Annotated in this window: 61 protein-coding genes (2 of these 61 only partly in view); 33 read left to right on the top strand and 28 right to left on the bottom strand. The window is 67.3% G+C overall.

Annotated features, from left to right (window positions below; translation table 11 throughout):
* The 4 genes from ATE64_RS03705 to ATE64_RS03720 form a co-directional block, all read right to left on the bottom strand.
* Nucleotides 1-136, bottom strand: partial view of a biopolymer transporter ExbD gene (locus ATE64_RS03705; protein WP_058455924.1) — the beginning only. Its footprint begins 290 nt before the window's first position; only the first 136 of its 426 coding nucleotides appear in the window; its start codon is at nt 134-136; its stop codon lies off the left edge, out of view.
* Nucleotides 137-168: 32 nt separating this feature from the next.
* Nucleotides 169-687, bottom strand: a complete 519-nt coding sequence (locus ATE64_RS03710) for a biopolymer transporter ExbD (protein WP_058455923.1) — start codon at nt 685-687, stop codon at nt 169-171.
* A 124-nt stretch (nt 688-811) separates the two neighbouring features.
* Complete coding sequence (locus ATE64_RS03715; RefSeq protein WP_197410132.1) at nt 812-1,627, bottom strand: MotA/TolQ/ExbB proton channel family protein; 816 nt, start codon at nt 1,625-1,627, stop codon at nt 812-814.
* A 74-nt stretch (nt 1,628-1,701) separates the two neighbouring features.
* On the bottom strand, nt 1,702-2,358 hold the full coding sequence (locus ATE64_RS03720; RefSeq protein ID WP_058455922.1) for an energy transducer TonB: 657 nt from the start codon (nt 2,356-2,358) through the stop codon (nt 1,702-1,704).
* Nucleotides 2,359-2,716: 358 nt separating this feature from the next.
* On the opposite strand from ATE64_RS03720, the gene ATE64_RS03725 reads away from it, so the two are divergent.
* Together ATE64_RS03725 and ATE64_RS03730 are read left to right on the top strand one after the other, a co-directional pair.
* Nucleotides 2,717-3,511, top strand: a complete 795-nt coding sequence (locus ATE64_RS03725; RefSeq protein WP_231729025.1) for a hypothetical protein — start codon at nt 2,717-2,719, stop codon at nt 3,509-3,511.
* Nucleotides 3,512-3,622: 111 nt separating this feature from the next.
* Nucleotides 3,623-4,954, top strand: coding sequence for a homoserine dehydrogenase (locus ATE64_RS03730; protein ID WP_058455920.1), 1,332 nt, complete (start codon nt 3,623-3,625; stop codon nt 4,952-4,954).
* Here ATE64_RS03730 and ATE64_RS03735 read toward each other — a convergent pair.
* Nucleotides 4,951-5,355 carry a hypothetical protein gene (locus ATE64_RS03735; protein ID WP_231729026.1) on the bottom strand — a complete coding sequence of 135 codons (405 nt, stop codon included), beginning with the start codon at nt 5,353-5,355 and terminating at the stop codon, nt 4,951-4,953. The two genes, ATE64_RS03730 and ATE64_RS03735, sit on opposite strands and share 4 nt — an antisense overlap.
* A gap of 129 nt (nt 5,356-5,484) precedes the next feature.
* Between ATE64_RS03735 and glpX the strand changes: the two genes are divergently transcribed.
* A complete protein-coding gene (gene glpX, locus ATE64_RS03740) occupies nt 5,485-6,459 on the top strand; it encodes a class II fructose-bisphosphatase (protein ID WP_058456031.1) in 975 nt (324 codons plus the stop codon).
* A gap of 133 nt (nt 6,460-6,592) precedes the next feature.
* Nucleotides 6,593-7,696 carry a TIR domain-containing protein gene (locus ATE64_RS03745; protein ID WP_058455918.1) on the top strand — a complete coding sequence of 368 codons (1,104 nt, stop codon included), beginning with the start codon at nt 6,593-6,595 and terminating at the stop codon, nt 7,694-7,696.
* Here ATE64_RS03745 and ATE64_RS03750 read toward each other — a convergent pair.
* On the bottom strand, nt 7,690-8,217 hold the full coding sequence (locus ATE64_RS03750) for a DUF4402 domain-containing protein (protein ID WP_156416465.1): 528 nt from the start codon (nt 8,215-8,217) through the stop codon (nt 7,690-7,692). The genes ATE64_RS03745 and ATE64_RS03750 overlap by 7 nt on opposite strands.
* An 82-nt stretch (nt 8,218-8,299) precedes the next feature.
* On the opposite strand from ATE64_RS03750, the gene ATE64_RS03755 reads away from it, so the two are divergent.
* The 5 genes from ATE64_RS03755 (at nt 8,300) to ATE64_RS03775 (ending at nt 13,940) form a co-directional block, all read left to right on the top strand.
* On the top strand, nt 8,300-9,403 hold the full coding sequence (locus ATE64_RS03755; protein WP_058800145.1) for a type III polyketide synthase: 1,104 nt from the start codon (nt 8,300-8,302) through the stop codon (nt 9,401-9,403).
* Nucleotides 9,400-10,113 (top strand): methyltransferase domain-containing protein, encoded by a 714-nt coding sequence (locus ATE64_RS03760; protein ID WP_058457709.1) that lies wholly within the window; start codon nt 9,400-9,402, stop codon nt 10,111-10,113. Before ATE64_RS03755 ends, ATE64_RS03760 begins: the two co-directional genes overlap by 4 nt.
* On the top strand, nt 10,110-11,207 hold the full coding sequence (locus tag ATE64_RS03765) for an FAD-dependent monooxygenase (RefSeq protein ID WP_058800146.1): 1,098 nt from the start codon (nt 10,110-10,112) through the stop codon (nt 11,205-11,207). Before ATE64_RS03760 ends, ATE64_RS03765 begins: the two co-directional genes overlap by 4 nt.
* 97 nt (nt 11,208-11,304) lie before the next feature.
* Complete coding sequence (msrB, locus tag ATE64_RS03770) at nt 11,305-11,700, top strand: peptide-methionine (R)-S-oxide reductase MsrB (RefSeq protein ID WP_058457514.1); 396 nt, start codon at nt 11,305-11,307, stop codon at nt 11,698-11,700.
* A gap of 164 nt (nt 11,701-11,864) precedes the next feature.
* On the top strand, nt 11,865-13,940 hold the full coding sequence (locus ATE64_RS03775; protein ID WP_082657713.1) for a PBP1A family penicillin-binding protein: 2,076 nt from the start codon (nt 11,865-11,867) through the stop codon (nt 13,938-13,940).
* A gap of 28 nt (nt 13,941-13,968) precedes the next feature.
* Here ATE64_RS03775 and ATE64_RS03780 read toward each other — a convergent pair whose 3' ends face one another.
* From ATE64_RS03780 to ATE64_RS03790, 3 genes are read right to left on the bottom strand one after another with little or no spacing between them, the layout of a single operon-like run.
* On the bottom strand, nt 13,969-14,697 hold the full coding sequence (locus ATE64_RS03780; RefSeq protein ID WP_231729027.1) for a YgjP-like metallopeptidase domain-containing protein: 729 nt from the start codon (nt 14,695-14,697) through the stop codon (nt 13,969-13,971).
* Nucleotides 14,678-15,118 carry a YcgN family cysteine cluster protein gene (locus ATE64_RS03785; RefSeq protein ID WP_058457512.1) on the bottom strand — a complete coding sequence of 147 codons (441 nt, stop codon included), beginning with the start codon at nt 15,116-15,118 and terminating at the stop codon, nt 14,678-14,680. Before ATE64_RS03785 ends, ATE64_RS03780 begins: the two co-directional genes overlap by 20 nt.
* Complete coding sequence (locus tag ATE64_RS03790; RefSeq protein WP_082657707.1) at nt 15,118-15,762, bottom strand: SCO family protein; 645 nt, start codon at nt 15,760-15,762, stop codon at nt 15,118-15,120. The genes ATE64_RS03785 and ATE64_RS03790 overlap by 1 nt, the downstream gene beginning before the upstream one ends.
* A gap of 81 nt (nt 15,763-15,843) precedes the next feature.
* Here ATE64_RS03790 and ATE64_RS03795 point away from each other — a divergent pair, with 81 nt between their 5' ends.
* The 4 genes from ATE64_RS03795 to ATE64_RS03810 all read left to right on the top strand — a co-directional run bounded on the left by ATE64_RS03795 (nt 15,844) and on the right by ATE64_RS03810 (nt 18,875).
* Nucleotides 15,844-16,458 (top strand): ankyrin repeat domain-containing protein, encoded by a 615-nt coding sequence (locus tag ATE64_RS03795; protein WP_058457511.1) that lies wholly within the window; start codon nt 15,844-15,846, stop codon nt 16,456-16,458.
* 74 nt (nt 16,459-16,532) lie between these two features.
* Nucleotides 16,533-17,804, top strand: a complete 1,272-nt coding sequence (ribB, locus tag ATE64_RS03800) for a 3,4-dihydroxy-2-butanone-4-phosphate synthase (RefSeq protein ID WP_058457510.1) — start codon at nt 16,533-16,535, stop codon at nt 17,802-17,804.
* Entirely contained in the window at nt 17,804-18,229 is a 426-nt protein-coding gene (gene ribH / locus ATE64_RS03805; RefSeq protein WP_058457509.1) for a 6,7-dimethyl-8-ribityllumazine synthase, read from the top strand. Before ribB ends, ribH begins: the two co-directional genes overlap by 1 nt.
* Nucleotides 18,222-18,875 (top strand): hypothetical protein, encoded by a 654-nt coding sequence (locus ATE64_RS03810; RefSeq protein ID WP_156416466.1) that lies wholly within the window; start codon nt 18,222-18,224, stop codon nt 18,873-18,875. Before ribH ends, ATE64_RS03810 begins: the two co-directional genes overlap by 8 nt.
* A 46-nt stretch (nt 18,876-18,921) precedes the next feature.
* On the opposite strand, the gene ATE64_RS03815 is transcribed toward ATE64_RS03810, so the two are convergent.
* Entirely contained in the window at nt 18,922-20,007 is a 1,086-nt protein-coding gene (locus ATE64_RS03815; protein ID WP_058457507.1) for an alkene reductase, read from the bottom strand.
* A 113-nt stretch (nt 20,008-20,120) separates the two neighbouring features.
* On the opposite strand from ATE64_RS03815, the gene ATE64_RS03820 reads away from it, so the two are divergent.
* The 6 genes from ATE64_RS03820 (at nt 20,121) to ATE64_RS03845 (ending at nt 24,970) form a co-directional block, all read left to right on the top strand.
* Complete coding sequence (locus tag ATE64_RS03820) at nt 20,121-21,032, top strand: DMT family transporter (RefSeq protein ID WP_058457506.1); 912 nt, start codon at nt 20,121-20,123, stop codon at nt 21,030-21,032.
* 5 nt (nt 21,033-21,037) lie between these two features.
* On the top strand, nt 21,038-21,703 hold the full coding sequence (locus ATE64_RS03825) for a COQ9 family protein (RefSeq protein ID WP_156416467.1): 666 nt from the start codon (nt 21,038-21,040) through the stop codon (nt 21,701-21,703).
* Between the two features lie 71 nt (nt 21,704-21,774).
* On the top strand, nt 21,775-22,026 hold the full coding sequence (locus ATE64_RS03830) for a FeoA family protein (protein ID WP_058457504.1): 252 nt from the start codon (nt 21,775-21,777) through the stop codon (nt 22,024-22,026).
* The gene (locus ATE64_RS03835) at nt 22,023-23,882 is read left to right on the top strand and encodes a ferrous iron transporter B (RefSeq protein WP_058457503.1); all 1,860 of its coding nucleotides are present in this window, start codon (nt 22,023-22,025) and stop codon (nt 23,880-23,882) included. The genes ATE64_RS03830 and ATE64_RS03835 overlap by 4 nt, the downstream gene beginning before the upstream one ends.
* Nucleotides 23,883-23,915: 33 nt before the next feature.
* Nucleotides 23,916-24,470, top strand: coding sequence for a single-stranded DNA-binding protein (gene ssb / locus ATE64_RS03840; RefSeq protein WP_058457502.1), 555 nt, complete (start codon nt 23,916-23,918; stop codon nt 24,468-24,470).
* 29 nt (nt 24,471-24,499) lie between these two features.
* The gene (locus ATE64_RS03845) at nt 24,500-24,970 is read left to right on the top strand and encodes an MmcB family DNA repair protein (protein WP_058457501.1); all 471 of its coding nucleotides are present in this window, start codon (nt 24,500-24,502) and stop codon (nt 24,968-24,970) included.
* Nucleotides 24,971-25,080: 110 nt separating this feature from the next.
* Here ATE64_RS03845 and ATE64_RS03850 read toward each other — a convergent pair whose 3' ends face one another.
* The 5 genes from ATE64_RS03850 to ATE64_RS03870 all read right to left on the bottom strand — a co-directional run bounded on the left by ATE64_RS03850 (nt 25,081) and on the right by ATE64_RS03870 (nt 29,738).
* Nucleotides 25,081-25,710 (bottom strand): riboflavin synthase, encoded by a 630-nt coding sequence (locus ATE64_RS03850; RefSeq protein WP_058457500.1) that lies wholly within the window; start codon nt 25,708-25,710, stop codon nt 25,081-25,083.
* Nucleotides 25,711-25,718: 8 nt separating this feature from the next.
* Nucleotides 25,719-26,663: a bifunctional diaminohydroxyphosphoribosylaminopyrimidine deaminase/5-amino-6-(5-phosphoribosylamino)uracil reductase RibD gene (gene ribD / locus ATE64_RS03855; RefSeq protein ID WP_058457516.1), complete on the bottom strand. Its 945-nt coding sequence runs from the start codon at nt 26,661-26,663 to the stop codon at nt 25,719-25,721.
* Between the two features lie 29 nt (nt 26,664-26,692).
* Nucleotides 26,693-27,154: a hypothetical protein gene (locus ATE64_RS03860; protein ID WP_082657708.1), complete on the bottom strand. Its 462-nt coding sequence runs from the start codon at nt 27,152-27,154 to the stop codon at nt 26,693-26,695.
* A gap of 287 nt (nt 27,155-27,441) precedes the next feature.
* The gene (locus tag ATE64_RS03865; protein WP_058457498.1) at nt 27,442-27,903 is read right to left on the bottom strand and encodes a thioesterase family protein; all 462 of its coding nucleotides are present in this window, start codon (nt 27,901-27,903) and stop codon (nt 27,442-27,444) included.
* Complete coding sequence (locus ATE64_RS03870) at nt 27,900-29,738, bottom strand: aminopeptidase P family protein (protein WP_058457497.1); 1,839 nt, start codon at nt 29,736-29,738, stop codon at nt 27,900-27,902. The genes ATE64_RS03865 and ATE64_RS03870 overlap by 4 nt, the downstream gene beginning before the upstream one ends.
* 166 nt (nt 29,739-29,904) lie before the next feature.
* Here ATE64_RS03870 and ATE64_RS03875 point away from each other — a divergent pair, with 166 nt between their 5' ends.
* On the top strand, nt 29,905-31,974 hold the full coding sequence (locus ATE64_RS03875; RefSeq protein WP_058457496.1) for a S9 family peptidase: 2,070 nt from the start codon (nt 29,905-29,907) through the stop codon (nt 31,972-31,974).
* A gap of 176 nt (nt 31,975-32,150) precedes the next feature.
* On the opposite strand, the gene ATE64_RS03880 is transcribed toward ATE64_RS03875, so the two are convergent.
* The 5 genes from ATE64_RS03880 to ATE64_RS03900 form a co-directional block, all read right to left on the bottom strand.
* Nucleotides 32,151-32,774, bottom strand: a complete 624-nt coding sequence (locus ATE64_RS03880; protein WP_058457495.1) for an HAD family phosphatase — start codon at nt 32,772-32,774, stop codon at nt 32,151-32,153.
* A gap of 94 nt (nt 32,775-32,868) precedes the next feature.
* Complete coding sequence (gene ykgO, locus ATE64_RS03885; RefSeq protein WP_003046794.1) at nt 32,869-32,994, bottom strand: type B 50S ribosomal protein L36; 126 nt, start codon at nt 32,992-32,994, stop codon at nt 32,869-32,871.
* A 171-nt stretch (nt 32,995-33,165) separates the two neighbouring features.
* Nucleotides 33,166-34,626, bottom strand: a complete 1,461-nt coding sequence (rpoN, locus tag ATE64_RS03890; protein WP_058457494.1) for an RNA polymerase factor sigma-54 — start codon at nt 34,624-34,626, stop codon at nt 33,166-33,168.
* 140 nt (nt 34,627-34,766) lie between these two features.
* A complete protein-coding gene (lptB, locus tag ATE64_RS03895) occupies nt 34,767-35,579 on the bottom strand; it encodes an LPS export ABC transporter ATP-binding protein (RefSeq protein WP_058457493.1) in 813 nt (270 codons plus the stop codon).
* A 101-nt stretch (nt 35,580-35,680) separates the two neighbouring features.
* Nucleotides 35,681-36,490 (bottom strand): division plane positioning ATPase MipZ, encoded by an 810-nt coding sequence (locus ATE64_RS03900; protein ID WP_058457492.1) that lies wholly within the window; start codon nt 36,488-36,490, stop codon nt 35,681-35,683.
* An 83-nt stretch (nt 36,491-36,573) separates the two neighbouring features.
* Here ATE64_RS03900 and panC point away from each other — a divergent pair, with 83 nt between their 5' ends.
* Together panC and ATE64_RS03910 are read left to right on the top strand one after the other, a co-directional pair.
* Entirely contained in the window at nt 36,574-37,413 is an 840-nt protein-coding gene (gene panC / locus ATE64_RS03905) for a pantoate--beta-alanine ligase (RefSeq protein WP_058457491.1), read from the top strand.
* Nucleotides 37,414-37,552: 139 nt separating this feature from the next.
* Nucleotides 37,553-37,867: a hypothetical protein gene (locus ATE64_RS03910; RefSeq protein ID WP_058457490.1), complete on the top strand. Its 315-nt coding sequence runs from the start codon at nt 37,553-37,555 to the stop codon at nt 37,865-37,867.
* A 112-nt stretch (nt 37,868-37,979) separates the two neighbouring features.
* Here the strand turns inward: ATE64_RS03910 and ATE64_RS03915 are convergent, their stop codons facing one another.
* From ATE64_RS03915 to ATE64_RS03930, 4 genes are read right to left on the bottom strand one after another with little or no spacing between them, the layout of a single operon-like run.
* On the bottom strand, nt 37,980-39,128 hold the full coding sequence (locus tag ATE64_RS03915; protein ID WP_058457489.1) for a GNAT family N-acetyltransferase: 1,149 nt from the start codon (nt 39,126-39,128) through the stop codon (nt 37,980-37,982).
* A gap of 7 nt (nt 39,129-39,135) precedes the next feature.
* Entirely contained in the window at nt 39,136-39,603 is a 468-nt protein-coding gene (locus ATE64_RS03920; RefSeq protein ID WP_058457488.1) for a RidA family protein, read from the bottom strand.
* 10 nt (nt 39,604-39,613) lie between these two features.
* Nucleotides 39,614-40,255 carry a hypothetical protein gene (locus tag ATE64_RS03925; protein ID WP_058457487.1) on the bottom strand — a complete coding sequence of 214 codons (642 nt, stop codon included), beginning with the start codon at nt 40,253-40,255 and terminating at the stop codon, nt 39,614-39,616.
* Nucleotides 40,252-40,524, bottom strand: a complete 273-nt coding sequence (locus ATE64_RS03930; RefSeq protein WP_082657710.1) for a DUF3572 family protein — start codon at nt 40,522-40,524, stop codon at nt 40,252-40,254. The genes ATE64_RS03925 and ATE64_RS03930 overlap by 4 nt, the downstream gene beginning before the upstream one ends.
* Before the next feature lie 89 nt (nt 40,525-40,613).
* Here ATE64_RS03930 and ATE64_RS03935 point away from each other — a divergent pair, with 89 nt between their 5' ends.
* A complete protein-coding gene (locus ATE64_RS03935; RefSeq protein ID WP_058800147.1) occupies nt 40,614-40,976 on the top strand; it encodes a response regulator in 363 nt (120 codons plus the stop codon).
* 267 nt (nt 40,977-41,243) lie between these two features.
* Here ATE64_RS03935 and rpmG read toward each other — a convergent pair whose 3' ends face one another.
* The 4 genes from rpmG to ATE64_RS03955 all read right to left on the bottom strand — a co-directional run bounded on the left by rpmG (nt 41,244) and on the right by ATE64_RS03955 (nt 45,515).
* Nucleotides 41,244-41,411 carry a 50S ribosomal protein L33 gene (gene rpmG / locus ATE64_RS03940; protein ID WP_003042331.1) on the bottom strand — a complete coding sequence of 56 codons (168 nt, stop codon included), beginning with the start codon at nt 41,409-41,411 and terminating at the stop codon, nt 41,244-41,246.
* Nucleotides 41,412-41,629: 218 nt separating this feature from the next.
* Nucleotides 41,630-42,361, bottom strand: coding sequence for an energy transducer TonB (locus ATE64_RS03945; RefSeq protein ID WP_058454381.1), 732 nt, complete (start codon nt 42,359-42,361; stop codon nt 41,630-41,632).
* A 145-nt stretch (nt 42,362-42,506) separates the two neighbouring features.
* On the bottom strand, nt 42,507-43,817 hold the full coding sequence (gene gltX / locus ATE64_RS03950; RefSeq protein WP_058454380.1) for a glutamate--tRNA ligase: 1,311 nt from the start codon (nt 43,815-43,817) through the stop codon (nt 42,507-42,509).
* Nucleotides 43,818-43,853: 36 nt separating this feature from the next.
* Nucleotides 43,854-45,515 carry an NAD+ synthase gene (locus tag ATE64_RS03955; protein ID WP_058454379.1) on the bottom strand — a complete coding sequence of 554 codons (1,662 nt, stop codon included), beginning with the start codon at nt 45,513-45,515 and terminating at the stop codon, nt 43,854-43,856.
* A 250-nt stretch (nt 45,516-45,765) separates the two neighbouring features.
* Here ATE64_RS03955 and ATE64_RS03960 point away from each other — a divergent pair, with 250 nt between their 5' ends.
* The 10 genes from ATE64_RS03960 to ATE64_RS04005 all read left to right on the top strand — a co-directional run.
* Complete coding sequence (locus ATE64_RS03960) at nt 45,766-46,701, top strand: ribose-phosphate pyrophosphokinase (RefSeq protein WP_058454378.1); 936 nt, start codon at nt 45,766-45,768, stop codon at nt 46,699-46,701.
* 7 nt (nt 46,702-46,708) lie between these two features.
* Nucleotides 46,709-47,374: a cyclase family protein gene (locus tag ATE64_RS03965; RefSeq protein WP_058454377.1), complete on the top strand. Its 666-nt coding sequence runs from the start codon at nt 46,709-46,711 to the stop codon at nt 47,372-47,374.
* A gap of 22 nt (nt 47,375-47,396) precedes the next feature.
* Nucleotides 47,397-47,783 carry a VOC family protein gene (locus ATE64_RS03970; protein WP_167541741.1) on the top strand — a complete coding sequence of 129 codons (387 nt, stop codon included), beginning with the start codon at nt 47,397-47,399 and terminating at the stop codon, nt 47,781-47,783.
* A gap of 1 nt (nt 47,784) precedes the next feature.
* Entirely contained in the window at nt 47,785-48,567 is a 783-nt protein-coding gene (hisN, locus tag ATE64_RS03975) for a histidinol-phosphatase (protein ID WP_058454375.1), read from the top strand.
* A gap of 129 nt (nt 48,568-48,696) precedes the next feature.
* Entirely contained in the window at nt 48,697-48,900 is a 204-nt protein-coding gene (gene rpmI / locus ATE64_RS03980; protein WP_058454374.1) for a 50S ribosomal protein L35, read from the top strand.
* A gap of 13 nt (nt 48,901-48,913) precedes the next feature.
* Nucleotides 48,914-49,279 carry a 50S ribosomal protein L20 gene (rplT, locus tag ATE64_RS03985; protein WP_058454373.1) on the top strand — a complete coding sequence of 122 codons (366 nt, stop codon included), beginning with the start codon at nt 48,914-48,916 and terminating at the stop codon, nt 49,277-49,279.
* Between the two features lie 301 nt (nt 49,280-49,580).
* A complete protein-coding gene (locus ATE64_RS03990; RefSeq protein WP_082657589.1) occupies nt 49,581-50,483 on the top strand; it encodes a helix-turn-helix domain-containing protein in 903 nt (300 codons plus the stop codon).
* 145 nt (nt 50,484-50,628) lie between these two features.
* A complete protein-coding gene (pheS, locus tag ATE64_RS03995; protein ID WP_058454372.1) occupies nt 50,629-51,723 on the top strand; it encodes a phenylalanine--tRNA ligase subunit alpha in 1,095 nt (364 codons plus the stop codon).
* Nucleotides 51,720-54,101 carry a phenylalanine--tRNA ligase subunit beta gene (pheT, locus tag ATE64_RS04000; protein WP_058454371.1) on the top strand — a complete coding sequence of 794 codons (2,382 nt, stop codon included), beginning with the start codon at nt 51,720-51,722 and terminating at the stop codon, nt 54,099-54,101. The genes pheS and pheT overlap by 4 nt, the downstream gene beginning before the upstream one ends.
* 40 nt (nt 54,102-54,141) lie before the next feature.
* Nucleotides 54,142-54,734: the 5' portion of an alpha/beta hydrolase gene (locus tag ATE64_RS04005; protein ID WP_058454370.1), read on the top strand. 355 nt of this gene lie beyond the right edge of the window; 593 of the gene's 948 nt are visible here — the first part of the coding sequence; it begins with the start codon at nt 54,142-54,144; its stop codon lies off the right edge, out of view.

Below are 54,734 nucleotides of genomic sequence, written 5' to 3' on the forward strand. Positions count from 1 at the left end.
TCTTCACCGCGTGCGTCTGCACCGGGATGGTGATGATGAACATGATGAGGAGCACGAGCATGACGTCGATCAGCGGCGTCGTGTTCATTTCCATCATCGGTTCGTTGTCGTCCCGATCCCCAACAGCCATAGACATAGGTCTATTCCTTCATAACTGACCGGACCGCCTCAGAGACGGCCCAGCGTGCCCGAACCAGGAGCCGGTTCGGAAATGAACCCGATCTTCTGGAAGCCGGCATATTGCATCGTGTAGATCACGCCGCCGATGCACTGGTACGGCGTGTTGATGTCGCCGCGGATGTGCACTTCGGGGAAGTTTTCTTCGGTGATATTCTGCGGACCGCCGATATCCTCGAGAAGCTGTTCGAGCTTCTTCTGGCCCCGGTCGAGCAATTCGCGCGAATCGACCGGGGTCTGGCCCCAATAGACTTCGCAAGCCGAGCTGTCGGCATTGGGTTCGCCGTCGCCATCGGTATCGGCAGAGCGGACCGAGAGAAGCACGTTTTCGGGCTTCGTCGTCGTCGGCTCGAAAACCACGTCGGGCAGCTTGAGGTTCACCGTCTCCAAAACCACGGGAACCGTGATGAGGAAGATGATGAGCAACACAAGCATGATGTCCACGAGTGGCGTCGTGTTGATGTCGGACATCGGGGCATCTTCGCCCTTTGCGCCTGAACTCATCGCCATAGGATTAGCATCCTGTCACAAAATTACTGTCATGGACCGGGACGGCGCACCTATCGCGCCCCGCCCCGTCCAGTGCGGCCCCCGTGTATCGCCTTCGCGCGACACCCCCGGGCTCCGCAGACCTTTAGGCCTTCTTCGGCGCCGCGGCCGGAGCGGCAGCCTTCGCCGGAGCGATCGTCGCCGGCTTCACCTGGCCGCCCGACATGATCGAGCCGAGAACGTCGTTCGAGAAGGTCGACAGACGGCGGGCGATCGCCTTGTTGCGGCTCTGCAGCCAGTTGAATGCGAGCACCGCGGGAACCGCCACGATCAGACCGATGGCGGTCATGATGAGCGCTTCACCGACCGGACCGGCAACGGTGTCGATCGACGCCTGACCCGACGCACCGATCTTAACCAGCGCGCGAAGAATACCGATAACGGTACCGAACAGGCCGACGAACGGCGCGGTCGAACCGACGGTCGCGAGGAAGGCGAGGCCGCCGTTGAGCTTCGAGTTGATGTGGTTCTGCGAACGTTCGAGCGTGCCGTGCATCCAGTCGTGGGCTTCGACGGGGTCGGTCAGCTTGTTGTGTTCTTCGTTGGCGCGCAGACCGTCTTCGACGACCTGGCGATAGGCGCTGTTCTTTTCGAGCTTTGCCGCACCGTCGGCGAGCGTCGGGGCGCGCCAGAAGTTCGCGTCGACCGCCTTGCCCTGGTTGATCACCTTATTCTGTTCGAACAGCTTGGTGAACAGGATGTAGAGCGTGCCGACGAACATGATCAGCAGGACAAGGAAGGTGACCTGCGACACGATGCCGCCTTCGCAGAGCGCGGGGACGAGGCCGTAGGGGTTGGTGCCTTCTTCCTTCACGCACATCGACGCGGGCATCAGGCTGAAGCCGGCGTCGTGGGCGGCTGCCGGTGCCGCGGCGGCGGCATTTGCAATCAGGTTAAACATTTCGGATATTCCCTCTCAAAATACGATAAAGATCAAAATTTCCAAGGCGTTCGGTCAAGCGATCCTGATCGGGATCACTTCGGAATCACCCATTTGATACGGCTCGAAAAGCTGCCCCCCGAAGGGTTGCCGGCGCGATCCTTCGCGGGATCGAAGCGCGCGCGGCGCATCACCAGCTTGCAGGTTTCCGCATCGAGATCGGCATGGCCGCTCGACGACGTGATGTCGCAACCCGTGGGCTTGCCGCTCGCGTCATAGCTGACGCGGAAACCCGTCGTGCCTTCGCGTTCCTCGCGCATCGCGCGGGCCGGATAGTCGTCGTTGGTCGCCCAGCGCGCCGGGTTGCCCTTCGGCCGGCCGGGAGCGCTGAGGTCGGGCGACGGCGGCGGGGCCGGCGGCGCCGCGATGGGCGGAATCGGAAGCGGCGGACGCGGCGGTGCCTCGGGAACCGACTGGATCGTGTTCGAGGTCACCGGCGGCGGGATCGGCGACGGGGGCGTCACCACCGGCGGCGGCGGCGGCAGCTTGTTGTCCGGCGGCGGCGGCGGAGGGGGTTCCTCCGGCGGCGGCGGTTCCTCGACGTCCACGACGTCCAGTTTCTCGGCAAGCTTCTTGACGATGCTGATGTTCAGACCGTTGACCAGGCCATAGCCCAGCACCGCCGTCAGCAAACCCACCAAGACAATTGCCACTACCCTGTTTTTAGGGTCGACATTATCACCATAAGCCATTCAGGGACGACGCTCCTTGCTAGATCATCCTGACACCAAAATCCCCACCGACGGGTTCGGTTGCCAAATGCCCGGATGATTTCCGATGCGTTCCACAGACCCGGCGGCGTAGCAGCCGGCTTATTATGCTCTTGCCGGACACTTCGCCGCACGTCCTATCGCGGTGGCGGCACATTCGCAAACCCTTTATCAGCGGTTAATGTCCGCTTCCCCATAAAGGGTATTTGGCGCCGCTCCGGCGCTTGTTACTATAGAAGGTGGTTCGATCATGCGCGCGCGTCTGCCGGCTCTGGCCCTGGGTATTCTGGCCGCAAGTAGCTGTTTTTACAGCGCTTCGGCGATGCAGGCTCCGACACCGGTGGCAACTCCCTCCCCCTATAGCTATGCCGACATTGCCGATCTGGCGACGATCGCGCCGATCGCGATCCACGGGCGAATCTACAAGACCGCGGTGCTGAAGCCCGAGCAGGCGCCCGGCCTGAAAGCCGGTCGGGCGCGACTTTATGTCGAGGCCGACGTGATCAGCCTGATTCGCGGATCGGGGCCGCTCGCGGCACGGGTGAACTATCTGGTCGACCTGCCGCTCGACGCGAAGGGCAAGGCACCGAAGCTCAAGAAGAAGCAGCCGGTGCTGATCTTCGCGCGTCCGGTCGCGGGCAGTGCGCCGGGGACACGCGATACCGGAAGCATCCGGCTGGTCGCCCCCGACGCGCAACTTCCCTGGGACGCGGCGACCGAGGCGACGCTGCGGGCGATTCTGACCGAGGCGGTCAAGCCCGGCGCGCCGCCCGCGATCACCGGCATTGCCAACGGCTTCCACGTCCCCGGCACCCTGCCCGGCGAGGGCGAGACGCAGCTGTTCCTCGATACGAAGACCGGCGAGCCGGTATCGCTGACGATCCTGACCGCCGCCGATGGCTCGCGGCGTTGGGCGGCGGCGTTCGGCGAGATCGTCGACGGATCGGCGGCGGTGCCGCCGCGCGACACGCTGGCCTGGTACCGCCTTGCCTGCGGCCTGCCACGCCAGCTGCCGCTCGCAAAGCTTGCCGGAACAGCCCCCGAGGATCGCAAGAAGGCGGCGTCGGACTATGCCGTGGTACTCGGCGCCCTCGGCGAATGCACGCGAACGCGCGCGCCGCTGACGGGAAGCTGAACTTTTCCTTCCGCTTACCGAAGCCGCGTCGGGCTTGTGTCCGGCCGAAAAGCCGATAGGGCGCTCGCGAGGGCGGGCCATCGCGCACGCCACCTGTAGAGGAGTGCCCGAATGTCGCCGTCCCCCGCCCCTGCCGTGCCCCGTCCGCCCTTGCGCGTCGCGCTGGCGGGAATCGGCGTCGTCGGCGGCGGCGTCGTCAAGCTGCTCGAGGCGAATCGCGAGCTCATCGCGCGCCGCGCCGGCCGGCCGGTCGAAATCGTCGCGGTGTCGGCGCGCGACCGGCACAAGGATCGCGGCGTCGACCTGTCGCGCTATCGCTGGGAAGACGATATGGACGCGCTCGTCGCGGCGGACGACGTCGATGTCGTCGTCGAGATGATCGGCGGCGGCGACGGCCCGGCGCTGACGATCGCGCGGCACGCGCTTGGCGCGGGCAAGGCGCTCGTCACCGCGAACAAGGCGATGATCGCGCATCACGGGCTCGACCTCGCGCGGCTCGCCGAAGCGAAGGACACGCCGCTGAAATATGAGGCTGCGGTCGCGGGCGGGATTCCCGTGATCAAGGCGATCCGCGAGGGCGCGTCGGCGAACCAGATCGCGCGCGTCTATGGCATCCTCAACGGCACCTGCAATTATATCCTCACGCAAATGGAGCGCAGCGGCGCGAGCTTCGCCGAGGCGCTCGCGGGCGCGCAGGCCGAGGGCTATGCCGAAGCCGACCCGACCTTCGACGTCGACGGGATCGACGCCGCGCACAAGCTGTCGATCCTCGCCGCGCTCTGCTTCGGGACGAAGCTCGATATCGGCGCGGTCACCGCAAGCGGCATCCGCAATCTGATCGCCGCCGACATTCGCGAGGCCGAGGCGCTGGGCCACCGCGTCCGCCTGATCGGCATGGCCGAACGCGACGGCGGAGCGAATGGGGGCGGCCTTTACCAGCATGTTCAGCCGTGCCTCGTCCCCGCCGACCATCCGCTCGCCTATGTCCCCGGCGCGCTGAACGCGGTGGTCGCCGAGGGCAATTTTGTCGGCCGCCTGTTCTTCGAGGGCGCGGGCGCGGGCGCGGGGCCGACCGCGTCGGCGATCGTCGCCGACATCATCGATATCGCGCGCGACGAATATGGCCCGGCCTTCGCCATGCCCGTCGACGCGCTCGACGCCGCGCCCGTCGCCGATGCCGGCGCGCGCGTCGGCAAACATTATGTCCGCCTGATCGTCGAGGACCGGATCGGCGTCCTCGCCGAGATCGCGACCGCGATGCGCGATGCGGGCGTGTCGATCGAAAGCTTCATCCAGCGCGGCACCGACGACGACGACGGCGTCGTGATCGCGATCGTCACGCACGAGGGACCGGCAAGCGCGATCCACGCCGCGCTGAAGATCCTCGCGGCGTCGGACCATGTCATCGGCACGCCGATGCATATGCCGATCCTCGCGCTCTAGTTCTCGGGTTCCTCGGGCGGGGGCACGCCCGCATCGGGGTCGGTCGCGCGCTTCGCCATCTCGTAGAGCGCATTATATTCCGGCCCCGGTTTGGCGCCGCCGGCGATCGGCATCCAGTTATAGGGCAGTTGGTCCCAGATCGTCGGATTGATGTAGGGCGCGTCGGGTATCGCCGTCTTCGTCGACTTGCCCACCCCGGCGATCGCGCGCAGTTCGGGCGACAGGCGATGGCGCTCGGTGTCGCTGCCGCATACCGTGATCGTCCCGTCGTCGGCGGGCTTGCAGCGCTTGACCGGGTCGGTCAGCTCGCGGCTCTTTTCGACCGCAGCATCGTCGGCGGACCTTGCGGGCTTCGGGGCCGGCGGGCCGATCAATTGCGCCGAAACGGGAGATACCGTCATCGCGATGACGCAGAATGGCGCAAAAGCGGCACCGAATCGGGCGAAGCATCCTCGACAAGCGGCGCGGGCAACCATATGGCGCGCACCATGCCGAAGGGGCGGGACAAGTAAAGACGGAGAGTGAAGGCGATGACGAACAGCGGCGGCAGCAACCTCGACCGGGTGCTCGTGCTCGAAATGGTGCGCGTCACCGAAGCCGCGGCGATCGCCGCCGCGAAGCTGATCGGACGCGGCGACGAAAAGGCCGCCGATGCCGCCGCCGTCGAGGCGATGCGCAACGCGTTCAATACGCTCTATATGGACGGGACCATCGTGATCGGCGAGGGCGAACGCGATGAGGCGCCGATGCTCTATATCGGCGAGAAGGTCGGTAGTGCCCCGGGCAAGGGTCCGAAGATCGATATCGCGGTCGACCCGCTGGAAGGCACGACGATCACCGCCAAGGCCGGCCCGAACGCGCTGGCGGTGCTCGCGATCGCCGAGGAGGGCTGCCTGCTCAACGCCCCCGACGTCTATATGGACAAGCTCGCGGTCGGCCCCGGCTATTCGCCAAACATCGTCAATTTCGACAACAGCGTGCGCGAGAATGTCGAGGCGGTCGCGCGCGAAAAGGGCTGCGCCCCCGCCGACATCATCGTCTGCGTCCTCGACCGCCCGCGCCACGAGGCGATCATCGCCGAGCTGCGCCGCATCGGATGCGGCGTCGCGCTGATCCCCGACGGCGACGTCGCCGGGGTGATTGCGACGACGAACCCCGAAACCAACATCGACATCTATATGGGATCGGGCGGAGCGCCCGAAGGCGTGCTGGCATCGGCGGCGCTGCGCTGCGTCGGCGGCCAGTTCAAGGGCCGCCTGCTGTTCCGCAACGATGACGAGCGGCTGCGCGCGAAGAAATGGGGCATCGAGGATCTCGACCGCGTCTATGACCTCGAGGATCTGGCCAAGGGCGACGTGATCTTCGCCGCGACCGGCGTCACCGACGGATCCTTGCTGTCGGGGGTCAAGCATCGCCGCGGCGGCATCCTGACCACCGAGACCGTCGTGATGCGCGCCTCGTCGGGCACGGTGCGCTGGGTGAAGGGCGAGCATCGCGTGGCTTGAGACGTCGGACGGGAGCGATCCCGTTCCCATTGTTCGTCATTGCGAGCGTAGCGAAGCAATCGAGAGTTGCGTAGACCGCCCTGGATTGCTTCGCTACGCTCGCAATGACGGGTGAACCGCGAGGGGGGCGGCCATGGAAGAAGCGAAGCGTCCACAGCTGTTCGTCAGCCATCATTCGAGCAAATATGAAGTCGCGCTGCACGTCGAACGCGCGCTTTCGCGCCACGGCGTCGAATGCTGGATCGCACCGCGCGACGTCGGCCCCGGCGAGGCGTTCGATACTGCGATCATGAAGGCGATCCGCGATTCGTCGGGCGTGCTGCTGCTGTTCTGCAGCCAATCGGACAAGAGCCCGCATGTGAAGCGCGAGCTGATCCTGGCCGACAGCGCGCATAAGGCCATCATCCCGTTGCGGCTCGAAGAAATCGTCCCCGACGACCTCGCCTATCACCTTGCCAGCGCGCAGTGGATCGACTGGCTGGAAAAGCGCGACGATTCGATCGCGCGGATCGCGGTCAAGGCGCAGCAGCTCGCCGGTGTCCCGCCGGTCAGGGAGGGCGCGCCGGTAATTCCCGGGCGCGCTTCGGCGGTAGCAGCCGACAATCTGCACGCGGCCATCCTGTCGCAGGCCGCCGAGACGCCGCCGCCCGCGCCCGCGAGCGTGTCGGTGCGCACGCTGGTGATGGCGGGGCTGGGCGTCGCGGTCGCGGTGCTCGCCGCGATGCTGTTTCTGCGCGGCGGCGAGGCGCCCAAAACCGAGGTGGCGGACTCGACCGAAGCACCGGCCGCGACACCATCGCCCCCCGCCGCAGCGACCCCCGCGCCCGGCACGGGCGATACGCCCGTTTCATCGCCGGTCGCAGCGCCGTCGCAATATGCCGCCACGCCTGCAACGCCGCCAGCAGCCGACGCCTCGGCCCCGGTGCGTTCGCGCATCCCGCCGACCTTCAACTGCAACCGGGCGATCACCAACAGCGAGCGGCGGATCTGCGCGAGCGATGAGCTGGCGGCGCTCGACCGCGAAATGGCCGAAGCCTATCGCGCGCTGAACCAGATCGCGATCAACCGGCGCGCGTTGCTCACCGCCGAACAGAGCGCGTGGCGCGTGTCGGTGCGCGACGCCTGCCCCGACGATGCGTGCGTGGCGCGCGTGATGCGCCAGCGGATCGCGGTGCTGGTCGAACGGCGGCTGGACCTTGCCGAGAAGCGGGCCGAAAAGCCGGCCACCGCTTACTGATACTCGACCGTCACCGGGATGCGCCCGCGATAGTCGCCGTCGGCGGAGCCCGTCACCTGCAACCGGCCGCCGAAGCGGAACTGCAACCGCCCGTCGATGCCGAGCCGCGGCGCAGCGCCAAGATCGGTGGCGAGGCCGACGACCCGCGCGGTCGCGCCGGTCCCGCTTTCGAGGTCGACCGTCGCGGGCAGGAAAACGCGCACCTCCGCGCCGGGCTCGCCGCGCACGGTAACCACCCCGGTCAGCGCGAAGCCGCCGAGGTCGCGGACGTCGCCGCTGACCCGCCGAACGCCGGTGACCGGGTCGATCGCGACCTCGCCGCCGCCGCTTCCCGCCGCGATGCGGCCCATGTCGAGCTGGGTTTCGACCTCAACGTGCAGCGGCGTCTGACCGCTCCGACTCGCCGACGCCTTCGCGCTTTCGCTCGCGCCGCACAGCAGGCATTGCGCCGACGCCCCCGAGGGCGTGGCGGCGAGCAGCGCAAGACCGAGAAATAGGCGCAGTTCCACGCCCTCCGACATAAGGCACTCGTGGTTAATCTGCGGTAAAGCCGCCCGCGCGCTAACCGCTGGCGGTGCCTTTCAATTCGGTCTAACCAGCGCCATGAGCAGCCCCCAGCTCCCCCCCCTCCCCCGCCTCAACGCGCTCGCGACGGCGGTGCCGACCCACGATATCCACCAGGCTTTCATCGACTGGGCGACCCCGCGCCTGACCGACGAGCGCGTGCGCGCGCTGTTCGCGCGCATGGCGGCACGGTCGGGGATCGCGCATCGCTGGTCGGTGCTGCCGCCGACCGCGGATGGCGGGTCGCCGGTCGCACCGGGCGGCTTTTATGACGTGCCCGGCCTGCCCCCGACCTCGGCGCGCATGACCGCCTATGCCGCGCACGCGCCCGAGCTGGCGTTGCAGGCGATCGCGAAGCTCGGCGATGCCTTCGACCCCAAGCGGATCACGCATATCGTCGTTGCGAGTTGCACCGGCTTCGTCGCGCCGGGGATCGACCAGATCCTCGCCCGCCGCCTCGGCCTGCCGCCGACGGTCGAGCGCGTGCTGATCGGCTTCATGGGCTGCTATGCCGGGGTCACCGCGCTGCGGAGTGCGCGCCATATCGTGCGATCGGAACCCGGCGCGGTGGTGCTGGTGGTCAGCGTCGAGCTGTCGACGCTCCATCTCAGCCTTGCCGAAGCGCCCGAGCCCTTGCTCGCGATGCTCCAGTTCAGCGACGGCGCCGCAGCGGGAATCGTGTCGGCCGATACGCGGGGACTCGCGCTTGGCGCGGGGGTCAGCCTCGCGCTCGATGACAGCGCCGACCTCATCCGCTGGGACATCGGCGACCGCGGCTTCGAAATGCATTTGTCGGGCGAAGTCCCCGGCCGCCTCCGCGAAACGCTCGCCGCGCCCGCCGTGCGCGGGCAATTGTTCGATGGCGATCCGCCCGAACTGCTCGCGGTCCATGCCGGCGGACGGTCGGTGCTCGATGCGGTCGAACATGCGCTGGGCGTCGATCCGCACGCGCTCGCAGACAGCCGCTCGGTGCTCGCGCGCTTCGGCAATATGTCGTCGGCGACAATATTGTTCGTGCTCGCCGAGATGATGGCGCGCGGCGCGGAGGGGCAGGGGATCGCGATCGCCTTCGGCCCCGGCCTCGCTGCCGAGGCGATCCGGTTCGACGCTGGCCGGATCGACGCTGGCGGAATCGGGGCATGAACCCGTTCGCCAGCCTCGCAAGGCCGATCGCGCGCGAGGAGGAGATGGACGCCGCCGAGCTGGCGCCCGCGCGCTATGCCAAGGTGCTCGCCGACCTGTCGCGCATCAACGCGCTGACGCTGGCGCCGCGCCCCACTCTGGGCTTCCTCGATCGCGTCCGCGCGCGCGGGGTCGGGACAAAGCCCTGGCGCATCCTCGATGTCGGCTTCGGCGCCGGGGACATGCTGTCGCGGATCGCGCGCTGGGCCGACGCGCGCGGGGTCGCGGTGGAGCTCGCCGGGGTCGATCTCAATCCGAAGAGCGCGCCCGTTGCCGACGCGCGGCTCGGCGGCCGCGCGCGGCTGATCACCGGGGATTACCGCGATCTGGCAGGGCAGGGGTGGGACATCATCCTCTCCAGCCTCGTCGCCCACCATATGACCGCCGGGCAGCGGCGCGACTTCCTGCGCTTCATGGAGGAGGAAAGCGCGCGCGGCTGGCTGGTCAACGACCTCCACCGCCAGCGCCTGCCCTTCATCGGCTTTCCGCTGCTCGCGGTGCTGGCGCTCGCCGATCCGATCGTGCGGCGCGACGGCCAGTTGTCGGTCGGGCGCAGCTTCCGCCGCGCCGAATGGGGGGCGATCCTGGCGGACGCGCTGCCCGGGACGGCAGGCGAATGCCGGATCTTTCGCAGCTTTCCCTATCGCCTCTGCGTCGAGCGCATCCGATGAACGATGCAATCGTCGTCGGCGCCGGGCCCGCGGGGTCGGCGGCGGCGATCGGACTGGCGCGGGCGGGGGCGAGAGTGCTGCTGCTCGAGCGCACGCGCGAAACGGGCGATGCGCTGTGCGGTGGCTTTCTGAGCTGGCGGACGCTGGCGCGGCTCGAGGCGCTCGGGATCGACCGCGCGCGGCTCGGCGGGCAGGCGGTGCGCCGCGTCCGGCTGTTCGCGGGGCAGCGGAAGAGCGAGACGGCGCTGCCTGCCGAGGCGATGGGCGTTTCGCGCCTGCGGCTCGACGGCGCGTTGCAGGCGGCGGCGGGCGCGGCGGGGGCGGGGCTCGAACGCGGGATCCATGCGTCCACAATCGAAGGTGACAGCGTGCAGACGCGCGACGGCGCGACGCTCGCGGCGCCCGCGATCTTCCTCGCCGCGGGCAAGCATGGCTTTCGCGGCTTTCCGCGCGAGCCCGCCGCATGGCAGCGCGGCGATCCGGTGCTGGGGCTGCGGCTGCGGCTACCCGCGCATCCGGCGCTCGACCGGCTCGTCGGCGATGCCGTCGAACTCCACCTCTTCGATCGCGGCTATGCCGGGCTGGTGCGGCAGGAGGACGGGAGCGGCAACCTCTGCCTCGCCGTCCACAAATCGCGACTCGATGAGGCGGGCGGCGAGCCGGTCGCGTTGCTCGGCGCGCTCGGCGACCAGTTTCCCTTCCTCGGCGAGCGGCTCGCCGCGGCGGATTGGACGCGCGGCGTCGATGCGATCGGCCATGTCCCCTATGGCTGGCGCACCGCCGACACCGCGCCCGGCCTGTTCCGGCTCGGCGATCAGGCCGGGGTCATCCCCAGTCTGGCGGGCGAGGGCATGGGAATCGCGCTGGCGAGCGCCGACGCGGCCGTGGCGGCGTGGCGTGACGGTGGCGCCGGCGCTGCGCCTGCTTTCCAGCGCCGGTTCGCGCAGCGCATGGCGCGGCCGCTGGGGCTGGCGAATCTGGTCTGGCGGGCGGGCGAAAGCCCCATCACCGCCGGGATACTGACCACCGCCGCGTCACTTTTCCCGCCGCTGGTGCGAATGGTGTCGGAGGCGACGCGAATTCGCGGCGGCTGACCGGCCGACCCTTGCGGGGCGCGCGCGTACACCCGATATTGGGCACAACCGGCGGCGGCGCTTCAAGCCCGCCGCACCCCGGAAAGGAGATTTCCGCATGACCGACAAGACACTCGACCCGATGGCGCACCATGTGCTGCGCGAAGGCGGCACCGAACGCGCGTTCACGGGCAAATACACCGACCACAAGGGCGACGGCGTCTATCGCTGCGCCGGGTGCGGCGCGCCGCTGTTCGACAGCCGCACCAAATATGACAGCGGCTCGGGCTGGCCGAGCTACACCGCCCCGGCGGGCGATGCCGCAGTGACCGAGCATCACGACATGAGCCACGGCATGATCCGCACCGAAGTGCGCTGCGCCAAGTGCGAAGGCCACCTCGGCCATGTCTTCCCCGACGGCCCCGGCCCCGAGGGGCTGCGCTATTGCATCAACAGCGCGGCGCTTGACTTCGCGGACCGCGGGCAGGATGACGCTGACACCGGCAAAGGTTAACCGATCCGCCGGCACTGACGCATCAGGGGCGCAGGAAGGAACAGACTACTTTGCGTCGCGAACGACAGCAGGCATCATCAGGTAAATCGTCATCCGCGGGCAAAGGGTCCGGTTCGTCCGGGCCCAAGCCCCCGCCGTCGCGGTTCCGGCTCTGGGTCCGGCGGCTGTTCCGCTGGGGCCTGGGGCTGGCGCTGGTCGGCGCGATCGCGGTCGCGGTCGCGGTCGGCATCGCGGTGCAGCGCATCCCGAGCTTCGAGGAACTGAAGCGCTCGCCCGCGGGCCAGACGATCCGCGTCCACGCGGCAGACGGCACGGTGTTCCTGTCACTGGGCCCGAATTACGGCCGCTGGCTGACGCTCGACGAGACGCCGCAGGTGATGCAGGACGCGATGGTCGCGGTCGAGGATCGCCGCTTCCGCTATCATCCGGGGATCGACCCCGTCGGCATGAGCCGCGCCGCTGTGTTCGCGGTCCAGCATTATGGCACGGGGCGCCGGATGCAGGGCGCGTCGACGATCACCCAGCAGCTCGCGCGCAACATCTTCCTGTCGAACAGCTACACCTGGACGCGCAAGCTGCGCGAAATGGTGCTCGCGATGGCGCTCGAATGGAAGTTCTCGAAGGACGAGCTGCTCGAACTCTATCTCAACAAGGTCTATTTCGGCGGCGGCAGCTATGGCATCGACGCCGCGTCGCGCCGCTTCTTCGGCCACAGCGCGACGCAGATGTCGCTCTCCGAGGCCGCGGTGGTCGCGGGGCTGGTCAAGGCGCCGTCGCGCTATTCGCCGACCGCCGACGCGCAGGCCGCGCTCGGCCGCGCGGGCGTGGTGCTCGACACGATGGTCGATGGCGGCTTCATCACCCGCAGCCAGGCCGACAGCGCCGAGCCCGCCAATGTCCAGCTTGCGCAGGAAACAGGGCAGAACAGCGCGCGCTATTTCAGCGACTGGGCGCTGCCGCAGCTCGACCTGCTGATCGACGAAGGCACCGAGGCGCTCGACGTCTATACGACGATCGACCTCAACATGCAGCGTGCGGCGACCGCCGCGATCCAGGCCGACACACCGAAGGGCGTGCAGGCGGCGCTGGTGTCGATCGACCGCGACGGCGCGGTGCGCGCGATGGTCGGCGGCACCGACTATGTCACCTCGAACTACAATCGCGCGACGCAGGCGCTACGCCAGCCGGGGTCGGCGTGGAAATTGTTCGTCTATATGGCCGCGCTCGAAGCGGGGTATAAGGTCGACGACCAGGTGGTCGACGAGCCGGTCACGATCAACGGCTGGTCGCCCCGCAACTCGTCGGGGCGCTTCGCGGGGACGATGGACCTGCGCACCGCCTTTGCCTATTCGGTGAACACCGTCGCCGCGAAGCTGGGCGACGAGGTCGGTTTCTCGGCGGTCGCCAACATGGCGCGCCGCTTCGGTATCACCACCCCGATCAACACCCACCCCTCGATGGTGCTCGGCAGCGCCGAGGTGCGCGTGATCGACATGACCGCGGCCTTCGCCGCCGTTGCGCGCAAGGGCGTGTCGGTGCAGCCCTATGGCATCACCAAGGTGACGACCGCCGACGGTCGTCTGCTCTATCAGCGCCCCGCCGAGCGCGGGCAGGTGCTGGTCGACAATTGGGTGGCCGCGGGCATCACCGACCTCTTGCAGACCGCGGTCAACACCGGCACCGGCAAGGCGGCCCAGATCGGCCGCCCCGTCGCGGGCAAGACCGGCACGACGTCGAGCAACAAGGATGGCTGGTTCCTCGGTTTTTCGAGCGGGCTGACCACCGGCGTCTGGATGGGCCGCGACGACGCGAAGGCCGTCGGCGGGCTGCAGGGCGGCCGCGCGCCGGCCAAGGCCTTTGCCGATTACATGCGCGTCGCAGTCGCCCGGCGCCCGGTCGAGGCCTTCGATACCGAGGTCAAGCTGCCCGAATGGCAGCTGGAGGACGAGGGCGACGCCTATATGGGCGAGCCCGGTCAGGAAGGGCTGACCGACGACAACGGCATGCCGATCGAGCTGCCCTATGACATGCGCGGGCCCGAGGACATGCCCGACCCGCAGACAGTGCAGCCGGTTCCGGACGGCCCGGTCCTGAACCAGCAGTGGATCGAGGAACAGACCGGCCGCCGCCCGGCGCCGTCCGAACTCGGCGCCCCGCCCAAGGGCGGCGCTCCGGCGAAGGGCACGCCGCCACCGGCGCCCAAAACCGCGCCGCGCCCGCAGAACGGCGACGGCGGCTAAGGGTGCCGCGGGCAAAGGGAGGATGGCTTCAGCCGAACCGATAACGGTGCAGGCCGCGCCCTTCGCGGCGCAGCCACGCGCGCGCCGCGCCGACGTCGCCGTCGTGGAGTTCGTCGACGAGCGCGTGGAAATCGGCGCCATGATCCATGTGCCGGAGGTGCGCGACCTCGTGCGCGACAGTCGCGCGGCGGACATGGTCGGGGGCGAGGATCAGCCGCCAGCTGTAGCGGAGGTCGCCGTCGTGCGTGCAGCTGCCCCAACGGCTGCGCGGATCGCCGATCCCGATGCGGCCGACCCGGAGCCCCGCGTGCGCCGCGATCTCGCGGCTTTCCGCCGCCATCAGGTCGAGCGCCTCGGCCTTGAGCCAGCGTTCGAGCCGCCGCCCGACGGTTTCCGCCGGGCCACCCAGGCTGAGCCGTCCGTCCACCATCCGCACCGCACGCGGCGCGCCTGCGATCCAGTCGATGCGATGGTCGGCGCCGCGAAACGGAATCGCCGTACCCGGCACGACCAGCACCGGCGCGACCGACTTGCCGACCTGTTCGCTCAGCCAGTCCTGCTGTTCGCTCGCCCATTTGAGCGCGCGCACCGCGCTCGCGCGGCGGGGCAGGGTCAATCGCAGCTCGCCGCGCGCGCCGTCGAAGACCAGCTTGTACCGACGCGACCGGGCATGGTGCACGAGCCGCACCGGCCACAGCGTCTCGCCGACGCGGATGTGCGGGCCGTCGCCCGCGGGGTCAGACCACGCGCTCGACAAGATGATTCTCCAGCGGCCCCGCCACATCCTCGCTCACGGTCCAGCCGACGATCGATTCGCCCGCGCGATGCACGGCGTCGCGGTCGCCGCAGACGAGATAATGCCATTCGGGCAGCGGTTCGCCTTCGGCGCGCAGGCGATAGGCGCAGGTCTGCGGCAACCATATAAGGTCGTCGACTTTTGCGCGGGTCAGCGTCAGGCAATCGGGGACGTGGCGGCGACGATGCTTGTAATCGCCGCAGCGCGCCGTTGTCAGGTCGAGCAGGCGGCACGCGACGTTGGTCGGATAGATGCGCCCCGTATCCTCATCCTCGAGCTTGTGGAGGCAGCATTTGCCGCAACCGTCGCACAGCGCCTCCCACTGCCCGGCATCGAGGCTGGCGAGCGGCGCTTCCCAGAAGGGCTGCGCCTCGCGGGCCACTACTTGACCCACTTCGCCAGATCGGCGGCGACCTTGCCGGGCGCGCCCTCGTCGGGCTCGGTCGAGGGGTCGTCGAGCGGCAGCAGCGCAAGCGGCTTGCCGTCGGGGTCCATCAGGAAGGCGAGCTGGCTGTGCGCCATCAGATATCTGTCGGGCGCCGACCCCGGCACCTTGTTGTAGGTGACGACGAACGCCTTCGCGACCGCCGCGATCTGTTCGGGCGTGCCGGTCAGTCCGAGCAGGCGCGGATGATAGCGGCTGACGAAGGGTTTGAGCGCGGCGGGCGTGTCGCGTTCGGGATCGACGGTGATGAAGATCGGCGCCACTTTCGCCCCGCGCGCCGGATCGCTCTTCTCGAACGCCGCGAGGCCGCGCATCAGCTTCTGCAGGTCGACCGGGCAGATGTCGGGGCAATAGCTGTAGCCGAAATAGACGAGGCGATATCGTCCCGCAAAGTCGGTATCGGACACGGTCTTGCCGTTCTGGTCGGTCAGCGTGAACGGGCCGCCGATCTTCGCGCCGGCGAGCGGCGGCGTCGCCTCGGGCGTGCCGCCGGGGGCGCCGCACGCGGCGAGCGCGGTCGCGGCAAACAGGAGCAGGCTTGAACGGGCAAGCTTTTGCCCCATAATTGCGATATTCATCATGCGGCCAGCCTTGATCGGCTACGCCACGAAAATCAACCTTTGTCGTCCGACCGACTCAAGCTGCCAGGGGTCTCTTCCATCATGTTCCGACGCGCGGAATTCCGCCTTGCCTCTCTCCTTTTGATCGCGGGCGCGCTCGTCGCGAGCCCGGCGATCGCGCAATTCCGCGGCGGATACGCCTTTCTGTCGGCGGTCGACAACCGCGACGGGACAAAGGCGACCGACGCGCTGAAGAACGACCCGACGCTGATCAACACACGCAATCCGGACACGGGCGAGACCGCGCTGGCGATCGTGACCAAGCGCCGCGACCTCAACTGGCTGCGTTTCCTGCTGGCGAAAAGCGCCGATCCGTCGATCGCCGACCGGCAAGGCGTCACCCCGCTGATGCACAGCGCGCTGCTCAACTTCACCGAGGGCGCCGAGGAGCTGATCCAGAGCCGGGCGCCGGTCGACCAGACCAACCGGCGCGGCGAGACCGCGCTGATCCTGGCGGTGCAGGCCAAGAATGTCGCGATGGTGCGGCTGCTCGTCAAAAATGGCGCCAGCCCCGACAAGGCCGACCATATCGCGGGCATGTCGGCGCGCGACTATGCCAAGCGCGACGACCGCACCGGCCAGTTGCTGTCGATCCTCGACGCCAAGCCCGACGCGCCGGGGCGCCAGCTGGGGCCGACCTTCGGGCCGAGCAACTAGCGCGACGGCTTAAGAGAATTGTGGAATGTGATATCTGGATTGACAATCACATTGTGATGTGAGACATCGTCGCCATGTCCACACAGCTCATCGACCGCATCCGCTCCATCGTCGACGAAGGGACCATGTCCCGCTCGGGACTGGCGCGCGCCGCGGGCCTTCACGCCAACAGCCTTCGCGATCTCGATTCGGAAAGCTGGAACCCCACCGCCGACACGCTGCGCAAGCTGGAAAACTGGCTCGCGACCGGCAGCGACATCTCCCCGATGGCAACGCCCGAGGAGATCATCGCCGAGGCGCGCAACGGCCGCATGTTCATCCTCGTCGACGACGAGGATCGCGAGAATGAGGGCGACCTGGTCATTCCCGCGCAGATGGCGACCCCCGATGCGATCAATTTCATGGCGACGCACGGGCGCGGCCTAATCTGCCTGACGCTGACGCGCAGCCGCGTCGAGACGCTCGGGCTCGAACTGATGAGCCGCAACAACGGCACCCGCCATGAAACCGCCTTCACCACCTCGATCGAGGCGCGCGAGGGCGTGACCACGGGCATTTCGGCCGCCGACCGCGCGCGCACGGTGTCGGTTGCGATCGACGCATCGAAGGGCCGCGACGACATCGTCACCCCCGGCCATGTCTTTCCGCTGATCGCGCGCGACGGCGGCGTGCTTGTCCGCGCCGGCCATACCGAGGCGTCGGTCGACATCGCGCGCCTCGCGGGGCTCAACCCCTCGGGCGTGATCTGCGAGATCATGAACGACGACGGCACGATGGCGCGGCTCGACGACCTGATCCCCTTCGCGCGCCGCCACGGGCTGAAGATCGGAACGATCGCCGACCTGATCGCGTATCGGAGCCGCACCGACCGGCTGGTCGAATGCGTCGCCGACGAACCGTTCGAATCGGATTATGGCGGCGACTGGCGCCTCAAATCCTATCGCAACAAGGTCGACGGCAGCGTCAATCTGGTGCTCCAGAAGGGGCCGGTCGACCCTGCGGGCGTCACGCTGGTGCGCATGCACGCGGTCTCGATCTTCGACGACATCATGGGCCGCCCCGGCCCCAGGAAACGCCGCCTGCAGCGCTCGATGGACGCGATCGGCGAAGCCGGTGCCGGCGTCATCGTGATGCTGATGCGTCCGCTTCCTGGGTCGGCCGACGCCGAACCGGCGGCACCGGGCGCCGGCATGGACCTCAGAACCTATGGCATCGGCGCACAGATCCTCGCCGACCTTGGCGTTCATGCGATGGAATTGCTCACCCCCACCCACAGCAACATCGTCGGACTCGAAGGCTATGGCCTGTCGGTCGTCGGCGAACGCCCCATTCCCGGAGAAGCCTGATGGCGCACGTCCTGATCGTCGAAGCCCGCTTCTACAGCCATCTCAACGACATGCTGATCGACGGCGTGAAAAGCGCGCTCGAGGCCGAGGGGCACAGCCACGACACCGTGACCGTCCCCGGCGCGCTCGAAGTCCCCGCCGCGATTTCGCTCGCCGCCGACAGCGGACGCTACGACGCCTATGTCGCATTGGGCGTCGTGATCCGCGGCGAAACCTATCATTTCGAGGTGGTCTCGAACGAGAGCGCGCGCGGCATCATGGCGCTGACGCTCGACGGGCTTGCGATCGGCAACGGCATCCTGACCGTCGAGAATGAAGAACAGGCGCTTGCGCGCGCCGACAAGACGCGCAAGGATAAGGGCGGCGAAGCGGCGAAGGCCGCGCTCGCGATGCTGGCCCTGAAGGAACAATTCGGCATTGGCTGATCGACCACCCCCCAGCCGTTACTCCGTCGTCGAGCGCGGCGGGCGGCTGGTGGTCATCGACCGGGAGACCGGCCAGACCCCGCTCAGCGCCGCCGAGCGCATGGACCTGCACGACCGCAGCCTGGGCGTCGAGCCGATCCGGCCCACCAAAGCGAGCACAGCCCCCGACCTATCGGCCGCGGCGCGAGCCGAATCGGGGCTGAGCGCGCGGCCCGCACCCGTCCAGCAAGCCACGCCGGCCGCGACCGAGGGCAAGGCGCGCGTCGCCGCCGCGATCGCCGAGCGCGGCAAGCGGCCGTGGAATCAGCAGCCGAGCGATCGGCCCGTCCTGCAATCGAACGCAAAGCCTGCGCGAATCGCCGACAGGCCCGCGCCGCAAGCAGGCGGCCGCAAGACGATCGTCACCGGCAAATGGTGGGATGCCAAGGGTCCGCGCACCCTCGAACTGGGCCCCAAGGGTCAGCAGGTGCTGAGCGGCGGTTTCGTGACGCTGTTCTTTGTGGTCGTCGCCGCGGCGATCGTGGCGCTGATCGTCCAGCCGATCCTGCTCTTCGTCGGCGCCTTCCTGCTGTTCCGCTTCGGCGGCAATATCCTCGGCCCGATCGGCGCGGGGATCGTCGACAAGGCGATCGCCGAAAAAGGATAGGGCCGGAACGGTCGCCCGCCCGGCCCTTCGCTCGCTTTCGGTTGCGTTACGCCGTGACCAGCGCCGGATAGTCGGTGTATCCCTCGGGGCCCGGAGAATACCAGGTTTGCGGGTTGTCCGCGGCCCATTCGGCGCCGGTGCGGATGCGCTCGACGAGGTCGGGGTTGCCGATGAAGGGCCGTCCGAAGGCGATCGCGTCGGCGAGACCGCTGGCAAGCGCGTCTTCTGCCTTCGCCACGTCATAGTCGCTGTTGAGGATCAGCGGACCCTTGAACGCCTGGCGAATCGCGGGCGACTGTTTCGGCACGTCGGTACGGCCGAACGTGCCGTCGGGGCCGGGCTCGCGCAGTTCGAGGAAGGCGATGCCGAGCGCATCGAGCGCCGCCGCCGCCGCCGGGAACAGCTTTTCGGGCGCGCTGTCGTCGACGCCCTGCGTTTCGCCGTTGGGCGACAGGCGCACGCCGACGCGATCGGCACCCCAGACCGAGACCAGCGCCTCGGTAACTTCACGGAGCAGGCGGATGCGGTTTTCGACCGGCCCGCCATAATCGTCGTCGCGCAGGTTCGACCCGTCGCGCAGGAACTGGTCGATCAGATAGCCGTTGGCGCCGTGGAGCTGCACTCCGTCGAAACCGGCCTTCTTCGCATTCTCGGCAGCCTTCGCATAATCGGCGATCACACGCGGAATCTCGTCGAGGCGGAGCGGGCGCGCTTCCTCGAGGTCGAGGCGCCCGACCGGCGTATGCGCGCGGCCGACACCCTTGGTCGCCGAGGCCGACACCGGCTGCTTGCCGTCGTTGAACACCGAATGGACCAAACGGCCCATGTGCCAGAGCTGCGCGACGATGCGCCCGCCCGCGGCGTGGACCGCGTCGGTCACCGGCTTCCAGCCCTCGACCTGTGCCTCGGTCCACAGGCCCGGCGCGCTCGGCCAGCCGAGACCTTCCTGCGAGATGCCGGTGGCTTCGGAGATGATCAGCCCCGCCGCGGCGCGCTGGCGATAATATTCGCGCGCGAGCTCGTTGGGCACGAAACCCGGGCCGGCGCGGCCGCGCGTCAGCGGCGCCATGATGATGCGGTTCGGCGCCTCGATGGCGCCCAGTTTGATCGGATCGAACAGCGATACGGCCATGGTTCCTCCACGTCTCACTTTATTCGCGACGGCCCCATCGGTCGTCGCTATGGCCCGCGAAGCTATGGACGCCGCGGCGCCGGCACAATGGTGGGTAGCAAAAGAAAATCTAAATGACAGCCAAGATCGAACGCCTCGACGCAGAGACCCGAAAGGGCGTGGCATCGACCCGCTGGGCGTTCCTCGCGCTGCTCGGCGGCAATATCGCGCTATCGATCGGCGCGATGCTCGTGCGGCTCGCCGATACCGGGCCGACCGCTTCGGCCTTCTGGCGCATGACCCTCGCGCTGCCCTTTCTCCTCGCGCTCGCGTGGCGCGAGAGCGGCGGGCGGCTGCCGCCGCGCCCCGCGGTCGGCATTGCCGCCGCGGCGGGCGTATTCTTCGCGCTCGACCTCGCCGCCTGGCACCTCGGGATCCTGCAGACCAAGGTCGCCAACGCGACGCTGTTCGGCAACTCGGCCAGCCTGCTGCTCGTAATCTGGACGATCGTCGTGACGCGCGCGTGGCCGCGCGGGTGGCAGGCGCTTGCGATCCTGTTCGCCTTCGCGGGGTCGGCGCTGCTGATGGGCCAGAGCTATGAGCTTTCGCCCGCCTATCTGGTCGGCGACCTGCTCAGCCTGCTCGCGGGGGTGCTCTACACCGGCTATGTCATCCTGATGCAGCGCGTGCGCGGGACGGTCGCGCCCTGGACCGCGCTGTCGATCGCCTCGTTCGTCTGCGTCCCGATCCTGCTTGGCACGGCGCTCGCGCTCGGCGAGCGGGTGATGCCGCACGACTGGAGCCCGCTGATCCTGCTCGCGCTGACCAGCCAGATCGTCGGGCAGGGGCTGATGACCTGGTCGCTCCCGCGCTTCTCGCCGCTCGTGATCGGGCTGACGCTGCTTGTCCAACCCGCGATCGCAGCATTCGCGGGTTGGATCGTCTTCGACGAGCTGCTCGGCCCGGTCGATATTTTCGGCGGGATGCTGGTCGGCGCGGCGCTCGTCTTGATCCGGTTGCCGAGCCGCGCCGCGCGGCCTATCTGATGCGCATGGCTACCACCCTTCCCGCCGACCCGACCCTCGACGAGATCCGCGCCGCGCTCGCGCCGCTGATCGCGGACAATGCGCCGTTCGACGGCTTTAGCACCGGGGCGCTCGCCGACGCAGCGACGCGCCTCGGTGTCGATATCGACGTCGCGAAGCTCGCCTTTCCCGGCGGTGCGCGCGACATGGTCGACGCCTGGTTCGCCGATATCGACGCGCGCATGGCCGAACGCTGGCCGGCCGAGAAGCTCGCCACGTTGAAAATCCGCGAGCGGATCACAACGCTCGTCGAGACGCGCATCGCCCTGCTCGCGCCCAACCGCGAATCGCTGCGCCGTGCGCTCGCCCTGCTGGCGCTTCCGACCAACGCCCCGCACGCGGCAAAGCTCGGCTGGCGCGCCGCCGACCTGATGTGGAAGCTCGCCGGCGACACCGCGACCGATTTCAACCACTACAGCAAGCGCACGATCCTCGGCGCCGTCTATGGATCGACGATGGCGGTGTTCCTGAACGACGAGAGCGAGGATTTCGCCGAAACGCGCGCTTTCCTTGCGCGCCGGATCGATCAGGTGATGCGGTTCGAAAGCTGGAAGCACCGCCGCGCCGCGCGCGGCATCGAACGCCCGAGCCTCGCGCGCTTCGTCGGGCGGCTGCGCTATCCGGGGCGCTGATTAAGCGGGCGCAAGGACGCAGGCGCAAAGGGGGCTGGCATTCGCCAGCCGATATTGATAATCGCTCGCAAATGACAGCCTTGCTCGATAGGGCGCCCCTGGGCGTCGCGGTGCGCATCACGCGCATCGACTGGAATGCGATATCGGTCGACGAAGGCCGGCGCCTGCGCGAATTCGGGCTGATGGAGGGCTGCGAGATCGTGCCGCTCCATCGCGGCAGCCTCTTTTCGCGCGACCCGCTGGCGCTGACCATCGGCCGCATGAAGGTCATCATCCGGTCGCGACAGGCCGCGGCGATCGAGGTCGAGCCGGCAGCGGCATGACCGGTCCGATTCCTTCCATCGCCCTGGTCGGCAATCCCAATGCCGGCAAGTCGAGCCTGTTCAACGCGCTGACCGGCGCGCGGCAGAAGATCGCCAATTACCCCGGCGTCACCGTCGAGCGGAAGGCGGGTCATGCAAGCTTCGCCGACGGACGCCCGATCGCCCTGATCGACTTGCCCGGCACCTACAGCCTGACTCCTGCGAGCCTCGACGAGGCGGTGACGCGCGACGTCGTGCTCGGCAAACAGGAGGGCGAGAAGCGCCCCGACGCGCTGATCGTCGTCGTCGACGCCGCGAACCTCGACAATCATCTCTGTTTTGCGCTGGAACTGCTCGCGCTCGGCCTGCCGACGGTGGTGGCGCTCAACATGCTCGACCTTGCCGAGCGCGACGGGCTGACCCTCGATCCCCAGCGGCTGGCGCGCGAACTCGGCGTACCCGTCGTCCCGACGGTGGCGGTGCGCAAACGCGGGCTCGCCGATCTTCTCGAAGCGGTCGATGACGCGATCCGCACGCACGAGCCGCGCGAAGTCGTCCCCGCGCCGCGCAGCGACGCTTCGCTCCACCAGCGCGCCCGAGCGCTCGCGCGCGCCGCGACGCTCAGCGAGACGCCGGTCCGGCGCTGGACGCAGCGCGTCGATTCGATCGTGCTCCACCCGATCGGGGGCTTCGCCCTCCTGCTCGCGCTGATGTTCGTGATGTTCCAGTCGGTCTATGCTGCCGCCGAGGCCCCTGCCGATTTCCTCGAGAGCGGGATCGGCATGCTGCAGGGCTGGGTGGTCGACACCATGCCCGACACTTTCCTGCGCGGGCTGATCGTCGAGGGGGTGCTCGCCGGGGTCGGCGCGGTGATCGTCTTCCTGCCGCAGATCCTGATCCTCTTCCTCTTCATCCTGCTGCTCGAGGCGTCGGGCTATATGGCGCGCGCGGCATTCCTGATGGACGGGCTGATGGGCAAGGTCGGTCTGTCGGGACGTGGCTTCATCCCGCTGGTGTCCAGTTTCGCCTGCGCGGTACCGGGGATCATGGCGACGCGCGCCATTCCCGACGAAAAGGACCGACTGACGACGATCCTGATCGCCCCGCTGATGACCTGTTCGGCCCGGATGCCCGTCTATGCGCTGGTCATCGGCGCCTTCATTCCGGCGCGAAACGTCGGCGGAACCCCGGTCGGCCTCCAGGGCCTCGTCCTCTTCGGCCTGTTTTTGAGCGGCATCGTCGGCGCGTTGCTCGTCGCCTATGTCCTCCGCCGGTCGGTGACCAGAGGCAATGCCGCGGGCTTCATGATGGAAATGCCACGCTATCAATGGCCGCGCGCGCGCGACATCGCGATCGCGCTGTGGCAGCGCGCGTGGATATTCCTGCGCCGCGCGGGCACGATCATCGCGATGACCACCGTCGTCCTCTGGCTGCTGCTGAGCTTTCCGAAGGCGCCCGTGGGGCAGAGCCAGGTCGAATATAGCGTCGCCGGCCGCATCGCGAGCGGCCTCGAAGTGGTCGTCAAGCCGATCGGCTTCAACCATGACATCGCGCTCGCGCTGATCCCTGCGATGGCGGCGCGCGAGGTCGCGGTGTCGGCGATGGCGACCGCGAATGCGATCGATGCCGACGGCGACGAGGCGGCGATGGCCGAGACGCTGGGCGAGCGGCTGCAGGGCAAATGGAGCCTCGCGACCGCGCTCGCTTTCCTCGCCTGGTTTGTCTTTGCGCCGCAGTGCATTTCGACGATCGCGATCACCCGGCGGGAGACGAACGGGTGGAAATGGCCCATGTTCATGGTTGGCTATTTGTTCCTGCTCGCCTATGCCGCAGCAGGTATCACTTACTGGACAGCCGTCGCCTTTGGCCTAGGCTGATCCTTCCAACTTTTGAGCGGAGCGGAGCGGCGGATGGCTGGCAGCGTCAACAAGGTAATTCTTATCGGCAACCTCGGCGCCGATCCCGAAATCAAGTCGTTCCAGAACGGCGGCAAGATCGCCAATATCCGCATCGCGACCTCCGAACAGTGGAAGGATCGGATGACCGGCGAGCGCAAGGAGCGCACCGAATGGCATAATGTCGTCATCAACGGCGACGGGCTGGTCGGCGTCGTCGAGCGCTACCTCAAGAAGGGCTCGAAAGTTTACATCGAAGGCTCGCTGCGCACCCGCAAGTGGCAGGACCGCGACGGCAACGACAAATATACGACCGAGGTCGTGATCGCCGGCATGGGCGGCACGCTGACCATGCTCGACGGCGCGCCCGGCGGCGGCGGCGGCGGTTCGCGCGGCGGCGACAGCTGGAACCAGGGCGGCGGCGGATCGAGCGGCGGCTGGGATCAAGGCGGCGGCGCGTCGGGCGGAAGCTCGGGCGGCGGCTGGAACCAGGGCGGTGGCGGCAGCTCGGGCGGTAGCGGCGGACGCCCGCCCTTCGACGACGATCTGGACGACGACGTCCCGTTCTGACGGTCTGGCCGTTCCGAGGACTTTGACCCATGGCGACTGACCTGCTGACCGCCGCGGATGTCGCGCGCGGCGTATGCCGGCTGTTCGCGCAGCAGGGGCTGGTCGCGATCCCCGAAGTGACGCTGCCCAACGGGCGGCGCACCGACCTCACCGCGATCGACGCCAAGGGAAATATCACGATCGTCGAGATCAAGGTCAGCCGTGCCGACCTGCACGGCGACGGCAAATGGCCCGACTATTGCGACTGGTGCGACCGCTTTTATTGGGCGCTGGCATCGGGACTCGACCCAGCGATTCTCGATACACCCGATTATCGCCCGGAAAGCTCGGGCCTGATCATCGCCGACCGCTATGGTGCGGCGGTCGTTCGCGAGGCCGCGAACTGCAACCTCGCCCCAGCGCGGCGCAAAGCCGAGCTGCTGCGCATCGGCCGCGTCGCGATGCGGCGGTCGATGATCGCAGCGGATCCCGAGCTGGCAGCGAGCTGGATCGAAGGTTAGCCTCTTTCAAAATCGTCGTCATTGCGAGGAGCCGAAGGCGACGCGGCAATCCAGAGTGTGCATAAAGTCGCTCTGGATTGCTTCGCTTCGCTCGCAATGACGAGTAGGAATTAGGCCCCGCGCGCCTGCATCCGCGCGAGATAGCGCGCGAGGATGTCGATCTCGAGGTTGACCGGGCGGCCCGGGACCGCTTCGTCGAGCGTCGTCATCTCCTGTGTGTGCGGGATGATGTTGAGCGTGAAATGCGCGGCTCCGCCCGGCTGGTCGCTCACCTCGTTCACGGTCAGCGATACGCCATCGAGGGTGATCGAACCCTTGGGCGCAATGTGGGGCGCGAGCTCGGCAGGCGCCTCGACCGTCACCTTGACGCTGTCGCCGACGGGCTCGACCGCGACGATGCGCCCGACGGCGTCGACATGGCCGGTGACGATATGCCCGCCCAGTTCGTCGCCGATCTTGAGCGCACGTTCGAGGTTCAGGCGGCGCCCCGCGTCCCACATGCCCGGGGCCGTGCGCGCCAGCGTTTCGGCGCTGGCGTCGATCGCGAACCAGCCGCCGGGGCCGTTGCTACCCTCGTCGACGCCCTTGTCGACCACCGTCAGGCACGCCCCCGAGCAGGCGATCGACGCGCCGAGGTCGATGCCATCGACGTCGTAGCGCGTGCCGATGACGAGGCGGGTGTCGCCGCGATCCTCGCGGCTGCGGATGGTGCCGATGTCGGTGATGATGCCGGTGAACATAAAAGCCCTCAAATGATCCTGATGCGCTCGTAGACGTCGAGCCGGTCGCTGCCAAGCAGGCGGCTGTCGGCGAGCCGCCAGCGGCCGTGCGCGTCGGCGAGGTCGGAGAGGCCGATGTCGCCGAGCGCTGGCTTGCCGCCCCCGATCAGGATCGGCGCGCGGTAGAGCAAAAGCCGGTCGACGCGGTCGGCGGCGACGAAGGCCGAGGCCGCGCCCGCGCCGCCCTCGACGAGCAGCGAATCGACGCCCGCCACCGCAGCGGGCGAGGCGACGGCGGTCCAGCCCTCGGTCGGCGCGCCCGATGTCAGCACCAGCCGTTTCGGGCTGCGATCCTCAAGACCCGGCAAGCGGACATCGAGCGTCGGCGCATCGGCCGCGAGCGTGCCGCGGCCGACGAGGATCGCCTGATGGCTCGCGCGCTCGAGATGGCCGTGGGCGCGTGCGCGCTCCCCCGTGATCCAGCGGCTCGACCCGTCGGCCATCGCGATACAGCCGTCGAGCGAGGTGGCGAGCTTGAGCGTCACGAACGGCCGCCCTTCGCTCTGCCGCGTCCACCAGGGCGCCATCGCGGTCCGGGCCTCGGCGGCAAGAAGGCCCGTCTCGACCTCGATTCCTGCCGCGCGCAGGCGAGCGATCCCGGCGCCGTCGGTGCGCGGGTCGGGATCCCGCGTGGCGATGACAACGCGCGCGATCCCCGCCGCGACGAACAGGTCGGTGCAGCAGGGCCCGCGCGGGCTGGCGTGCGCGCAGGGTTCGAGGCTGACATAAGCGGTCGCGCCGCGCGCCGCATCGCCCGCAGCGGCCAGCGCCACCGCTTCGGCGTGCGGGCGCCCGCCGGCCTGGGTCCAGCCGCGCGCGACGACACACCCGTCCCTGACGATCATGCACCCGACATTGGGATTGGGCGCCGACGCCGGCCGGCCGCGCCGCGACAGCGCGACGGTGGCCGCCATCCAGTCGGCGTCGGAAGGCGGCCGCTGCATCAGGGCTGCGTTTGGGCGGCCGGACCGCGGGCCGCGCGTTCGGCAAGCGTCGAGCGCTTCGGCGGTGCGGGCTTCTTCTCTTTCGCCGCCGCCGCGACATCTTCGCCCAGCGTCTCGCGCGTCACCTTGTCGGCCTCGCTCGAATCATAGTCGATTCCCAGGCTGTCGGCGAAGCGCTGATACTCGGCACGCTTCTGCGCGTTGCGGAGTGTCGTCTCCTTGGCACGCTTCACCCAGTCGGCGCGAATATCGGCCTCGCTGCGCGTCGCCTGCCAATTTTCGAAATAGACGATCGTCGGCTTGGGCTTTTCATACGGGATGAGATATTTGGAAAACCCCCAGATCACCACGATCGGCAGCACGATCGCGACGCCCCAGCTCGCCCAGCGATGCGGACGCGGTTCGCGGATGTAGGCCCAGAAATCGGCGATCCCGCCGCCGACATCCCAATTGTTGAACATTCCCATGACGCCAATTTAGGGGATGTTGGCGCGATTGGCGAGAGGCGCGTCGATTGCGCGATGTGACCGATGGTAACGTTCTCGATTGCAAAAAATGCAATTACGGATGCTCTTTTCGCAGTTGCAGCATTCATTGTGCAGTGCAATAACACACTTGCCTTTTAGGCATCCTCTCCCAAAACTTTCACGGGCCGCCTTCGGGCGGCCCTTTTTTTGCCGTTTGCGGCAGAAAACCCGACTTTTTTGATCGAGAAATACGATCCGGTTCGAATCGGACCGGCCGCGAATCAGCCCTGAACGGGTGTGCGCGATTCGAATCGCCGCACTTCGGCAATGAAGCTGCCCGGCAGCGGCGTCGGTTGCCCGCTGTCCGAATCGATATGCGCATAGCTGATTTCGATGTCGGTCAGCCGCTCTTCGCCGCGGAAAATCCCGCAATGGAGCGTAAAGCTCGTCCGCCCGAAGGCGCTGATCCGCGCCGCGATCGTGATCAGTTCGTCGAGGCGGGCCGGCGCATGATAGTCGATTTCGCAATGCGTTTCGCGAATGTCTGTACCATATTGGTGAAAATAGGGGCCGGGCTGCCCTTCGCCAAGCGCGCGGAAATATTCGGTCACGCCGATATCGGCATAGACCAGATAATTGCCGTTGAAGACGATATTCTGGCCGTCGATCTCGTTGAAACGCACGCGCACACGCTCCTGCACACGAAAATCGGCGAGCGGCACGGCGCTGCGGGCGTCAGTCATGCGGCGAGCGCGGCGGGAGTGCGGTCGAGCGGCGCACAGGCGGCCTCGAGCCAGGCGCGCTCCTCGCCCGCCATGCCCGCGCCGAGCTTCTCCAGCACCTCGGCATGATAGGCGTCGAGCCAGTCGGCCTCGGCGTCGGACAACAGCGCGACGTCGACGAGGTTCTGCGCGATCGGGGCGAAGGTGATCGTTTCGAACCCCAGCATCTCCTCCTCGGCGCCCGCGATGCTCTGCGGGGTGACGATGACCAGATTCTCTATGCGGATCCCGAAATGGCCCGCCTTGTAATAGCCGGGCTCGTTCGAGAGGATCATGCCCGCGTGGAGCGGCTCCTCGGTCCCGGCCTGCCCGCCGGCGGGCTTGGCGATGCGCTGCGGCCCCTCATGTACCGCCAGATAGGTCCCGACGCCATGCCCGGTGCCATGGGCATAATCGACCCCGTCGGCCCAGAGATACTGGCGCGCGAGAATGTCGAGCTGGCTGCCGCGCGTCCCCTTGGGGAAGCGCGCGGTCGCAAGCGCGATGTGGCCCTTCAGGACCTGCGTGAAGCGGCGGCGCATCTCGGCGGTCGGGGTGCCGATCGCGATCGTGCGCGTAATGTCGGTTGTCCCGTCGGCATATTGCCCGCCCGAATCGACGAGGTAAAGCGTGCCGGTCTCGATCGCGCGATTGGTCGTCTCGTCGACCTTGTAGTGCGGCAGCGCGCCGTTCGGCCCGGCGGCCGAGATGGTGTCGAACGACAGATCCTTGAGCGCGCCGTTCGCATCACGGAATTCGCGAAGCTTCGCCGCGGCGCCGAGTTCGTCGAGATTCCCCTCGGGCGCGACCTCTTCCATCCATTTCAGGAAACGCGCGACCGCGACGCCGTCGCGGACGTGCGCGGCGCGCGTGCCGTCGAGTTCGGTGTCGTTCTTGATCGCCTTGGGCAGCACCGCAGGGTCGCGATGGCGCTCCACCTTTGCACCCGCCGCTTCGAGTGCGGTGAAGATTGCGGCGACGGCGCGGTCGGGATCGACCGCGACCGCCTTGCCCGACAGGTCGGCGAGCGCCGTCTCGAACGCGTCGCGATCGTGGATCCGCACGCTGTTGCCGAGATGCGCGCGCACCGCGTCGGTGACCTTTTCGGCCGCGATGAACAGATCGGCGGTCGCGTCGGCATGGAGCAGCGCGAACGCGAGCCCGACCGGCGTGTGGCTGACGTCCTGCCCGCGGATATTGAAGGTCCAGGCGATCGAATCGAGCGCGGTCATCACCGTCGTGTCGAGACCCTTGGCTTTCAGCCAGTCGGCGATGATCTCGCGCTTTTCGACCGCGCTCTGGCCGGCCAATGCCGTGTCATGGACCGTCACCACCGCGTTACTCGGCGCGGGCTGGTCGTCCCACGCCGCGTCGAGCGGGTTCGGCGTCACCGCGACGAGGCTCACGCCCTTCGCGGCGAGCGCCTTTTCCAGATTCCGTGCCCAGTCGATGCTGTGGAGCCATGGATCGTAACCGACCTTCTGCCCCGCACTGACATTGGCACCGAGCCATTCGGCAACGCTCGACTGCGGCACGCCGACATAGTCGAACAGCGTGCCATCGACCTGATCGCGCACCTGCACCGTATAGCGCCCGTCGACGAACACCGCGGCCTTTGTCGGCAGCACCGCCGCGGTCCCGGCCGAGCCGCCGAAGCCTGTCAGCCACGCCATGCGCTGCGCATAGGCGCCGACATATTCGCTCATATGCTCGTCGCTGATCGGCACGACGAAGCCGCCGAGGCCGCGCGCGGCGAGTTCGGCGCGGAGGCGGGCGAGACGCTCTGCGTAAATAGTGCCGGGGACGGGGCTGGACATGGCTGGTTCCTTGTTCCTACATCGCAGCCATCCTGCCCGATCGGGGCGATGCTGCGGGGTTTTCAATGCGCGCTATTTGGATGTTTCTGGCCGCAATTACCACCCCGCTTGTCGCGTCCCCGAGTGCCTTTGCCCCAGCTGCCCTTGCCCAAGAGAAAGAGACGAATTGACCAACAGCCCCGCCGCCCCGGTCGCCGACAGGCGGCCCCACGAGACGACCCTGCACGGCACGACGCTGTCCGACCCCTATTACTGGCTCCGCGACCAGAGCTATCCGGTGATCGATGACGCCGACATCCTCGATTATGTGAAGGCCGAGAACGCCTATTTCGACGCGACGATGAAGCCTCATGCAAAGCTGGTCGAGACGCTGTTCCAGGAGATGAAGGGCCGCATCAAGGAAGCCGATTCGAGCGTGCCGCAGAAGGACGGCGACTGGCTCTACTGGGTCGAGTTCGAGGAAGGCGCCGAGTATAAGAAATGGTACCGGAAGCCAGCGTCAGGCTCGGGCGAGGCGCAGCTGATCCTCGACGAGGTCGCGATGGCCGCAGGCAAGGAATATTTCCGCCTCGCCGAGCTGTCGATCAGCCCGAACGGCAAGCTGATGGCCTATTCGTTCGACGACAATGGATCGGAGCGGTTCGAGGCGCGCGTCCGCAACCTCGAGACCGGCGAACTGCTGCCCGACGTCATTCCGGGCACGCTGTCGTCGCTCGTCTGGACCTCGGGCAACGACGCGATCCTCTATGGCCTGGCGAACGAGAACTGGCGCACCGACAATGTCCGGCTGCACAAGCTCGGCACGCCCGTCGCCGACGACAAGCTGCTCTACAAGGAGCCCGACATCGGCTTCGGGGTCGGGATCGGAAAGACCGCGGCCGACAATTATATCGTGATCGCGACGGGCGACAACGAGACGAGCGAGGTCTATCTGCTCCCCGCCGACAATCCCGAAGCCCCGCTGCAACTCGTTTCGGCGCGGCAGAAGGGCCGCGAGTACAGCGTCGACGAACGCGACGGCACGCTCTACATCCACACCAACGACGAGCATCCGAATTTCCGTGTGGCGACCGCGAGCATCAAGGCGCCGGGCAAGTGGACGACGCTGATCCCGGGATCGGACCACAGCTACATCACCGGCCTGTCGGTGTTCCGCGACTATTTCGTGATCGAGGCGCGCGAGGACGGACTCGATCAGGTCGATATCCGCCGCTATGACGCGCCGCTGACCCCCGGCCGGATCAAATTCCCCGAGGCCACGTACGTTGCGGGTCTCGGCGACAATCCCGAATATCATCAGGACAAGCTGCGGCTCGACTATGAATCGATGGTCACCCCCGACACCGTCTATGACTATGATCTCGCGACCGGCAAGCTCGAGACGCTGAAGGTGCAGGAAATCCCTTCGGGTTATGACGCCACGCAATATGTAACCGAATGGGTTAATCTGCCGAGCCGCGACGGCAAGACGATGATCCCCGCCTCGCTCGTTTACAAGAAAGGGACGAAACTCGACGGCAGCGCGCCGATGCATCTCTATGCCTATGGCAGTTACGGCTACCGCGTGCCGCCGGGCTTTTCGACGACGCGGCTCAGCCTCGTCGATCGCGGCATGATCTATGCGATCGCGCATGTCCGCGGCGGCGACGACATGGGCCGCGCCTGGTACCTTGCGGGCAAGACGACCGAGCGCAAGAACAGCTTCAACGATTTCATCGACGTCGCCAAGGGGCTGATCGCGAAGAAATATACCTCGGCCGGCAAGATTTCGGTCGAGGGCCGCTCGGCGGGCGGGCAGGTGATGGGCGTGATCTATAACGAGGCGCCCGAGCTTTGGGGCGCGGTGCTCGCGGGCGTGCCCTTCGTCGACGTCATCAACACGATGGTCGACGACACGCTGCCGCTGACCCCGGGCGAATGGCCCGAATGGGGCAATCCGGTCACCGACAAGGCCGCGTTCGATTATATGCTGAGCTACAGCCCCTACGACAATGTGACCGCAAAAGCCTATCCGCCGATGCTGGTGTCGGCGGGGCTCAACGACCCGCGCGTGACCTATTGGGAGCCCGCGAAATGGGTCGCGAAGCTTCGCGCGACGCGCACCAACGATGCAACCTTGTTGCTGCGCACCAACATGGGCGCGGGCCATGGCGGCAAATCGGGCCGCTGGGGCGCGCTGCGCGAGGATGCCGAGGAATTCGCCTTCGTGCTGACGCAGCTCGGGGTGGAGAAGTAGATTTCCGAATATTTCACGCGAAGGCGCGAAGGCGCGAAGAGATCGCGTTGGCCGCAAAGCGGCTTTCTTTTCCGACGCCGCGACAAACCGGGCGGATGAAAAGCCAAAAAAAGCCTGTCGCCCGAGCCGACCTCTTCGCGCCTTCGCGTCTTCGCGTGAAATAAGATGGGGCCTGCTTAGCTGGTCAGAAACCCCCGCGCGATCAACTCGCGTTCCAGCGTCGCCGCATCGACGAACTGGTGCCCCGCTATGCCGACCGATTCGGCGCCCGCGATATTGTGCGCGACATCGTCGATGAAGAACGCGCCCGCGGGATCAATGCCGAATCGCTCGATCGCGAGGGCGTAGATCGCCGGGTCGGGTTTCATCAGCTTTTCGGTGCCCGAGACAATGATGCCCTGAAAGCGGTCGAACGCCGGCTGGGTCGGGCGGAATCCTTCCCAGAATTCGTGCCCGAAATTGGTGATCGCGAACAGCGGCACGCCCGCCTCGTCGAGCCGCTCGACCAGTTCGAGGCTGCCGGGCATCGGTCCCGGGATCGTCTCGTTGAAGCGCGTCGCATAGGCGTCGATCAGGGGCGCATGCGCCGGATATTCGGCCTTCAGCTCGGGCAGCATCTCGGCGAGCGGGCGGCCGGCGTCGTGCTGGAAATGCCATTCGGGCGTGACGACGTTGGTCACGAACCATTCGAGCTGATCCTGATCGTCGATCAGTTTCGCGAAGAGATGGCGCAGATCCCAGTCGAACAGGACGCGGCCGACATCGAAGATCACGCATCGGCGAATTATGGGGCGAATCATGCGTCCTCCAGACACGCGAAAGCGCCGCCGGAAGCATCCGACGGCGTTACGCTAGCTTGGCTATGCGCGCGGGACATAAGTCCCGGCAGGACGTTCAGCCCTGGCGCGCCTTGAAGCGGCGGTTGGTCTTGTTGATCACATAGGTGCGGCCACGGCGACGGATAACGCGGTTATCCCGGTGGCGGTCCTTCAGCGACTTCAGGCTGTTGCGAATCTTCATGATCTCTGTCCGTAAATCTTGGCGTATTGACGCGAAGCGGCGCAACTATGGGGAAGGGCGGAAAAAGTCAACCGCCTGCCGCCCCTTTTTCGTCATCCCGGACTTGATCCGGGATCCATATAGCACCGAAGTCGTGGACCCCGGATCAAGTCCGGGGTGACGAGGAGAGAATTACCCCGCCAGCGCCTTTTGCCGCCGCCGCTGCACCGACGAGCCATAGCCCATCGCCTCGCGATATTTGACTACGGTGCGCCGCGCGATGTCGTGACCCTCGGCCGAGAGCTTCTGTGCGATCGTCTCGTCGGAGAGGATCGCCTTGGGGTCTTCGGCCTCGATCATCGCCTTGATCCGGCTCTTCACCGCCTCGGCCGACACCGCGCCATCGCCCTCGGTCGCCGAAATGCCCGACGAGAAGAAATATTTGAGTTCGAACAGCCCGCGGGCGCAGCTCAGATATTTGTTGCTCGTCACACGGCTGACGGTCGATTCGTGCATGCCGATCTCCTCGGCGACCTGCCGCAAGGTCAGCGGCCGCATATGCGCGACACCGTGCAGGAAAAACCCCTCCTGCTGCTTCACGATCGCGCTCGCGACCTTGACGATCGTGCGCTGGCGCTGGTCGAGCGCGCGGACGAGCCAGTTGGCGCCGGCGAGTTGCTCGGACAGCCACGCCTTGCTCTTCGCCGCCGCGCCCTGCGCGAGTTCGGCATAATAGCGGCGGTTGACGAGGAGCCGCGGCAGGGTGCCGCTGTTGACCTCGACCGCCCAGCCCTTGGCCGTCTGGCGCACATACAGGTCGGGCACCACCGCCTGTGCGCCCTCGCCGCCATATTTGAGGCCGGGCTTGGGATCATAGCCGCGCAGCTCGCGAATCATGTCGGAGAGATCCTCGTCATCGACCCCGCAGATGCGTTTCAATTGCGGGAAGGCGCCCTTCGCGACGAGATCGAGGTGCGCGATCATGGTGGCCATCGCGGGGTCGTAGCGGTCGGCCTCGCGCGCCTGGATCGCGATGCATTCGGCGAGATCGCGCGCGCCGACGCCGGAGGGATCGAATAGCTGGATGCCCGCCAGCACCGATTCGAGCAAGGCGAGCGGCACGCCAAGTTGCGCGGCAAGCTCGGCGAGGTCGGCGCGCAGGTAGCCCGCCTCGTCGATCAGCGCGACGAGCTGGCCCGCGACGATCGCCTCGATCCCGTCGAACCGCTCGCCGACCTGCGCCATCAGATGGTCGTGGAGCGTTCCGTCATGCTCGGCAAAGCTGTCGAAGTCGATGTCCTCGCTCGCGCCCGACAGACCGACCGAATCGCTCGCGCTGTCGTGATGAAAGCGTTCTTCGCCGAAATCGACGTCGAGGTCGTCGGCGGTGCCTGCGTCAGAGGAAAGCGCCTGGTCGGTATCGGTCTCGCCCGACACCGCGGCGACGGGGGCTTCATCGCCGCCCTCATCGGATCCGCCATCATCGCGGTCGGCGGGCGAGGCGTCGAGGAGCGGATTGCCCTCGAGCACCTCGGCCAGATAGGCCTCGAGTTCGAGGTTCGACAGCGCAAGCAGTTTGATCGCCTGCTGTAGCTGCGGCGTCATCACCAGCGATTGCGACTGGCGTAAATCGAGGCGCGGACCCAACGCCATCGGCGTTTAGTTCACTATCTTGCGCGCTCCCGCGAAGGCGGGAGCCCATCTCCGGTCGGCGCCATCTTGAAACCACCGGAGATGGGTCCCCGCCTTCGCGGGGACACACGGATTTTTTTCTTGGTGTAAGACACCAAAGGTCAAAGCGAGAAGCCCTCGCCGAGGTAGAGGCGGCGCACCTCGGGGTCGGCGACGAGTTCGGCCGGCGAACCGGCAAGCAGCACCTTGCCGTCGTAGATGATCGCGGCGCGGTCGACGAGGTCGAGCGTCTCGCGCACATTATGGTCGGTGATCAGGACGCCGATGCCGCGCGTCTTGAGGTCCGCGACGAGATCGCGAATGTCGCTGATCGACAAGGGATCGATGCCCGCGAAGGGTTCGTCGAGCAGGATGATCGAAGGGTTTGCGGCGAGCGCGCGGGCGATTTCGGCGCGGCGCCGTTCGCCGCCCGAGAGCGCCATCGCGGACGAATCGCGCAGCCGCGCCAAACCGAATTCGTCGAGCAGCTCCTCGAGCCGCCGTTCGCGCGACACCTTGTCGGGTTCGGCAAGTTCGAGCACCGCGCCGATATTCTGTTCGACGGTCATGCCGCGAAAGATCGAGGTTTCCTGCGGCAGATAACCGAGGCCAAGGATCGCGCGGCGGTACATCGGCAGCGCGGTGATATCCGACCCGTCGAGCATGATACGCCCGGCGTCGGGCTTCACCAGCCCCATGATCGAATAGAAGCAGGTCGTCTTGCCCGCGCCGTTCGGGCCGAGCAGGCCGACGACCTCGCCCTTCGCGACCGACAGCGAGACATCCGACAGGACGACGCGCTTGTCGTAGCTTTTGGCGATCGAGATGACGGCGAGTCCATTGCCCGCGGCCGCATCGTCCCGGACATGCGCCCTGTGCTCGGCGACGCCATGATCGTCGCTGGTCATCGTGCCTGTCGTGGATTCGTCGGTCATACGCAGCTTGGATCCGTTCTAGCCCCCGTGCGGCGTTACCCCAGCGACGCGCCCGCGGTCAATCTGGCAAGATTATTGCAGGGCCGGAAGAACGGGATGAATCAGGCGGCGGCGAACAGGTCGCCGTCGGGGTGCATCCGCTCGCGCGCGGGCAGGTTGAGCCCTGCCATCGCCTCGCGCAATTCCTGCCGCGCGACGACGTGGCCGATCCCCATGCCGCCGAGATGCGCCTTGTCGAGCAGCGTGAGGCCGGCAGGGAAAAGCTCGCGATAGATCACGCGCTCGCCGAGCCCCGGGATGACGCGGAAACCGACGCGGCGCGCGAGCTGGGTCAGCGCCTCGCCGACGCGGCGCATGTTGTGCGCGTCGACGTGCTGGAGGCGGTTGCGGAGGATGATCCAGTCGATCGTCCGCCCGTCGGTCTTCGCGCGCGCCTTGCGGGCGTCCCAGATGAGCTCCGAATAAAAGCTCGGCCGCGTGACCTGGAACGTCTCGGGATCGACCTGCCCGATCAGGTCGAAGTCGATGAAGCTGTCGTTGATCGGTGTAACGAGCGTGTCGGCGCTCGTTGCGAGGTGGCGCGCGAACACATCGTCGCGGCCGGGGGTATCGGCGACGAAATAGTCGACGTCTTCGGTCAGCCGCTCGACCTGCGCGTCGAGTTCCTCGATCGTCGTCCCCTCAAACACCTCGAACTGCGGCGTCGGCAGCGCGATATCGCGGCGCTTCGCCGTATTTTCGCGATTCTCCAGATAGCGGTGGAAGGTACGCTGGCGCGGGTCGAGGTCGATCCCGGCAACGCGCCAGCCCTGACTCGCCAATGCGACCGCGAAATGCACCGCGCAGGTCGATTTGCCGGTCCCGCCCTTCTCGTTGGCGAAGATGATGCGGTGCGGGGCGGGCTTCGTCATGGCCGTTGCGATTTTCCTGTTGGCGGCGCATGGCAGCCGCTTGGGGTGGCAGTTGGGCCGCCAATATCGGAGGGCGGGCGGCCGTGCAAATCATCCGTGACATTGCGACGCTCCACCGCGCGGTCGACGCGCTGAAGCAAGGACGCAAAAGCGTCGCGCTGGTGCCCACCATGGGCGCCCTGCACGAGGGCCATCTTTCGCTCGTTCGCATGGCAAGGCGCGTCGCCGACCATGTCGTCGTGTCGATCTTCGTCAACCCGACGCAGTTCGGCCCGAACGAGGATTACGCCGCCTATCCGCGCGACGAGGCAAAGGATGCCGCGCTGCTGGTCGAGGAGGGCGTCGCGCTGCTCTGGGCGCCCGATGTCGGGGTCATGTACCCTGCCGGTCATTCGACGCATATCGAGGTCGCCGAGCTCGGCGCCGACTATTGCGGCGCGGTGCGCCCTGGCCATTTCGACGGGGTTGCGACCGTCGTCGCCAAATTGTTCAACCAGGTCCGTCCCGACATCGCGATCTTCGGCGAAAAGGACTGGCAGCAGCTCGCGATCATCCGCCGGATGGCGCGCGACCTCGATTTCGCGCTCGATATCTTGGGCGCACCGATCGCGCGCGCCAAGGACGGGCTCGCGCTGTCGTCGCGCAACGCCTATCTGACCGCAGCCGAGCGCAAGGCGGCCGCCGCCTTTCCGAACGCGCTGAAGGCTGCCGCGAAGGCGATCGCGGGCGGCGCCGACGTCGCCGGGACGCTGGCGAAGGCCGAGGCGGAGATCGTCAAAGGCGGCTTCGACAGCGTCGATTATGTCGCGCTCGCCAGCGCCGACAGCCTCGAAAGATTGACCGAGTTCAGCGAGCCCGCCCGCCTGCTTGCGGCAGCACGGATCGGGAAAACGCGCCTGATCGACAATCTTGCCGTCGGCTGATCGCGTCAAAAATCCCCGCATTTCTGCCGGTTGTCGCGGCTATCCACAAAAACTGCCATGGTCGTTAACGCTTTGTTGACCATAAGCCGCAAACTTGGGCCCCGAGGTCTCCGTGGGGTGGAGACGACAGGGGGTTATCATGGCGAACAGTCTGAAGTCTGCCCAATATCTGATCGAAAGCCGGCTGCTCGATGCGGCGCGCGGCGACGCCAATGCCTATTTCGACCTCGGGATCGCCTTCTCGACCGGCAGCGGCGGGGTCGATGTCGACCTGATCCAGGCGCATAAATGGTTCAACCTTGCCGCGCTTGGCGGCAGCCGCGAAGGCCAGCAGTGCCGCGCCGACGTGTCGAGCGAAATGAGCCGCGACGAAATCGCCGAGGCGCAGCGCCAGGCGCGCGCCTGGCTCGACGAAACGGCCCGCCGTCCCGCTGCCCGCCGCTTCGCGGCGTAATTTTCTGCTCACGCGGATGCGGCACCAGCCCGCTCCCCCACCCGGCCTTCCAATAGCATATCCTGAAATGGGAGGCCGGGTGGGGGAGCGGGCTGGTGCCGTTCTGATAAAGTCAGGTCGAGCGCTTGAACGGCGTGTGCCCTTCGAGCCATTCCATTTCGGCTTCCTCGGCGCGGCGTTCCTGTTCGAGGTAATCCGCGACCGCACGGCGAAAGCCGGGATCGGCAATGAAATGCGCCGACCAGGTCGCGACGGGGCCGTAGCCACGCGCGAGCTTGTGCCCGCCCTGCGCGCCCGCCTCGACCCGCGCGAGTCCGCGGGCGATCGCGATATCGATCGCGCGATAATAGCATAATTCGAAATGCAGATAGGGGATGTCGCGGACACAGCCCCAGTAACGGCCGTAAAGCGTATCGGCGCCGACGAAATGCATGGCTCCCGCGACCGGCGCGTCGCCGTCATAGGCGATCGACAGGATAATCCGGTTGGCCATCCGCGCGCCGAGCAGGTCGAACGCCGCGCGCGTGAGGTACGGGTGGCCCCATTTGCGGGCGCCAGTATCCTGGTAAAAGGCCCACATCGCCTCCCAATGCTCGGGGCGGATCGCATCGCCCGTCAAATCCTCGATACGCAGACCGTGCGACGCCCGCGCGCGTTCCTTGCGGAGCTGTTTACGCTTCTGCGAGGTCAGCGTGGCGAGAAAGTCGTCGAAGCTGCCATAGCCCGCATTGGCAAAATGAAACTGGATATCGCGCCGGACCAGCCAGCCCGCTTGCTCGAAGATCGGCATCTGTTCGGGCGCGACGAAGGTCGCATGCGCCGACGACAGTCCGTTCTGGCGCACGACCGCCTCGGCGCCGCGGATCAGCAGCAGCGCGGTTTCGTGGTCCTGTGCCAGCAGACGCGGGCCGGGAACGGGGGTGAAGGGCGCGGCAATCTGCAATTTCGGATAATAATCGCCGCCCGCGCGCGCCCACGCGTCGGCCCAGGCATGGTCGAAGACATATTCGCCCTGACTGTGCGACTTGAGATAGGCGGGCGCGGCGCCAACCAGTGTGCGCGCCGCATCCTCGACAAGAATCGGCGCGGCCTGCCAGCCGGTGCCGGGTCCGACGCTGCCCGATTCTTCGAGCAGCGCCAGGAAAGCATGGCTGACAAACGGATTGCCCCCGCCCGCCAGCGCATCCCAAGCCGCCGCGTCGACTGCGGCGACGCCGGTGCCGAGCGAGATGGTCCGGGCTGGCGGGTCGGCTTCGGCCACCGGAGCCTTATGCCGGTTTCACAGCGACGATCGCGTCGACCTCGACCGCCGCGCCGAGCGGCAGCACCGCGACACCGACCGCGCTGCGCGCATGGCGGCCGGCCTCGCCGAACACCGACTCCATCAGTTCCGAAGCACCGTTCGCAACCTTGGGCTGTGCGGTAAAGCCGGGATCGCTGTTCACGAACACGCCCAGCTTGACGATCTTTTCGACGCGCGACCAGTCGCCGCCGACGGCGTTGCCGATCTGCGCCACCAGCATCAGTGCGCAGCGGCGCGCGGCGTCATAACCCGTCGCCTCGTCCATGTCGGCGCCGAGGCGGCCGGTCACGACCTGCCCGTCGCGGAACGGAAGCTGGCCCGAGATATGGAGCAGCCCGCCTCGCTCGACGACGGGGACATAGGCGGCGACCGGCGCGGCCGGCTTCGGCAGTTCGAGGCCGAGTTCGGCGAGCTTGGCGATAACGTCGGACATGTCGGTTCCTTTATACCAGTTCGGGATCGGGCGCCGGGATATTCTCGGCAAGCCGCGCCAATATCCACTCCAGCGCCGCCGTCCAGCCATCAATCCTTGCATGCGCGTGGCGGGCGGGGGGAACCTTGTCCGCAATCGCGGGCTCGCCGACCATATGCAGCCGCCAGACCTGCGGCGCCTCGACCGCGACCGACTTGTGATGATTGGCGAGGTCGTCGATGAAGATCGCAACGCCCGGCTCGCGCTCGTCGATCAGGCGCCGCACCGGCTCGCCCTTGCCGCCGCGGCTGCCGATCACCGGCGCGGCGAGGCCCAGCGCCGCGAGCTGGTCGGCGCGCGTCTGCTGATGGTCGGGGCCGACATTGGTCAGGACGACGATGTCGGCGTGCTCGGCGATCGCCGCCATCGCCTCGAGCGCCCCGGGGATCGGCGTCTGGCGCCCCATTTCGGTGCGAAAAAAGCCGTCGAGCAGCGGCCAGACCTCGGCCGCCTCCAGGGGCGTCCCGCACTCCTTGCGCTTCAGCGCGTTGGCGAAGCTCGTGTCCTCCATGCGAAAGATCACGCCATGCTCTTCGTCGACCCACTGCGCGAAGGGGACGACCATGTGCATGAGCACCTCGTCGCAATCGGTAATGACGAGCGGGCGGGTCATGCGTCCATCCTCTGGTTTCCATCGAGCCGCTCAGCGGCGGCCGCAAGCGCTTCGGGTTTGACGTCAAGCGCCGCGGCGCAGGCGATCAGATCGGCCTCATAGGCGATGAGGAAGGACAGGATCGCAGCAAGCGTCGCGCGGTCTCCGAGCGAGGCGCGCAGGCCGTCGGGATCGAGCCCGGTCATCGCGAGCAGCCGTTCGGCGCGCGGCTCGTCACTCACTATCCAGCCAAGCGCCTGGAGCGCGAGCGCCGCGTCGTCTTCGAACAAGCCAAATTTCCCTTCCACGCGAGGCAATTGAGTCGCGCGGCCGATTCGCCTAAACCGGCTGCGGGTACAAGGTGGGGAACGGAAGAGACATGGGCAAGACCATCCTGGTCGTCGAGGATAATGAGCTGAACCTCCGCCTGTTCTGCGACCTGCTCAACGCCCATGGCTACAGCGCGCATCCGGTGCGCGACGGGCGCGATGCGCTGGAAAGGGCGCGCGAGGTATCGCCCGACCTCATCATCATGGACATCCAGTTGCCGCATGTCTCGGGGCTCGAGCTGATCGAACAGATGAAGGCCGACCTGACCTTGCGCGCGGTGCCGATCATGGCGGTCACCGCCTATGCGGGGAAGGGCGACGAGGAGCAGATCAAGGCCGCGGGCGCCGAGGCCTACGTGTCCAAGCCGATTTCGGTGATCAAGTTCATCGAAAGCGTGGGGGCGTTTGCCTGAGCGACCGGTTTCGACCGAAACAAGCCGTCGCCCCCGCGCAGGCGGGGGCCGCTGTCGGTTTACGCGGCCGCGCAGGAATAGGCGGCTAGCGGCCCCCGCCTGCGCGGGGGCGACGTTGTTGATACGACCGCTTCCCACCCCAAAGCTGACGTTTCCCGCATGCACGAAAAAGGGCGGCACGGGCCGCCCTTCTGTATCACCTCGATCCCCGCCGAAGCGGGGATGACGCATTTCCACCCGCGCGCTTTCAGCGCATGGGGAAATGCATCACTTGATCTTGGCTTCCTTGAATTCGACGTGCTTGCGCGCACGCGGGTCGTATTTGCGCACCGACATCTTTTCGGTCATCGTGCGCGGATTCTTCTTGGTGACATAGAAAAAGCCCGTGTCGGCGGTGCTCACCAGCTTGATCTTGACGGTCGTCGGCTTGGCCATGGCCCTGTTCCTCGAAAACTTGGCACATTCCCCGGAACGTCCGGCAAATGTGGCGGGACTGGGGGCCCCGGCGGTTGCGGTGAAAAACAAAGAGGGCCGCGCGTCGGGCGCCGCCCCCATTTATCCGCGGGCCATTGGCGGGATTCGGGCTCCATGTCAAGCAAAAGGAAGGGCGGACGGCATCGCGCCGCCCGCCCAGAAGGGGTTCGGCCGCGCCCTCAGGCGCCCTTGATCTCGAAGCGGACGGTCATCACCTGCCAGCTTTCTTCGGGCACGCCGCCACGCGTCGCCGGCTTGAAACGCCATTTGGCGAGCGCGCGCCGCTTCGTCTCCTCGAAGAAGCCGGGGCTGTCGGTGCTGACCAGCTCGACCGCCTTCACGCGCCCGTCGGTGCCGATCAGCACGCGGACGCGAACCGCGCCCTCGACCTCGCGGCGCTGCTCGCTCGCCGGATAGTCGGGCTGGAACCCCGCCGCATAGCGCGGATCGAGCTTTGCAAGCACCAGCGGCGGCGGAGCCGGTGGATCGGCGGGACGCGCGGGCGGACCCGGATCATAGGGCAGCGGGTCGGGGACGAAGGGCTTTACCTCCGCGCCGAGATCGGTCCGGGGACCAAGGTCGACGAGCGGCTTCACCGCCTCGCGCACCGAATGGCTCTTCGGCGTCGGCGAGGTTTCGGGCCGCTTGTCCGGAGGCGGATCGACCGGCTTCTCGATCTTGATCAGCGTGCCGGTCAGCGGCGAAAGCACGGGCTTGGGCTTGACGATCATCGGCGACAGCGCAACCGCGACGACGAGCACGACAGGCAAGCCCACCGCCAGCGCGGCCGCAAGCGGACGATGCGCCGCGCCGGGGTCGTAACTGTCGCGCCGCAGCGACGAACCGCCCTCCGGCGCGGTGATCGCCTCGGGGGCCGCGACGATTGCGGATATCAGGGGAATCAGGGTCATGGCACCTCTCCTTGCCTCAAGGAGACCCGGCCCCGCCCGCGTCGACCGCTGCTGTCGGCCAAGTCCGATTGTGTGATATTATAACATCACTATATTTGTCAATCGGAATGATCGGCAAGGCGTACCGCTGTCTCGTGGAGGACGATCAGGCGGCCGCGAGGCGTGCCGCCGCCTGATCCTTGGCGATCAGCGGCAACAGTTCGGCCATGTCGGGACCATGGTCGCGGCCGGTCAGCGCGCGGCGGAGCGGCAGGAAAAGCGCGCGGCCCTTGGCGCCCGTCGCCTCTTTAACCGCCGCGGTGAGCGCGTGCCAGGGGTCGGCCGTCCAGTCGATGCCCGGCGCGGCGGCGGCGGCGGCGGCGAGCACCGGCCGGTCGGCATCCTCGGGCGCGGGCGGCGCGAACGGCCCGTCGAACACCGCCACCCAGTCGGCCGCCTCGGCGACGGTCATCAGGTTCGGGCGAATCGCGTGCCAGCGTGCCTCGGTGATCGCGGCGGGGAGGCGCGACGCGACCGCGGCATGGTCGGTGTGGTGCAGTATCTTCTGGTTGAGCAATGCCAACTCGCCCTCGTCGAAACGCGCCGGCGCGCGGCCGAAGCGCGCAAAGTCGATGCTTTCGATCAGCGGCGCGGGCGACGTCACCGGCTCGATCGGATCGCTGGTACCCAGCCGGGCGAGCAGCGCGACGAGCGCGATCGGCTCGATCCCATCCTTACGCAGGCTTGCCATCCCGAGCGAGCCCAGCCGCTTCGACAATTTGCCCTCGGTCCCGACGAGCAGCGCCTCGTGCGCAAATTGCGGCGGCGTCGCGCCCAGAGCCTCGAACATCTGGATCTGCGCCGCGGTGTTCGACACATGGTCCTCGCCGCGCACGACATGGGTGATCCCCATCGCGATATCGTCGATCACGCTCGGGAGCAGGTAAAGCCAGCTGCCGTCGGCGCGGCGCACGACGGGGTCGGACATATTCGCCGGTTCAAAATGCTGAGGACCGCGAACCATATCGGTCCACTCGATCGACGCATCATGATCGAGCCTGAAACGCCAGTGCGGGGCGACACCCTCGGGCACCGGCGCATCGGCGGGCTTGCGCTCATAGACCGGCGGCAGCCCGCGCGAGAGCAGTATCTTGCGGCGAATATCGAGTTCCTCGGGCGTCTCGTAACAGGCATAGACGCGCCCCGCAGCCTTCAGTTTCCCGAACTCGGCCTCGTACAACGCAAAGCGCGCCGACTGCCGCTCCTCGCCATCGATATCGAGCCCCAGCCACGCAAGATCGGCGCGGATGGCGCCCACATATTCCTCTTTCGACCGCTCGAGATCGGTGTCGTCGATGCGCAGCAGAAATCGCCCGCCATGCTTGCGCGCCCACAGCCAGTTGTGGATCGCGGTGCGGACATTGCCGACATGCAGGCTGCCGGTCGGCGAAGGGGCGAAACGGGTCGTGACGGTCATGGGCGCGCCTATAACCCCTTTTGCGCGTGAAGCGAGTCAGGCCGTCCGGAACCCGTGCGTGATCGGATAGCGGCGGTCGCGCCCGAAGTTGCGCGTCGACAGCTTCACCCCCGGCGGCGCCTGGCGGCGCTTGTACTCGGCGATCGAGAGCAGGCGCTCGATTCGCGCCACCGCGTCGCGATCGAAACCATAGCGCGCCACGACATCGTCGACGCTCGCCTCCTCCTCGACGAGCATGTGGAGCATCCGGTCGAGGTCCACGTAGGGCGGCAGGCTGTCCTCGTCCTTCTGGTCGGGACGCAGCTCCGCGCTCGGCGGCTTGGTGATGATACGCGCGGGCATCACCGGGAACACCGGGTTGCGCGAAAGGCGCGGGACATGCGCGTTGCGCCACCTGGCCACCGCGAACACCGTCGTCTTGTACGCGTCCTTCAGCGGATTATAGCCGCCCGCCATGTCGCCATAGATCGTCGCATAACCAACGCTCATCTCGCTCTTGTTGCCCGTCGTCATCAGCATCGGGCCGAACTTGTTGCTGAGCGCCATCAAGGTGACGCCGCGGATGCGCGACTGGACATTTTCCTCGGTCGTATCGACATTTTCATCGGCGAAACTGTCGGCGAGCATGACGTCGAACGCCTCGACCGCGGGGACGATCGGGATGGTGTCGAGCCGGCAACCGATCATCTCCGCGCAGCCGCGCGCATCGTCGAGGCTTTCCTGGCTGGTGAAGCGGCTCGGCAACATCACGCACCAGACCTTGTCGGGGCCCAGCGCATCGGCGGCGATCGCGGCGCAGATCGCCGAATCGATCCCGCCCGACAGGCCGAGCACGACGCCGGGGAAGCGGTTGCGCGTCACATAGTCACGCAAGGACAGCACCATCGCATTGTAGATATCGGCCGGATGCGCGTCCCACTCGGCGATCGCGCCGGGCTCGCAGCGCCACCCGTCCGCACTCCTGGTCCATTGCGTGACGCGCTCCTCGGCCTCCCAATCGGTCAGGCGGTGCGCGGTGCCGCCATCGCCATCGAGGACGAAGGAGCAACCGTCGAACACCAGCTCGTCCTGCCCGCCGATGCGGTTGAGGAAGATCAGCGGCAGGTTCGTCTCGGCCACGCGCGTGCCGAACACCTGGGTCAGGCGGCGGTCGTCCTTGTCGATCTCATATGGGCTGCCGTTCACCGAGATCAGGATTTCGGCCCCCTGCGCCGCGAGATGCCCGCAAACGGTTGGAAACCACCCATCCTCGCAGATCGGCAGACCCAGCTTGACGCCGCGCCATTCGACGACGTCGGGAAGCGGACCGGGCGCGAAGACGCGCTTTTCGTCGAAGGTGCCGTAATTCGGCAGCTCATACTTGCGCCGCGTCGCGACGATCCGCCCTTCGTCGAGCAGGGCGACCATATTGTAGAGCTGGCCCTCTTCATCGCGCTCGACCGAACCGACGAGCATCGCCGGCCCGCCGTCGGCGGTCTCCGCCGCGAGTTCGGCCAGCAACACCGCGGCGCGCTCGGCGAGCGCGGGCTTGAGCACCAGATCCTCCGGCGGATAGCCGATCAGTTGCAGCTCGGGGTAGAGGATCAGGTCGGCCCCACCGTGCCGCGCGCGCACCTCGCGCATCGCGGCGGCGTTGGCGGCGAGATCGCCGACCGACTGGGTCATCTGCGACAGGACGATAGAGAGATGCTCGGTCATGCCCAGCGGTTTAGGCGCTGCCGCCCCGAATTCAACACCGGACCGCGTGGTGACGGTCTCGGGGTCAGGCTCCAGCCCCTCGTCACCCCGGATCAAGTCGGGGGTGACGACGAAAGATCTGCCTGCTGTCCGCCCAAGGCTGCGGCCTCGCGAGCGCCCGGCACGCCGATGGCTTTAACCCCTTCCCCTATCGGCCTCCGCTGGCTAAGGGGCGCGCATTCCCCATCGCGAAAAAGGGCCACCACACCCCATGAAACTCATCTCCGGCAACAGCAACCTGCCGCTGGCCCGCGCGATCGCCGATTATCTCGAGCTGCCGCTGACCGACACCAGCGTCCGCCGCTTCGCCGACGAGGAAGTGTTCGTCGAGATCCACGAGAATGTGCGCGGGCAGGATGTCTTCGTCGTCCAGCCGACGAACTTCCCCGCGAACGACAATCTGATGGAGCTGCTGATCATCACCGACGCGCTCCGCCGCGCCTCGGCGAAGCGCATCACCGCGGTCGTCCCCTATTTCGGCTACGCCCGTCAGGACCGCAAACCCGGCCCGCGCACCCCGATCTCGGCCAAACTCGTCGCGAACCTGATCACCACCTCGGGCGCCGACCGCGTCCTTGCGATCGACCTGCACGCCGGCCAGATCCAGGGCTTCTTCGACATCCCGACCGACAATCTTTACGCCGCGCCGGTGATGAGCGCCGATATCCAGGCGCGCTTCGGCGACAAGAATCTGATGGTCGTCTCGCCCGACGTCGGCGGCGTGGTCCGCGCACGCGCGCTGGCGAAGCGCCTCGACAACGCGCCGCTGGCGATCGTCGACAAGCGCCGCGAGCGCGCCGGCGAATCGGAGGTGATGAACATCATCGGCGACGTGAAGGGCCGCTTCTGCATCCTGATCGACGACATCGTCGATTCGGCGGGCACGCTCTGCAACGCCGCCGCCGCGCTGAAGGCTGCGGGCGCCGAGGGCGTCGTCGCTTATTGTACCCACGGCGTGCTGTCGGGCGGCGCGGTCGCCCGCGTCGACGCGAGCGAACTCACCGAGCTGGTCATCACCGATTCGATCCAGCCGACCGACGCGGTCAACGACAGTTCCAAGGTCCGTGCCCTGACCGTCGCGCCGCTGCTCGGCGAAGCGATCAAGCGCATCGCCGACGAATCGTCGGTGTCGAGCCTCTTCGATTGACCCGCGAATGACGACGGGCCGTCTCGTCGATCTGAGCCACGTCGTCGAACATGGCACCATCACTTACAAGGGTCTGCCCGCGCCCGTCATCTGCGACTATCTGTCGCGCGAAGAATCGCGGGCGCTCTATGCCGAGGGGACCGAATTCCATATCGGCCGCATCGATATGGTCGCGAACACCGGCACCTATATCGACACGCCCTTCCATCGATATGCCGACGGGACCGACCTGTCGGGCCTCGCGCTCGAGGCGCTTGCGGGCGTACCGGGAACGCTGGTCGATGCCACCGGCGTGACCGGACGCGCCATCGGCCCATCGCTGTTCGGCCGCCACGAAATTCGCGGCCGCGCCGTCCTTGTCCGCACCGGCTGGGACCGCCATTGGGGCAGCGATTCCTATTTCGAAGGCCATCCCTTTCTCACGCGTGACGCTGCGGAATATCTGCGCGACCAGGGCGCCACGCTCGTCGGCATCGATTCGCACAATATCGACGACAACAGCGGCGGCGAGCGTCCGGTCCACACGGTGTTGCTCGGCGCCGGCATCCAGATCGTCGAGCATATGACGGGGCTCGAACAGCTACCGCCGACGGGGTTCCGCTTCTATGCCGTGCCCCCCAAGATTCGCGGGATGGGCACCTTTCCCGTGCGTGCGCACGCCGCGATCGACTGATATGGCGGAGCGGTCATCCTTTGTGCAGGTGACACCCTTTCTCGGCGTCGCCGCGATCGAACCCGCGCTCGCCTTCTATCGCGACCTGCTCGGCTTCACCGTCCATGTCGATGATGGCGGCTATGCCTATGTCGAGCGCGAGCGCATCGGCCTTCGCCTCCTTGCGCTCGACGCGGGCGCGCTCAACCCGCCCGGCTGTTCGCACATCTATATCGACGTCCGCGACGTCGAAGCGTTGTTCGCAGACTATGAGCCACAGCTCGCCGCACTGCCGGTGGAGCGCTGGGGCGCTCCCAAAACGCACCCCTATGGCCAGCGCGAGTTCTGGGTGCGCGACCCCGACGGCAATCTGATCACGTTCGGCGAAGGTGTTGGCGACAACGCCGCGCAATGGGATTATCGCGGCTGACATGAGCCTCGAATCCGACATCGCCCTCGCGCATCGCCTCGCCGATGCTGCCGGCGCCGCCATCCGTCCCCTTTTCCGCGCGGCATTCACGCACGAAGCGAAGGCCGATGCCTCTCCCGTCACCGAGGCCGACCGCGCCGCCGAGGCCGCGATGCGCCGGCTGCTCGATGCCGAGGCGCCGCGCGATGGCATCATCGGCGAGGAATATGGCGCCGAACGCGCCGAAGCCGCGCGCCAATGGGTGCTCGACCCGATCGACGGCACGGTCAGCTTCATGGCCGGGCGGCCGATCTTTGGCACGCTGATCGCGCTGTTGCAGGACGGCTGGCCCATCCTCGGCATAATCGACCAGCCAATTTCCGGCGAACGCTGGGTCGGCGCGATGGGGCAGCCGACCTTGTTCAACGGAAAGCCGGCGGCGACGCGCACCTGCCGCAACCTCGCCGACGCGGTGCTGGCGACGACCGGCCCGCAATATTTTACCGACCATGATGGCGAGCATTTCATGGCGCTCGCCGCGAAGACCTCGCACAAGCGCATGGTCTTCGGCGGCGACTGTTATAATTACGGCCTGCTCGCGAGTGGTCATATCGACATTGTCGCCGAGGCGGGGCTGAAGCTCCACGACTATGCCGCGCTCGTCCCCGTCGTCGAGGGCGCGGGCGGGACGATGTGCGACTGGAATGGCGAACCGCTCAACGCCGACAGCCCGGGCCATGTCATCGCGCTCGGCGATCCGGCGCGGCTCGAGGATGTGATCGAGGGCCTCGCCTGCCGTCATTGACCGCCTCGGCGCTTGCATTTCGGCGCGAATCCGTCTAGGCGCGCGCCTTCGCACGATAGACAAGCGGACCTGCCTGGCGACAAGGGCTGCCAGGGCCGGTCGATATCGTCGCTAACCAAGGAGACGAAAATGCCCAAGCTGAAGACCAAGAGCGGTGTGAAGAAGCGCTTCAAATTCACCGCCTCGGGCAAGGTGAAGCACGGCGTTGCCGGCAAGCGCCACCGCCTGATTTCGCACAATAGCAAGTATATCCGTACCAACCGCGGCACCAGCGTGCTCAGCGATGCGGATACGGCCCACGTGCGCCTCTGGGCGCCCTACGGCCTGAAGTAAGGAGCGCTAGACCATGTCACGCATCAAACGCGGCACGACCACGCGCGCCAAGCACAACCGGATCCTGGAACAGGCGAAGGGCTATTATGGCCGGCGCAAGAACACGATCCGCGTCGCGCGCCAGGCCGTCGAAAAGGCCGGCCAATACGCCTATCGCGACCGCAAGGCGAAGAAGCGCAGCTTCCGCGGCCTGTGGATCCAGCGCATCAACGCCGCCGTTCGCGCCGAAGGCCTCACCTATTCGCAGTTCATGCACGGCGTGAAGCTCGCCGGGATCGAACTCGACCGGAAGGTCATGGCCGACCTTGCGATGAACGAAGGCGGCGTGTTCGCCGCGATCATCGCTCAGGCGAAGGCGGCGCTGCCCAAGGCGGCTTAAGCCTCTGAGCTATTGCTAAAGCAAAAGGGCGGTCCCGACGGGGCCGCCCTTTTTCGTGATCGCAAAACAGGAACGGCGCGAAGGTTTCCCCTCACGCCGTTCCGACAATGGCTCCAGTGGAAAACCATCGCCCCCCTCCCTCCGTGCCGAATAGCCGTGGGTCGCAGAAAGCTGCCGGCCGGCGGAAGTGTCCCTATGGCGCGACATATGCCGTCGTGCAGGACACAAAAATTGTAAGAACACGACACGACCTGCGCCTAGGCTGTTGTTTTTTTTCGCACGCGTCCGCAAGGGTGACGTCATGACCGTGGGAAAATCCGCAAGCGGGCCCGACGCGGGCGTGCGCGTGCTGACGCGCTTCTTCCCTGTCTCCGAAGCGCTGCGCCCCTATTGCAGCATCATCTACCTGACCGAGGTCGAAGCGCCGCCAGGCGTGCGGGTCGAGGATTATCTCCATCCCGAATGGGCAAACCTGCGCTTCATCGAGGGCGAGCCCTCGCTCGCGGCGGTCGGCGACGCCGAACCGGTGCCCGCGCCGCGCTTCGTCGTCACCGGCCCGACCAGCAAGGCGACCTATTTCGCGGCCGGCACGATGCGTGTGTGGGGAATCGGCATCCTGCCCGCCGGCTGGGCCAAATTATTCGCGCTTCCTGCCGCGGATTTCGCCGACCGGTTCGTCGACGGGGCGGTTCATCCGGCCTTCGCCGCCTGCGTACCCCTCGTCGCCAAATTGCGGCAGGCGAACGACGTCGAGGCGGCGGCGCGGATGATCGACGATCATGTCGCGGAATTGCTTGCCGGCGCCCCGCGCGACGACCCGGCGATCCTCGCTGCGCATACCGCGCTGGTCCAGGACGAACTGACAAGCGTTGCCGAACTCGCCGAAAAGCTGGGCATGTCCGAACGCTCGGTCGAGCGACTCTCGCGCCGTGCCTTCGGCTTCCCGCCCAAGCTGCTGCTCCGTCGCCAGCGCTTTCTGCGCAGCCTCGCGCGTTTCATGCTCGACCCCTCGATGAGCTGGATCGCGACGCTCGACTATCAATATTATGATCAGGCGCAATTCACCCGCGATTTCCGGCGCTTCATGGGAATGAGCCCGCGCGCCTATGCCGCGCGGCCAAAACCGATCCTGGGTGCGGCGGCGCTGGCCCGCGCCGCCGCGGCAGGCGAGGCGGTGCAGGGGCTCCACAAACCGGCCGGATAGCGCCGCTTTTCGGCCAACAGACTTGACCCGCGCCGCCCGTTCGGTGCAAGCGGCGGGCAACGGACGCGCGGGAAGCCGCCGGTTCCTCGACAAAGCAGAAACAACAGGCCGGCAGCGGCATCGCGCCGGAACAGGACGAACAACGATGAGCGAGACACAGGCCCTGCAGGCGAAGCTGGTGGGCGATATCGAGGCTGCCGCCGATCTCGACGCGGTCGAGGCGCTGCGCGTCGCCGCGCTCGGCAAGGCAGGCAGCGTGACCGGCCTCTTGAAGACCCTCGGCGGGATGACCCCCGAGGAACGGCAGGTTGAGGGGCCGAAAATCCACGCCCTGCGCGAAGCCGTTGCCGAGGCGATCGCCACGCGCAGGGCGACGCTCGAAAGCGCGGCGCTCGAGGCGAAGCTTGCCGCCGAACGCCTCGACATGACGCTCCCTGCCGCCGACGCGCCGAAGGGCAGCGTCCACCCGGTGAGCCAGGTGATGGACGAACTCGCCGAGATCTTCGCCGACATGGGTTTTGCAGTCGCGACCGGACCCGAGATCGAGGACGACTGGCGCAATTTCACCGCGCTTAACATCCCCGAGACGCACCCCGCGCGCGCGATGCACGACACCTTCTATTTCCCCGACAAGGATGCCGAAGGCCGCGCGATGTTGCTGCGCACGCACACGTCGCCGGTTCAGATCCGTACGATGATGAGCGAGGAGCCGCCGATCCGCATCATCGCCCCGGGCCGCGTCTATCGCAGCGACAGCGACGCGACGCATACGCCGATGTTCCATCAGGTCGAGGGGCTCGTGATCGACCGCGGCATTCATATGGGGCACCTCAAATGGACGCTTGAAACCTTCCTCAAGGCCTTTTTCGAGCGCGACGACATCGTGCTGCGTCTGCGGCCCTCCTACTTCCCCTTCACCGAGCCCTCGGCCGAGGTCGACGTCGGCTACAGGCAGGAAAAGGGCCGCCGCATCGTCGGCGGCCATGGCGACGATGAGGGTCATGCGTGGATGGAGCTGCTGGGCAGCGGCATGGTCAACCGCCGCGTGATCGCCAATTGCGGGCTCGATCCCGATGTCTGGCAGGGCTTCGCCTTCGGGGTCGGCGTCGACCGGTTGGCGATGCTGAAATATGGCATGGATGACCTTCGCGCGTTCTTCGACGGCGACCTTCGCTGGCTGTCGCATTACGGGTTCGGCGCTCTGAGCGTGCCCACGCTGAGCGGAGGGATTTCGGCATGAAGATCACCCTCGATTGGCTCCGCGAGCATCTCGACGGCGACTACACCGCCGCCGATGTTGTCGCGACCCTCAACCGCATCGGCCTCGAGGTCGAAGGCGTCGAGAACCCGGCCGAGAAACTCGCCGGTTTCCGCGTCGCGAAGGTGCTGACCGCCGAAAAGCATCCGCAGGCCGACAAGCTGCAGGTGCTGACCGTCGACACCGGCGAGGGCGTGTTGCAGGTCGTCTGCGGCGCGCCGAACGCGCGCGCCGGCCTGGTCGGCGTGCTCGGCCTGCCCGGCGCGGTCGTGCCGGTGAACGGCATGGAACTGAAGGTCGCCGCGGTGCGCGGCGTCGAATCGAACGGCATGATGTGTTCGACGCGCGAGCTCGAACTCGGTGATGACCATGACGGGATCATCGAGCTTCCCGCCGATGCGCCGATCGGAACGCCCTTTGCCGATTATAGCGGTGCGGGTGATCCGGTGATCGACATTTCGATCACCCCGAACCGGCAGGATTGCATGGGCGTGCGCGGGATCGCGCGCGACCTCGCCGCCGCCGGGCTGGGCACGCTGAAGCCGCTCGCGATTCCCGCGATCGAAGGCGCGGGTGCGCCCGCGACCGAGATCCGGACCGACGATCCCGAAGCCTGCCCCGCCTTCTACGGCCGCACCATCGCCGGCGTCGACAACCGCGTCGCGACCCCCGAATGGATGCGCCGCCGTCTCGAGGCGATCGGCCAGCGCTCGATCTCGGCGCTCGTCGACATCAGCAATTATGTGATGTTCGACCTCGGCCGCCCGAGCCATATCTACGACCGCGCGAAGCTTCACGGCGCGCTGGTCGCCCGGCGCGCCAGGGATGGCGAAACCGTCACCGCGCTGAACGGCAAGGACTACGCCCTCGACGACACGATGACCGTGATCGCCGACGAGCGCGAAGTCCACGACATCGCGGGCATCATGGGCGGCGAGCATTCGGGCTGCAGCGAGGAAACGACCGACGTCCTGATCGAGATCGCTTACTTCACGCCCGAGCGCATCGCGCTCACCGGACAAGCGCTCGGCCTGACGAGCGATGCGCGCAGCCGTTTCGAGCGCGGGGTCGATCCGGCCTTCCTCGACGAAGGCACCGCGATCGTTACGCGCTATGTGCTCGACATCTGCGGCGGCACGCCCTCGGCGGTGACGCGCGCGGGCACGCCGCCGGTCGAGACGAAGACCGTCGCCTATGACCCGTCGCTGTCGGCGACGCTCGGCGGAATCGCGATCGAACCCGCGACGCAGCGCGCGATCCTCGAATCCCTGGGCTTTGGCGTGGCCGAGGGCGATCCGTGGACGATCACGGTTCCGAGCTGGCGGCGCGATGTCGATGCCGCGCCCGACATCGTCGAGGAAGTCACGCGCATCACCGGCTTCGACGCGATCGCGTCGGCGCCGCTGCCGCGGACGGACGGCGTCGCGAAGCCGACCGCTACCGCCGAGCAGCTCGTCGAGCGCCGCCTGCGCCGCAGCGCCGCAGCCGCGGGCTTCCACGAGGCGGTGACCTGGTCATTCATCAGCGAGCGCGAGGCCGCGCCCTTCGGCGGCGGCACCTGGAGCCTTGCGAACCCGATCAGCGAAGACCTCAAGGTCATGCGTCCGTCGCTGCTTCCCGGCCTGCTCGCCGCCGCCGCGCGCAACCAGAATCGCGGCGCCGACAGCATCCGCCTGTTCGAGATCGGGCGCCGCTATATCGGCACGAGCGAACATCCGACGCTGGGCGTGCTGATGGTCGGCGACAAGACGCCGCGCGGCTGGCAGAACGGCAAGGCCGCGCCCTTCGACGCGTTCGACGCGAAAGCGGCCGCGCTCGCGCTGCTCGACGCCGCGGGCGCGCCCGCCGACCGGTTGCAGGTGATGGAGGCCGTCGCCGAATCCGGCATCTGGCATCCCGGCCAGTCGGCGACGCTGCGGCTTGGGCCCAAGGCCGTGCTCGCCGAATTCGGCGCGCTGCATCCGTCGCTGACGAAGCATTTCGACGTCGACGGTCCGGCGATGGCGGTGCAGATCTTCCTCGACGCGATCCCGGCGAGGCGCGCGAGCGGCCCCGCCCGCGCTGCCTTTACCCCGCCCGCGCTGCAATCGGTGCGCCGCGACTTCGCCTTCCTCGCGCCCGAAAGCTTGGCGGCGGGCGACCTCGTCCGCGCGATCCGCAGTGCGGACAAGGTGGCGATCGTCGATGTGCGGCTTTTCGACCGCTTTGCCGGGACCGGCGTCCCCGAAGGCCAGGTGAGCCTGGCGGTCGAGGTCGAGCTGCAGCCGGTGGACAACAGCTTCACCGACGCTGAATTGAGAGCGATCGCCGACAAGGTGGTCGCCTCGGCAGCGAAGGTTGGGGCGGTGCTGCGCGGATAGCGGCCCTGGGTCGGCGGAGATCGAAGGGAGAGTTTGAGATATGGACACCCGCCACCTTGTCGACCGCGAGATCGCGCCGCTGATCGACCTGTTTCCGCGCGTCGATCTTAATTCGGCACCAATCGCGGACATTCGCGCCAAGGCGGCCGAGACCTATGCGATCCTGCCGCCGCCGGTGATCGTGCCCGAGGAATTATACGCGCCGTCGGTCCATGGCGGGCCCGATATCCCCGTCTATCTCTTCCGTCCCGAAACGATCCGCGCCGATGCGGGGGCGATCCTGCATATCCATGGCGGCGGGATGGTCATGGGGTCGGTCAAACAGATGCCGGCGGGCCCGGCGATGCTCGCGGCGACGGCGGGCGTGCCCGTCGTCTCGGTCGAATATCGCCTCGCCCCCGAAAATCCGTTCCCGGCGCCGCAGCAGGATTGCCACTCGGCGTTGACCTGGCTCGCGGGACAAGCCGAAACCATCGGCTTCGAAGCGGGCAAAATCATCGTTGCGGGCGAAAGCGCGGGTGGCGGGCTGGCGGCGGCGCTGGCGATCATGGCGCGCGACCTTGGCGGGCCGGCCATCGCGGGGCAACTGCTCACCTATCCGATGCTCGATCACCGTACCGGCAGCGACGCCTG

Source organism: Sphingopyxis sp. H073 (assembly GCF_001468395.1).
Classification (GTDB): domain Bacteria; phylum Pseudomonadota; class Alphaproteobacteria; order Sphingomonadales; family Sphingomonadaceae; genus Sphingopyxis.

Coding starts and splice junctions, on each gene's coding strand:
- lptB (WP_058457493.1), bottom strand. CDS start 35,579: ATGACCGACGAATCCACGACAGGCACGATGACCAGCGACGATCATGGC.
- ATE64_RS03945 (WP_058454381.1), bottom strand. CDS start 42,361: ATGACCCTGATTCCCCTGATATCCGCAATCGTCGCGGCCCCCGAGGCG.
- ATE64_RS03745 (WP_058455918.1), top strand. CDS start 6,593: ATGGAAGAAGCGAAGCGTCCACAGCTGTTCGTCAGCCATCATTCGAGC.
- hisN (WP_058454375.1), top strand. CDS start 47,785: ATGAGCCTCGAATCCGACATCGCCCTCGCGCATCGCCTCGCCGATGCT.
- ATE64_RS03925 (WP_058457487.1), bottom strand. CDS start 40,255: ATGACCCGCCCGCTCGTCATTACCGATTGCGACGAGGTGCTCATGCAC.
- ykgO (WP_003046794.1), bottom strand. CDS start 32,994: ATGAAGATTCGCAACAGCCTGAAGTCGCTGAAGGACCGCCACCGGGAT.
- ATE64_RS03760 (WP_058457709.1), top strand. CDS start 9,400: ATGAACCCGTTCGCCAGCCTCGCAAGGCCGATCGCGCGCGAGGAGGAG.
- ATE64_RS03825 (WP_156416467.1), top strand. CDS start 21,038: ATGGCTACCACCCTTCCCGCCGACCCGACCCTCGACGAGATCCGCGCC.
- ATE64_RS03795 (WP_058457511.1), top strand. CDS start 15,844: ATGTTCCGACGCGCGGAATTCCGCCTTGCCTCTCTCCTTTTGATCGCG.
- ATE64_RS03815 (WP_058457507.1), bottom strand. CDS start 20,007: ATGGCCGTATCGCTGTTCGATCCGATCAAACTGGGCGCCATCGAGGCG.
- ATE64_RS03920 (WP_058457488.1), bottom strand. CDS start 39,603: ATGTCCGACGTTATCGCCAAGCTCGCCGAACTCGGCCTCGAACTGCCG.
- ATE64_RS03960 (WP_058454378.1), top strand. CDS start 45,766: ATGAAACTCATCTCCGGCAACAGCAACCTGCCGCTGGCCCGCGCGATC.
- ATE64_RS03835 (WP_058457503.1), top strand. CDS start 22,023: ATGACCGGTCCGATTCCTTCCATCGCCCTGGTCGGCAATCCCAATGCC.
- ATE64_RS03845 (WP_058457501.1), top strand. CDS start 24,500: ATGGCGACTGACCTGCTGACCGCCGCGGATGTCGCGCGCGGCGTATGC.
- rplT (WP_058454373.1), top strand. CDS start 48,914: ATGTCACGCATCAAACGCGGCACGACCACGCGCGCCAAGCACAACCGG.
- ribB (WP_058457510.1), top strand. CDS start 16,533: ATGTCCACACAGCTCATCGACCGCATCCGCTCCATCGTCGACGAAGGG.
- ATE64_RS03955 (WP_058454379.1), bottom strand. CDS start 45,515: ATGACCGAGCATCTCTCTATCGTCCTGTCGCAGATGACCCAGTCGGTC.
- ATE64_RS03860 (WP_082657708.1), bottom strand. CDS start 27,154: ATGTTCAACAATTGGGATGTCGGCGGCGGGATCGCCGATTTCTGGGCC.
- ATE64_RS03755 (WP_058800145.1), top strand. CDS start 8,300: ATGAGCAGCCCCCAGCTCCCCCCCCTCCCCCGCCTCAACGCGCTCGCG.
- ATE64_RS03910 (WP_058457490.1), top strand. CDS start 37,553: ATGGCGAACAGTCTGAAGTCTGCCCAATATCTGATCGAAAGCCGGCTG.
- ATE64_RS03965 (WP_058454377.1), top strand. CDS start 46,709: ATGACGACGGGCCGTCTCGTCGATCTGAGCCACGTCGTCGAACATGGC.
- ATE64_RS03735 (WP_231729026.1), bottom strand. CDS start 5,355: ATGACGGTATCTCCCGTTTCGGCGCAATTGATCGGCCCGCCGGCCCCG.
- ATE64_RS03870 (WP_058457497.1), bottom strand. CDS start 29,738: ATGTCCAGCCCCGTCCCCGGCACTATTTACGCAGAGCGTCTCGCCCGC.
- rpmI (WP_058454374.1), top strand. CDS start 48,697: ATGCCCAAGCTGAAGACCAAGAGCGGTGTGAAGAAGCGCTTCAAATTC.
- ATE64_RS03710 (WP_058455923.1), bottom strand. CDS start 687: ATGGCGATGAGTTCAGGCGCAAAGGGCGAAGATGCCCCGATGTCCGAC.
- pheT (WP_058454371.1), top strand. CDS start 51,720: ATGAAGATCACCCTCGATTGGCTCCGCGAGCATCTCGACGGCGACTAC.
- ATE64_RS03830 (WP_058457504.1), top strand. CDS start 21,775: ATGACAGCCTTGCTCGATAGGGCGCCCCTGGGCGTCGCGGTGCGCATC.
- ATE64_RS03765 (WP_058800146.1), top strand. CDS start 10,110: ATGAACGATGCAATCGTCGTCGGCGCCGGGCCCGCGGGGTCGGCGGCG.
- ATE64_RS03820 (WP_058457506.1), top strand. CDS start 20,121: ATGACAGCCAAGATCGAACGCCTCGACGCAGAGACCCGAAAGGGCGTG.
- gltX (WP_058454380.1), bottom strand. CDS start 43,817: ATGACCGTCACGACCCGTTTCGCCCCTTCGCCGACCGGCAGCCTGCAT.
- rpmG (WP_003042331.1), bottom strand. CDS start 41,411: ATGGCCAAGCCGACGACCGTCAAGATCAAGCTGGTGAGCACCGCCGAC.
- ATE64_RS03865 (WP_058457498.1), bottom strand. CDS start 27,903: ATGACTGACGCCCGCAGCGCCGTGCCGCTCGCCGATTTTCGTGTGCAG.
- rpoN (WP_058457494.1), bottom strand. CDS start 34,626: ATGGCGTTGGGTCCGCGCCTCGATTTACGCCAGTCGCAATCGCTGGTG.
- ATE64_RS03850 (WP_058457500.1), bottom strand. CDS start 25,710: ATGTTCACCGGCATCATCACCGACATCGGCACCATCCGCAGCCGCGAG.
- ATE64_RS03750 (WP_156416465.1), bottom strand. CDS start 8,217: ATGTCGGAGGGCGTGGAACTGCGCCTATTTCTCGGTCTTGCGCTGCTC.
- pheS (WP_058454372.1), top strand. CDS start 50,629: ATGAGCGAGACACAGGCCCTGCAGGCGAAGCTGGTGGGCGATATCGAG.
- ribD (WP_058457516.1), bottom strand. CDS start 26,663: ATGGCGGCCACCGTCGCGCTGTCGCGGCGCGGCCGGCCGGCGTCGGCG.
- ATE64_RS03880 (WP_058457495.1), bottom strand. CDS start 32,774: ATGATTCGCCCCATAATTCGCCGATGCGTGATCTTCGATGTCGGCCGC.
- ATE64_RS03790 (WP_082657707.1), bottom strand. CDS start 15,762: ATGATGAATATCGCAATTATGGGGCAAAAGCTTGCCCGTTCAAGCCTG.
- ssb (WP_058457502.1), top strand. CDS start 23,916: ATGGCTGGCAGCGTCAACAAGGTAATTCTTATCGGCAACCTCGGCGCC.
- ATE64_RS03935 (WP_058800147.1), top strand. CDS start 40,614: ATGGGCAAGACCATCCTGGTCGTCGAGGATAATGAGCTGAACCTCCGC.
- ATE64_RS03990 (WP_082657589.1), top strand. CDS start 49,581: ATGACCGTGGGAAAATCCGCAAGCGGGCCCGACGCGGGCGTGCGCGTG.
- ribH (WP_058457509.1), top strand. CDS start 17,804: ATGGCGCACGTCCTGATCGTCGAAGCCCGCTTCTACAGCCATCTCAAC.
- ATE64_RS03730 (WP_058455920.1), top strand. CDS start 3,623: ATGTCGCCGTCCCCCGCCCCTGCCGTGCCCCGTCCGCCCTTGCGCGTC.
- ATE64_RS03900 (WP_058457492.1), bottom strand. CDS start 36,490: ATGACGAAGCCCGCCCCGCACCGCATCATCTTCGCCAACGAGAAGGGC.
- msrB (WP_058457514.1), top strand. CDS start 11,305: ATGACCGACAAGACACTCGACCCGATGGCGCACCATGTGCTGCGCGAA.
- glpX (WP_058456031.1), top strand. CDS start 5,485: ATGACGAACAGCGGCGGCAGCAACCTCGACCGGGTGCTCGTGCTCGAA.
- ATE64_RS03715 (WP_197410132.1), bottom strand. CDS start 1,627: ATGTTTAACCTGATTGCAAATGCCGCCGCCGCGGCACCGGCAGCCGCC.
- ATE64_RS03720 (WP_058455922.1), bottom strand. CDS start 2,358: ATGGCTTATGGTGATAATGTCGACCCTAAAAACAGGGTAGTGGCAATT.